This window comes from Microcoleus sp. bin48.metabat.b7b8b9.023 (genome assembly GCF_013299185.1).
Classification (GTDB): domain Bacteria; phylum Cyanobacteriota; class Cyanobacteriia; order Cyanobacteriales; family Microcoleaceae; genus Microcoleus.
The window spans coordinates 1-56911 of record NZ_JAAFKG010000042.1; the positions used below are offsets into that span (position 1 = coordinate 1).

The window sequence follows — 56911 nt, forward strand, 5'->3', positions numbered from 1 at the left end:
AGTTATGCAACTCAAACTATTGAGGGTACTCAGGCATGGGATACTTTTATGTCTCTTGTTGCTACTACACGTCAGTTGGGAATCAGTTTTTTTGATTATGTGCGCGACCGAATTTCTCAACTTGGAGTTATTCCCTCTCTGTCCACTATTATTCGCGAAAAATCTGCTCTTTATCCGTTGGGATTGTCTTGGCAGCCAGATTAACTGCTACCCCTACTTATTGAGCCGATACGAAAAAATGATTCAGCTTAATTTCTTTTTGCCAGAAAAGAATTCCAATCAAGTGACGCAAGTTTTACAGAATGAACTAAACGAGTTAGTCGCTTGCAAAGACTATCCCATAGACGATAGAATGTGGAAGATGATTTTGGCAGCAACAAAAGGAAATTTTCGTAAAACTAAACAGTTTGTTATTGCCTGGGCGTTAATTAGAAGTCTAGCTATATCACTTAAGGTCGCTGATGCAAATAGAATTCCTCAACTTGCAAAAATTCTTTTAATTCAAATGAATTTCCCCGAACTTTATGATGCCTTGCCCACCAAAAATTATCATTTAATTGGGCATCTCAAAGAAATAATAAATGCTCGTAGCCAGAGCACTGAAGCTGCGAAAGAAGCGTTGAGTAAATATCCAGAATGTAAAAGGTTTTTGTCAGACAGTCATTTGATCGGCTTTCTAAAAGGGAACGATCAAGACGGTGCTGATTATGCAGATATCAGCGACCCCAAAGATTTAATAAAACTTTTACAGATTTTGTCTGAAACTGGAAGGTAATGTTTAACACACTTAAAGCTTTAATACAAGAGTTTTTGGAAAGCTTAGAAACTTTCATAAAGACTCCCAGCGATATCAAACAATGCTCGGAAGAAACAATTACCTTAGAATCTACTGCAAACCTGCCACCTATTTTTGAAAGGCTAAAAAGGCTAAAAATGTTGCACAATCCTGATTTATTAACCACTAGCTTTGAAGACGCAAAAGTTATCAGTGATGACTTTTGTACCATTAAGGTTTCGGATACCTTGGCACAGGCACTTTCTTTAGTAACATTACTGAATCCAAGCGATCTTATCGTTACGGATGATGAGGGTAAATTTTTAGGAATTGTGAGTAGTTTATCAGTTTCCCTTGAATTTACGCCTCAATTACAAAATGTGCCTTTTAAATACAGACATAAAACGATCAAAACAGGTCAAGCCACTGAGTTGATTTTGGATCAAGGAAAAAAAACAATCGGTGAAGTCTTTAGTCTAGATAAAAATTATTTTATTTTGCAAAGAAGGAAACAAGTTGACTATGCTTTGGATGAGTTTTGTAAACTTTATAGAGCACCGGATGACCAGAGTTTTATACCCATTTTGAATGACGATAGAACAATTGTAGGTGTAGTTACTTGCCAAGGAATTTTAGAATATCTTAGAAATGATCGCTTGTTGGATGAATCAAAAGTAGAAAACCTTTTAGAGAAGATGTCCTCAACAAAAACATCTCTGGATCAGCTATATACATTACTGCCAGAGGATACATTAGAATCTGCGCTCTATGCAATCAATTATTTGCCTATAGAACACATCCTAATATGCGATGCCGACAAAAATATTTTAGGACTGCTGAATAGAGAGCAAATTAGTATTTTAGCACATCCGATGTACTACCACTTAATGAATACACTTTTAGGAGACATTATGCAGCCACTAAGTAGCTTACATCTCGTTCAACCTACCGATAATATCAAGGACGTTATTAAGAAAATTCTGGAATCAGACACAGAAGTTTCTGTTCTTATGGATAGTTCCGACAGCCAAATTCCCAAAATGGTTATAACGCCAAGAACTATCCTACAGTTTGTAAAATAACTGTTCTTGAAGTATCTAACTAAAAAATCACAGGAGATCCAAAAAATGCCCGAAGAATACTTTAATGAACGTCTGAAAAAACAGCTCAATCAAATCTTGCAAGGTCTGGGAGATTCAGGGAAAGTGAAAACCGTAAAAACCACTAATACGATTGCTCACTTAACTGGTCTAATGAAGTGCTTTAAAATCAGAACGATGCCAGTTTTAGATGCGAAGACACTGGTAGGAGTAGTGAGTCTGGTTGATGTTGCCAAAGTTCTAACACCTCGAAACACTAAACTACCGATAGAGTATCTGACTCAGAAAGGTTTCGACATGACTCAGCTTCATAATGCTAATAAGGAGATGGGTAAAAAAACTGTCGGAGAAGTTTTTGACTCTATTCTCGATTTTAAACCTCCTGTTTTTTTACAAACTGAAACTTTAGAAGATGCCATTAAACAATTAATTCGTAGGGATGAAAATCATCGCCGAAATCGAACCCTGGTTATCTTAGATGGTGTCGAGCGAGTTGTGGGAACTCTTTCCTATGTGGATGTTCTTAGAATAATACGCAAAGGGACAGGAATCGATGGATTTTTAAACGGGAGAACAGCGAATGATATATTGACATCACAAGTCGTCACGCATACTCAAATTGAGTGCCTACAAGATGCAATGTTTACTTTCGACGATGGTTTGTTTACACACATACCTATCACCACATTACAAGATGGAAACATAGTGATAGGTATTGTAGATGATGTCGCTGTTGCAACTCTAGAGCATCAACTTCTTTTTGAGGATTTGTGTGATTATCCTCTAGGTCAAATGATGACCAAAGTATCCGATAAAAACACAGTGGAGCCAAATTGCCCAATAAAAACCTTAATCGGTAAATTTGTAGATGGGCATGAAAGACCAACCGCCATTTTAGTTGGAGACTATGAAGGCGAACAATTTACAATGGCAGGTATCATCAGCTATGTGGATATATTCAGAAAGCTGTTAGAGTTCATAGACGGATTGAACAACCAAAAACCTGGAAATAATTAAGTATAGTAAAGTGCGATCGCCCTTAATGTCCAAAAGTGCGATCGCCCTTCCATTCACCCAAAGTAATCTTCCATGATTTAATTAAAATAGTGAAGCCTTTTTCAGTGGCATGGTTGGGTACTTTTGATAAAGTGGGAGACATAAGATGAACGTTACTCAATTAATAGAAACATTAAATGCTAATAAATTTATGCGATCTGATGAGGAAGTAATGAGTTTTGACTTCGCTTTAGCCGAACTTGCCCTACATCCTAACACCGAATATTTGCCAGCACTTTATCTAGTTTTCGATGACAGATGCGAACAACATGAAGTCATGTATGGTCTCATTCATTTTCTGGAGTCTTTTGAGCTAAAAGACCAGTTGCAGGCGTTTATTGATAGCATAGACCGGATGATTGTGAATGCTAAAGAATGGACAATGATTCTACTTTATGGGATTCTCAATCAGGATTTAGCCCGAAGTTTATATAGCCAGATGTTACATTCTACCCATTCTCAAAATCGGGATTTATGTACGCATTTGCTGCGCGACATAGTTGCTAATGAATCCCCTCCTTTATCTTCCCATGCTGAGTCAGTTATTTCCGGCGCAACTGCGATCGACATTAATATTGATGAAATTCAGAGGGATCTGTCGAGCTTTCTTAAACTCATCCAAGATGGGAATATCTTGGTACTCTTGCAAGACGATCGCCCAATAGCCGAAATTAAACCTATTAAATAAAGCCTCTCGCCATTAGAAAGGAGCGATCGCCCCTGATGAATAACTATATCAATAAAGAGGTAGTTTGCGATTTACTGTTGGGTGGGGGCGGGTTTATTCAGATTTTTGGTACTTGTTAGATATTGTTGGTGAACCCGCCCCTACAGCAATCACTATCTACCGATCGGGCATCATATTAATTACAGAACAAACTCGGCTCTACATGAAAAAAACTCCCCAGAATCAATGCCAACTCCTTACCAATATCTCCCTCGCCATTAACCACTTCAGACACTCTTGTTTCAGATCCCATAACGGGTACCAAATCCGCAGGTTGTAAATCTCTTTGTTCCATCAAAAACAGCAGTATTGAACGAGGCGTAGCTGTGGCTGCTGGTGCGTAGTATTCTTGCTCAAATTTTTCAATCAATGCAATCAGTAATTCATATAACTCATTTTCTTCAGGAGTGCGATCGCGCTGGTGCATCAACTCTTCCACCATAGCCAGAGCTTTCTCATTATCCGCTTCGTTTCTAATTATTTTTGGCTGATACTGAGACAATAACTCTTTGTATTTATCTGGATTAAAAGTAAGGGTCATTTTTCCATTTCTCCTTATCATACTCAGCATGGGTGAGAATATATTTGATATAAACTAATTGGCTTTCATAATCAATACTAACTATTAATCGATAATTATTACCTTTGATATTAAAAACCGTAAATCCTCCAACAGCTTCGGCTTTAGGAAAAACAGATTGTACCTCAATTAAGTTAGACCATTTAGCCTTGCTAGTAATTTTAAACCAGTTATCCAAAGCTTCCCCGCAATCAGCATGAGTTTCGCTGTATTCACGCACCCGTCGGTAGCTGATTATGTGCATCTACTATAAGCAATTTAAACTAAATTTCAGTTTAGCTCAACTAATTTCTTTCGTCAAGTGCGATCGCCCTTAATGTCCAAAAGTACGTGAAGCGTAGCTATCCCGTAGGGAATCGCCCTCCTGAAATTAGTTAATGGTATAATCATCAATCGCATACCATCTAGAACTAAACCAATTATTTTGAATAATGGCAGAGATACTTCTGAAGACAGTCCAGAAGTTATAGAACAAGATATAATAGAGCAAACGATTGAAGTAGGAAGTGGTTGTAACTGGACAGGCAGTGGAGTAGAACCTCAGTGGCATAATCCAAAATCCATCAAAGCCTACGATCATATCGATCGCCATCATGGCCCAAAACTGAAACCCCTTAATTTTAGAGGCAGGGCTGCATCTAAAAATCAGCCTCAAGGTCAGTGGCTAAATGCTCAAGACTGGGTAAAAGCTGAACAAGTGACACCGAAATATCCCGGTTGTTACATTATAAATTTTAAGCGTTCTATTGGGAAAGTTCACTATCCCGATGGGACAATAATTGAAAATGTTACCCATGCTTTTATTAGAAGGAAACCAGATGGAACATTCAAATCTGCTTATCCTGTTCTCAATGATGCTACGCTGTCCTCATTAGAAAGGAGCGAAGAAGATGAATAACTATAGCAATTTTACAATCCACCTAGAAGCACCTAATGGCGAAAAATATGCCGCTCCACCAGAGGACTCATTAGGAGAAATTTCGCATTTTGAATTAGGGCTGAAACTATTTTGCTTTGAATGCGATCGCCCAGTTTCAATAGAAATCGGTGAACAAAAAGTCAAAGTGTTTTTCGACCCCGATATCTGTATGCTCCTAGAAGATGAACTCCCCAAAAAACTCAGTGAGTTATCTCAAGGCAAACCCATCAAAATAGAATTTGTTGAAAGTGTGTGTCTTACTCTTGAATTGCAGCCCTTAACCAACGATAAAATTAGCTGTAATTTCAAAGAGTTTGGATATTTATCTCCAAATCAGTTTACCCTAAAATCCAGAAATCAACACTTTGAACTGAATAAAACTAAAGTTATAACAGAGTTAAAGGGATTTGTCGAACAACTCATGGAAATGGCTGTAAATGGTGGCTACATCACCGCCGATGAAAAGCAAGAATTCCTGATGCCACTCCGCGAAATTGCGCCTGCTTCGGCTATTTGTTAATTAAGTGCGATCGCCCTTAATGTCCAAAAGAGCGATCGCCCTTAATGTCCAAAAGCGCGATCGCTATTTTACTAAATCGCCCTTAACATACAAAGATTCTAGAAACTTAACAGATTCCTATCGTATTAGTGAGTAAACTTCCACTCGGAATTATTTAACCGCAGAGGACACAGAGAACGCAGAGGAAGAGAAGAGAGAGGAAGAATTCGGATGAATTGGGGATTTGATATAATATCGATTTTTGAGCTGCATCGGTATTGTATGATTTTAAATGTTGTAGGGGCGGGTTCACTAACAATAATTGCCAATAATCTACAATCTCATAAACCCGCCCCCGCCCATACTAAAGTGTCAAAGACTGAGGATTCGTCTCGATCAATTTGGCTAAATCTTGCAAGAAAGACGCAGCGTCTGCACCGTAAATAATTCGGTGATCGCAGGTAATATTTACCTGCATTTGCCGCTTCACTCCCATCAAACCTTCCTCGTTAGCTACGACTTGCGGCCGCGAAGAGCCGATCGCCAAAATCGAGCCTTGATTCGGCGGCAAAATCGCGTCAAACTTATCTACTCCATACATTCCCAAATTGGAAAGAGTGAAAGTTCCCGTGCTGTATTCGTCGGGTTTTAGCTGTTTGGCGCGAGAGCGATCGACTAAATCTTTCCAACTGCGGGAGAGAGAATAGATGTCCAGACGATCGGCATTTTGCAACACCGGTGTAATCAAACCGCCGCCGTCCATCGCCACCGCTACCGCCACATTAATATCCGAACGGTGTTGAATTCCCGACTCCACATAACAAGCATTCAGCAGGGGATGTTTTTGTAAAGTTACTGCTACTGCTTTTGCCAGCATAGCCGTCATCGTGACGCCTTTTGACTTAATTTGTTTGTAGAGTTTGTCGAGATTGTCAGTAGTAATTGTATAGCCGACGCGGAAACAGGGCACGCTCAAACTTGCTTCCATATTGCGAACTACCGCATTTTGCAGCGCATTCATCGGTACTCTGTTACCGGAAAGCGCTACCGCTGGAATTGGTGCGGGTGCGGGTTTGGCTGCTGCGGGTGCGGGTGCAGGTGCTGCGGGGACTGTTACTGGTTGCTGAATCGGGGCTGGTTGGGCTTTACCGGCGGCTGCTTCCACATCTTCTGCAACAATCCGACCGTTGGGGCCGCTGCCTTTGATGGAATTTAAATCTACTTTAAACTCTTTGGCTAATTTGCGAGCGCGAGGAGAAACGACGCTGCGCCCGTTTTGGCGGCTGACGTTTTGCTGCAAACCCACTGATGCTGTAGCTGCGACAGGAACGGGGGCTGCTGGGGCTGGGGCTGCGGCTGCTGGGGCGCCGGCTCCTTGTTTCTGGGCTTCTGCGATTTCGGCTTCTGTTTCTGCTACTAGGGCGATCGCAGCTCCTACTGGGGCAACTTCGCCTGCTGGTACAATAATTATTGCTAGATAGCCTTCGTAGAAAGACTCGACATCCATGTCGGCTTTGTCGGATTCAACTACGACTACCGTTTCGCCCTTTTCTACTTTGTCCCCAGCCGATTTGACCCAGGAAACAATTTTGCCCTCTGTCATGGTAGAGCTCAGGGCTGGCATGAAAACTTCGCGAATCATCTGTAAAAATTCCTTGTGAGTTGGTAATTGGCGATCGGTAAGCTTGGAGGCATTTAAGTTGCACGATCGAAAACAGTTAAACTTTTGTGGGGTGGGCAGGAGAGCCATTTGTGTCAACAACAGGCTTAAACCTAGGATCGAGGTCGCTTTTAGTCTAGTTTCGATCCCCCCTAACCCCCCTTAATAAGGGGGGGACAAGAGCATTCTTGCGTCTTCCCTTGGGAAGAGGGAGCGGCGAGAGATGGGTACAATAGCCTTCAAAGTCCCCCTTCTTAAGGGGGATTTAGGGGGATCGAGTCTCGGCTATAACCCTGATTTAGACCTGGTTTTAGCCTGTTGTTGACAAAAATGGCATTCTCCCCGCTCCCAAGATACAAGTTCAATGCACAACAGTTGGTTTGGCGATTGATAATTGGCGCTCGGCAATCGGCAACAATCATTATTATGCCAGCCTCTAGTCCGAAGATGTGCGACTATCAACTCAAAATTATCTACCAATTAGCAATTACCAATTACCAATTTCTAATTTCTAAATATCACCTCGAATTTCTTCGACTATGCCGTCGCGGAGCAGAACTTCTACTTGCATTTTTTGAATCAAGTTTTCTCCCACCCCGACGGTGAACGTGCCGTCAATTTGACCTTGACTCACTTCTTGTTCGAGGTCTAGCACCTGCACTTGCTGAAGCTGTTGCAGGTTTTGGTTTTTCTGTTCTAGCAGTTCGCTCTTTCTTTGATTCACCTGCACTTGAATGTTTTCTATTTGCTGCATTACTTGCGGCCCGGGGGGTTGCAGGCTTTGCTTTTGGATTTCTGAAACCATCCGCTGCCCTTGCATTTCTAGCTGTTGTAGCTGAGAATCTATTTGATTGATTTGGGCTTGGAGTTGCTGTTGAGCTTCTTCTTTCCAGCGGGGAGTAACGACGACTTTTACATTAATCGATCGCTTCAAGAGTAATTGTGGTTCCATAAATTTGTTGCTTGTCAATTGCGAATTAGGCATTAGTTATTAGTCATTAGTCATTAGTTGGTAAATATTTCCTAATGACTCAGGACTCAGGAATCGGGACTCGGGTGTTGGTGTCAACTGAACGTCAAACCTATTATCAGTCTTATGTCTGGCGATTCAGGCAAGATCGCCCCGAATTCTTGCCCCCTACTCGACCCCTACTCCCCTTCAGAAGGGGGGGATAAGAATCTTCTCAAAGTCCCCCGACCTAAGGGGGATTTAGGGGGATCGGGCCTCTGCTATAAACGAGAGATACAGGGGATAAGAATCTTCTCAAAGTCCCCCTTATTAAGAAGGATTTAGGGGATCTTGCCTCTGCTATAAACTAGAGATACAAAGGTTTTGAGGCTTAAGTTGACACCAATCGGGACTTGGGTGTAGGGATAATTTTTTCTTCTCCATTCCCCAAGTCCTCCGAATATTTCAAAACATCCCGTCAATCATATCGCGGTAGTGTTCCGTCACAACCGGGCGCTTAATTTTCAGGGTCTGGGTCAACATTCCATTTTCCATCGAAAATGGCTCCTGAATCAACCGGAATGGGCCGATGCGATCGTCCGCGCGGTATCCGGGGCGATTTTGCACCTCCCGGTTCAATTCTTGACGGAATAAGTCTTGAATTTTCTTGCTATTCCAGTCAATTTCGTGTATTGGCGGATTCTGAGTTTCTGCCCATTTCTGCACGGCTTCTGAATTGGGGACAATTAAGGCGCCGATCGACTTTTGGTCTTGACCTACTACCATAATTTGGTCGATGTAGGGGCTGCGGACGCAGGCATCTTCGATCGGCTGGGGTTCGATATTTTCGCCGTTGCTGAGGACGATCGTATCTTTTGCCCGCCCAGTCAAAATTAAATCGTTTCCCAGTGTCAGCCAACCCAAATCGCCGGTATCGAACCAGCCTTCGGAGTCAATGGCTTTGGCGGTAGCTTGCGGATTGAGATAGTAGCCCTGCATGATTTGCGGCCCGCGTCCCAAAACTAAACCGCGCTGGCCTGTTGGCAGTTGCTGTTTAGTTTCGGGGTCAACTATTTTAATTTCAGTATGGGCGATCGGCTGTCCGGCAGAACCTTTAAGATTGTGCCAAGGGCGGCGGACTGTTAAAACCGGAGAAGTTTCAGTTAAACCGTATCCCACCAACAAACCGATATTCGCGATTTCAAAGAAATTGTCTAAATGCGCGGCCAAAGAACCGCCGCCGCTAATTGCCCACTTAAAACGGCCTCCGGTAGCTTCCCGGACTTTTTGATAAACGAGTTTTTCGGCGATCGCGTGGACGGGAGATAACAGAATACTTTTGATGCGGGCGATCAGTTTTTCCGAATCAGAAGCAGGTTTCAAATTGAGAGTTAAACCTTGAAAAATGCGGCGGGCTTCAATGTATTGCTGGCTGGCAGATAACAGGAAATTCACCAATTTTTGTTTTTTGGGTGGCTGTTCTCTAAATTGCTTTTGTACAGCCTCGTAAATCGATTCCCAGATGCGCGGAACGCTCACCATGTACTGGGGCTTGCAAGTTTTAAAGTCTTGTTTGAAATAGCGAATATTGGTGTAAATTTGCGTGCATCCTTGGGAAAGCAAGAAGTATTCGACTGTGCGTTCGTAGGCGTGCCAACTGGGCAGGATGCTGAGGGCTGATTCGCCCGGTTCGGGTTGCAAAATTGTGCCGAAGGTGGTGAGTTGGTGCAGCAGGTTCCCGTGAGTCAGCATGACGCCTTTGGGTTTGCCGGTGGTGCCGCTGGTGTAGAGGAGGGTGGCGAGGGTTTGGTGGTTGTGGTTGGCGGGTTTGAAGGGGCGGTTGGCGCCTGTGGCCATGACTTGGGAAAATTTGACTGTGGTTAGGGTGAGGCTGGTTTCTGGTTCTTCGTCGGAGAGGAGGACGATAAGTTCGATCGGCAAATCGGGGAGGCGCGCTTGCAGTTTTTTGAGTAATGCCAGATTTTCGACTACTAAAGCGGTACTGCCGCTGTCTTGGATGATGTAAAGGAGTTCTTCGGGATCGGCGGTGGCGCCTCTAACGGCGTTGGCGGCCCCAGCAGTCATGATACCTTGATCGGCTATCAGCCACCGGGGACTGTTGTCGGCGAAGAGGGCGACGCGGGGAGGGATTGTGTCTGTTGGGTTTGGATTGATGCCGAGGGCCTGCAATCCGCTGGCGAATTGCTGGATTTGTTGGTAGAGGTCGGTATAGGTGAGTTTAATTTCCGGTGTCGTGTGGGGATCGTGGAGGGCGACGGTTTGGGGAAATCGCTGTTTGACGATCGCCCAAATTTCAGGTATCGATCGAATGCCACTATAGTCGATCGTGCGGCTGAGGTTGGCGAGTTCAATGTCGCTCATTTGGGAGGCGGCGCCCGGTGCGGAGTGGTTCATAGGGTATTTTCGGGGGTTTTGAAAGATAAAGTTATTGGGTACAAGTTTAATATCAGAGTTATTTTAGACCTTCGTGGCAGTGTGGTGACAGTTTGTCAACCTGCCGTTGTCTATTTAGAAAATTAGGGATATTAGATGATGAGATTTATATTTCGACAGAAACACAGGATTTTATCAAGGTTGATAGTAGTTACTTGTTGTGCGATCGTAGGGTTATCTGGAAACACACTGTCTGTGAATGGTGCAGAAGTGCGATCGGCAAACAAAACATTTGCTGATTGGTGTCGCCAAAAAGCCGATTTGAGTCCTGAAACTAAACATACTGTTGAAGTGTTCTCGAAATTTATCACGTGCACGAAGGACTATAAATCCTCCTTATGACTCAGTTGAATGGCTCCGTTGGAAGGATTTTTTCAGGGAGTATGCGAATTCAGGGGAGGTTGGGGAGTCATATCATGTCCGCTGGATTGCCATAACAAACGCGGTTCGTAGTGCAGTTCGTAGTGCGGACTGAAGTCCGCTCTCAAACTGCGGACTGAAGTCCGCACTACAAACCGATCGCACTTTGCTCTCGGGCTAGTTGCTCTGTCAACCACTGGATTTCTAGCTGGATGGTGTCTGTACACCTTTCCCAGGATGCTGCTTGATACGAGTCAACAGGATTTTCCTGTTCAGCTTGTTGGCTCTCTAGATAGTCTTGGCGCAGGTAACAGACTCTCAAGCGGTGTTCGAGCAACTTGATTCTTTAGCAGAAAGCCGTCCTTGAAGGGCGGGGTTTTAAACCCAAATTTCTGATAAGAGTAACTGTTGTTGTTTTAGCCGATAGCCGTGCAAGGGTTGCCGCTTTAGCAGCCCTAGGGCTGATAATTCAAGCATTTATATCAAAGTGATATTATAGTCTGGATTATATGACTGTATGCGATTTAAGGGCGATCGGGCAAATAGCTAGTTTTAAAGAATTTTGAAATTTAAAACACACATTTAAAAAATATTGTCAAGTCTCTTCAGATATATATTGTTTTAAAGTCAAGAAAAAGCGATCGCTTGATAAACTACCACTGCGTTTATTTGCGATCGCCCGCTCGCGTGAAATTTTAGTAAAAAACCGGGCTTGTCCGCTGCAAAGTTGATACGCCTGTGGGCGATGAGTTTCCCACTAAAAGGAAACTCCAAATTCTTTGATTGAATCCCGTTAAATACGCCTACTCAATTCTCAATTAATTCCTGGAATTCCTGCTACAAATTAGCAACATTTCTTTACATCAATCCTTCTGGAATGCACAACTTATAGAGAATTGAAATGTTTTAATATTTAATTAAGCTGTCTCCGTGTATTTACGGATGCAGGGCGGAAGCCTGCTGGGCTTTACTTCACAGAATCTTCACAATACTCCGCGACAATACGGGTGATTTATAAAGATTGTGTAAAGATGACCCTATAACTGTAGCCATACGAGCCATTTTGTAAGTTATGATTGGAACCAGCGAAAACAATACTTACGCAATCACAGCACTTTCTAAAAAAACACCGAATTCCGACATCTCAAAAGTTGCCAAAAATGTTGGAATATGAGGTTTTCGCCGCAAAACTCAAGAAGCATTTTTCAGCCTCCTAGGTGGAACTAAAAAATAAAAGATCGGCCCAGTCTGGTTAATTATCTGTCAATAAAATTGACACAAAAATTTAACAGGGAAAGCTATGAAAAAAAGTTTAGGGGTACAAAATTACTTCGAGCGCTCCCAAGCCTCATTGCCAACAGTTCCAGCTCTTGAGAAACTCTTGGAGGAAATCAGTCCCGAACCGACATTAATTGCCAAATTAAATACAGCCTGTGAAATTTGCGAGTTTCAACTCGGAGATGAAATCACCCAATATCAAACCCCGGATAATACCAAGAATTTAGTTGAACAAACACAGAGCGATTCCCTACGGGATAGCTTCGCTTCACGCAATTTTTATTTAGTCTGCCAGGGAAGAGTCAGGCTGCTAGCAATAGAAGCCTCTCAACAGCAAGAAGTTTCGGTGACGGTACTGGAACTCGGAGCAGTATTTGGGACAGACGACGTATTTATTGCCAGCGGACTGCCTTACAGAGCAATTGCGGCCGGCACTTGCCAACTCGCTTGCATAAATGCAGCCAAATTACAGCTTGTTATAGAGGAATTCCCCCAACTGCAACAGCACTTGCAGCAAGAATTCCAACAGATCCAGCAGTTAATTTTTTTCAAGACGCAAACAGATTTGCGATCGCTAAAATCCCACCAACAACAACTTCTGTGGCCGCACTTACTTCCTTCTCTAGAAGAAACCCGAATTGCGGCCGGAGTTTCCCTCGTGGAACACTGCCAAAAAACCACCAATCATTTTTGGCTCCGCAGCGGTAAAATTCAAGGTCAAGCACCGCCAATTATTGGGAGTCACTGGGGACATTCAGATGTACCGAACGACTGGAAAGCAGCAACAGACTTGCTAATTTACCAGATCCGCTCAAAACAGTGGGAAATGGCAAAAGCCACAATTGGTTCCGACAGCAATGCCCGTCCCAAAATTATCCGCAAACCTCCGACTTTAACCTTAGTAAGTGCGCCAAAAGATGCTTCGTCTACCTCAAAAGCTGAGCCGTCAAAACTAACCGCAGTCGAGTCTCCCAAATCGGCATCCGGAATCATCAGTTTCCCAAAACCCAAGCGGCGCAGATGGTTGAGCAGCGGACACCCATTCATTCAACAACAGAGTACAGCAGATTGTGGAGCTACCTGCTTGGCGATGATTAGCGAATATTGGGGTAAGAAATTCAGCCTGAATTACTTGCGCGAATTGGCAGAAATCGGCCGCAGTGGCGCGTCTCTCAAGAGTCTGGCAAAGGCAGCGGAAAGAATGGGGTTTCAAACCCGTCCCGTGCGAGCTTCTTTAACTCCGCTCCGCAATCAAAATCCCTGGATAGCTCACTGGCAAGGCAATCACTACGTTGCAGTTTACCGCTTTAAAAATCAACAGGTTTTAGTTGCCGATCCGGCGGCGGGCAAGCGGTGGATGAGTCTTAAAGATTTTACCGACAGTTGGACTGGTTACGCCCTAATTTTAGACCCGACAGCGGAACTATACCGCAATCACAGTGCCGAACATAAAGGTATCAAAGTTAAGAATTTTCTGGGCATAATCTGGCCCTACCGCGCTACGATCGCCCAAATTTTGGTAATCTCTTTGTTGATCCAACTGTTTGGGATCGTTACTCCCCTGTTTACTCAGGTAATTCTCGACCAAGTAGTTGTCAGCAAAAGCATCGTTACTCTGCACGTTTTCGCGATCGGACTGCTGATGTTTAGTGTTTGGCGATCGCTCTTGGGGGCAACGAGACAGTATTTGCTGGATTACTTGTCCAACCGCATTGACCTGACTTTAATTAGCGGGTTTATCAGTCACACTCTCAGTTTGCCGATCAAATTCTTTGAATCTCGTCAGGTGGGCGACATCTTGACGCGGGTTCAGGAAAATCAAAAAATTCAGTCGTTTTTGACTCGCCAAGCAATTACGGCTTGGTTGGATGCTTTGATGGCTGTGGTTTACATCGGACTGATGTTTTACTATAACTGGCGTCTGGCTTTTTTGGTGCTGGCTTTGATTCCGCCGATCGTGATTTTGACTTTGGTGGCAACTCCGTTTCTGCGCCAAGTGTCGCGGGAGGTTTTTAACGAAGGTGCCAAGCAAAATTCCTCTTTGGTGGAAATGATTACTGGAGTGGCGACGATTAAGGCAACTGCTGCCGATCGCGAAATGCGCTGGCGCTGGGAAGATCAATTAACTTGCATGATTAATGCTAAATTTCGGGGCCAGAAGTTGGCGAACTCTTTGCAGGTAGTTGGGGGCGGGATTAATACTTTGGGTAGCACGGCTTTGTTGTGGTACGGGGCCATGCTGGTGATTCAAGACCAATTGACGATCGGTCAATTTGTGGCTTTTAATATGATGATTGGCAGTGTGATTTCTCCTGTGCTTTCGGTGGTGGGACTTTGGGATGAGTTTCAAGAAGTTTTGGTATCGATCGAGCGTTTGGATGATGTATTCTCGGCAGAACCTGAAGAAAGCCCTTACAAACCAATGCTGGTGCTGCCTCGCATTCACGGAACCATCAAATTTGACAATGTTTCTTTCCGCTATGCTCAGGATGAGGAACGCAATACGCTGCAAAATCTTTGCTTTGAGGTGCAAGCTGGAGAAACTGTGGCAATTGTCGGCCGCAGCGGTTCCGGTAAGAGCACTTTGGTGAAGCTGCTGCAAGGTTTCTATTATCCAGAAAAAGGGCGGCTGACGATCGACGGCCACGATATTCGCCACATTTCTTTGCAGTCGCTGCGAGTGCAGTTGGGTGTTGTCCCTCAGGATTGTTTCTTGTTTTCGGGAACGATTTTGGAAAATATCACGCTGTACAAAAATTTGGAAACCCCCGCCAGTCATGGCGAAGAAGGAACCTTTGGTGATTCTGCAACCTTGGAAGAGGCGATCGAAGTGGCAAAGCTAGCAGAAGCTCACGCTTTTATTCAAGATATGCCGCTTGGTTATCAAACTCCTGTGGGGGAGAGGGGCACGAGTTTGTCTGGGGGCCAGCGCCAGCGAATTGCGATCGCCCGTGCTCTGTTGGGCGATCCGCGAGTTTTGATTTTGGACGAAGCAACTTCTTCGCTGGATACCGAGTCTGAGCGCAGGTTCCAGCAAAATCTGGCTCGCATCAGTCGCGATCGCACTGTGTTTGTAATCGCTCACAGGTTGTCTACAGTACGCAATGCCGATCGCATTTTGGTTCTAGACAAAGGCATTTTAGCCGAACAAGGCAACCACGACCAATTGATGGCTGAACGTGGACTCTACTATCACCTTGCTCAACAACAACTCGATCTTTAAAGTCAGTTGACAGTTGACAGTTGACAGTTGACAGTTGACAGTTGACAGTTGTCAGTTGACAGTTGACAGTCATTGGAAGCAATTACCAATTACCAATTAATTCCCAATTCCCAATTACCAATGCCCAATTCCCAATTACCAATGCCCAATTCCCAATTCCCAATGCCCAATTCCCAATTCCCAATGCCCAATTCCCAACTCCCAATGCCCAATTCCCAATTACCAATGCCCAATTCCCAATTCCCAATGCCCAATTCCCAATTACCAATGCCCAATTCCCAACTCCCAATGCCCAATGCCCAATGCCCAATGCCCAATTCCCAATTCCTAATTTGGAGTAAATATCATGCTTTCAGAAGACGCCCAAAAAATATGCGCCGATCCTGATGAGATAGCTGAAGTCTATGGCGGCGTAGCTTTAAGGCAAGAAAACGAAGCCAGAAAAACAGACCGCTCTTTAGAAGTAGTTGAATCTCAAAATCGCTCTTCTAAAACTAATGACTATATCTATCCGGCGAAGTTCCGGCAGCCTGAGGCTGATAATTGGTCTACTTCTTTGCACTCGGTACTAGACCAACCGCCAGTATCTTTTCCTCAGCAGTTGATCTTAGGAGGTCTGGTATTTTCCATAGCTTTTGTAGCGTGGGCAACTTTGGGAAAAATAGATCAAGTCGGTCACGCTCAAGGCAAATTAGTTCCCAAAGGTGATGTTTACAAAATTCATCCGACGGAGCCGGGAAAAATTATTAACCTCGCGATTAAAGAAGGTCAAAAGGTCAAAACTGGACAGTTATTGGCGGAATTAGACCCGGAAAATGCTTCGAGCGAGGTGGAGCGTCTAGATAAAATTCTGGATGCTTATCAGATTCAATTGGTGCAGCAAATTAGTTCGATCGAGAGAACTCGACTGGAAGCTCAGGCGAGCCAAGCTATTGCTGCTGCCGACAAACGGGGGGCTCAAGCTGCGATCGACAGATCTCGCGCTTCAGCAGCCACCACGCAGTCTCAAATCGAGCAATTGCAAGCAGATGTAGTCTCTCAGAAAGCGCGGCAGGAACAGATCAAACCTCTGGAAAAGCAGGCACAAAATCTGTTGTCGCAACTGAAAACAGATATCACTTCTCAAGAGGCGAGGCGCGATCGCGTGAAGCCACTGCAAAATAAAAGTCAAGATTTGCTAGCACAACTGCAAGCAAAAGTGGCAGCCCACAAAGAGCGGATCGGGCGGCTCAAACCTTTGGTAGATGAGGGAGCCCTATCCAAAGATGTACTATTTCAAGCTGAAGATGCTCTGCGGGAAAGCCAAAATGCCGTCATTAGAAGCCAGTTGGGGGAAAAAACTCAGGCTGACGATCGAGTATTTGAGGTCGAGCAAACCGTGCGCGACAGACAAAGTGCTGCGATCAGGAGTCAACTGTCTGAGGCGACTCAGGTTAAGGAAAGGCTGTTTGAAGTCGAGCAAGGTTTGCGCGATCGCGCCAGTTCGATCGACAAAATGCAAGGCCAATTAGCCGAACAACTCGCAGAAGTCGATCGACTGCAAGCCGAAGCCGACAGCAAACAAGCAGCAGCGCGCCAAATGCAGTTAGAAAAACAGCAAAAAATTCAGCAGTTGGAAATGGAATTAAACCAAATCAAATCCAAAATTGCCGAAACCCAAACCCTGCTCGCTCAAGCCAAAAACAAGCTCAAACAAAGATTTCTCTACGCACCAGTCAGCGGAGTAATTTCCGCCCTCAACATTCACAACACCGGCGAAGTCGTGCAACCGGGCCAAACTATTGCAGAAATGACCCCCAATCAGGCTCCGCTAGTGCTCGAAGTCAGTTTACCGAACCGAGAAGCGGGATTTGTCAAAATCGGAATGCCGGTACAAGTCAAATTCGATGCTTTTCCCTATCAAAATTATGGCGTGATGCCGGGAAAAGTTGTATCGATTTCGCCAGATGCCAAAACCGACGAGCGATTGGGTGTTGTTTACCGGGTGGAAGTGAGTATCGATCGAGACTCAGTGAAAGCCAACAATCAAACCTGGAAACTCAAAGCGGGCCAGACAGCCACGGCGGAAATTGTCATCCGCCAGCGCAGCATAGCCGACATTTTGCTCGATCCGCTCAAGCAACTACAAAAAGGCGGCATGAGTTTGTAGGAATTCCTCAAAAACAGGTTTGTAGTGAGGACTTCAGTCCTTCTTTCTGCGGACTAAAGTCCTCACTACAAACCGCAGTCCACAGTCAGTTAACTTACAGGTTTGTAGTGAGGACTTCAGTCCTTCTTTCTGCGGACTAAAGTCCTCACTACAAACCGCAGTCCACAGTCAGTTAACTTACAGGTTTGTAGTGAGGACTTCAGTCCTTCTTTCTGCGGACTAAAGTCCTCACTACAAACCGCAGTCCACAGTCAGTTAACTTACAGGTTTGTAGTGAGGACTTCAGTCCTTCTTTCTGCGGACTAAAGTCCTCACTACAAACCGCAGTCCACAGGTTTGTAGTGAGGACTTCAGTCCTTCTTTCTGCGGACTAAAGTCCTCACTACAAACCGCAGTCCACAGTCAATTAATTTACGCAAAATAGGATAAAACGATGAATTCGCAATTTAACCATTCTGCCAATCATTCCCAAATTGGAATTAAACCCGAACAATTGGATGAGATAATTTCAGCGATTCTGGCAGGAAAGTATTCTTGGGCTTGTTTTTTACTTTTGCGGTGCACGGGTTACAACCCTCTCGACTATATCCCCTACCGCACTTCTAACCGCTTGCTCAAGGAAAATACCCAAATGAGAAAATCGGAAACTCAGCCGCCGCTTAGCAAAATTGCGGATTTAGATTATGTGGAAGTCGTGAGGGAAAAACGAGCCGGAGTTCGAGGTGGTTGTGTAATTGAGGCTGTTAGCGAGTTGCACTCAGATACCGCAGGTTTTGTCGCCCAAGTCGGCGGCGAAGGTTCCAATATCTTGGCGCCGGCGGTTGATGTTCCAAATCAAGGATTTTTTGCAGGATTTAAGGCGCGCTGGTTTAATTTGGCGGGCAATTAATTTAGTCGATCGCCCGATCGCCCGATCGCTAGCCTTGAGTGTACCTGTTTTTTTGGTGGAAGGAGCGGCGGGCGATCGGGTTTTTCAGTAGCCAACATCCGCGCTTCAGATAAATCTGCCAAAATGGCAACATTAGCCAAATTAATTACTTTATACTCAGAAACCAGATTTCAGCTATTGTGGACTTATAGTCTTTTTTAATCAAAAATAACCCATTATTTCCATGAGTGAGCCATGCCCGCCCTACTCAGATTGATGGAGTTGTCTACTTTTTTTGTTGGTGGTTCGAGTCAAAATTAATCTGCCAAAATGGCAACACAGGTCTGAATCACCAAGCTATATTAAATACAGAACAACCACAGGTTGCTGCGAGCGATCAACTCACAAACAAAAAGGATAAAAGCCATGATCATTTCTGACCTCAACTACTTGGAAACTGCTGAAACTTCTGTTGTTGGTGGATTCAACCGAGGCTATGACTTTAGCAAGATCTATTTCTCCGAGTATTTTTCCATCAAGAAGGATGTTCTGTCGAAGACCTATGTAAAAGGTAATTTGGCTACTGCTGAAGCTGATGCTTATGGTTCAGATACTTTGACCCAAACCTTCGCTACTGTCACTCCATACTCTTCTAATAGCGTCTCGATCGCTGCCACTAACTAATCCTTGGCAGTTGAATGCTTCGATAATGAAATTAACTGCAAAAATAGAGGGCGTCTTAGCTGATGATGTCCTCTATTCTCATGGCTATCCATCCCCGCAGTCAACTTTATTTGGTGAGTTAGAAAGTCAAAATTAATCTGCCAAAATGGCAACACAGGTCTGAATCATCTAGCTATATTAAATACAGAACAAGCGCAGGTTGCTGCGAGCAATTAACTCACAAACAAAAAGGACAAAAGCCATGATTATTTCTGACCTCAACTACTTGGAAACTGCTGAAACTTCTGTTGTTGGTGGATTCAACCGAGGCTATGACTTTAGCAAGATCTATTTCTCTGAGTATTTTTCCATCAAGAAAGATGTTGTGTCGAAGACCTATGTCGAGGGCAATCTTGCGACTGCTGAAGCTGATGCTTACGGCAAAGATAGTTTGACCCAAACTTTCGCTACAGTCTATCCGTGGTCTTCTAATAGCGTCTCGATCGCTGCTACTAACTAATCCTTGGCAGTTGAATGGATCGAGAATGAAATTAACCGCAAAAATAGAGGGCGTCTTAGCTGATACTGCCCTCTATTTTCATTGCTTTCTATTCCATGAATAATTTGATTTGGCAAGTTAGAAAGTCAAAATCAATCTGCCAAAATGGCAACACAGGTCTGAATCACTCAGCTATATTAAATACAGACAGGACAAGCACAGGTTGCTGCTGGCAATTAACTCACAAACAAAAAGGATAAAAGCCATGATCATTTCTGACCTGAACTACTTGGAAACTGCTGAATCTTCTGTTGTTGGTGGATTCAACTTGGGAAAAGATTATAGCAAGATCTATTTCTCTGAGTATTTTTCCATCAAGAAAGATGTTTTCTCGAAGACCTATGTCGAGGGCAATCTTGCGACTGCTGAAGCTGATGCTTACGGCAAAGATAGTTTGACCCAAACTTTCGCTACAGTCTATCCGTGGTCTTCTAATAGCGTTTCGATCGCTGCTACTAACTAATCCTTGGTTGTTGAATTGTCTGGCTATATCGACTTCATCCACTCAGTCCAAACAAAACAAAATTTAATAACCGAGTAGATTAAGTCGATATAGCAATTCTTGAAAACAGCCAGAAATCAACCGATCTAGACAGAGTTTGTTAGTCTCTTTTTCAAATGACTATTTAAAGTCATTTGAAATTAATTTAGTTTGCTGAAAACTTCTGGTGAGATACCCATGAAAAATTCATTAATCATCTCAGACTTAAGTTATTTAGAACCGATTGACGAAAGTAGCATTGTAGTAGGTGGTCGCAAAGTTTCCGCTAGTACATACGGCACAACAGAAGCAGGGCCTGGATATGCCATCGCTGTTGTAGGTGCATTTGCCACTGGTGATGATACTTATACAAATACTGGAGCCAACACAACGGTTCAAGACTTTGGTAGTCTTCAGTTTAGTAGAGCCAAGGCAACAGGCACAGCCTATGGAACAAATGGAGACCAAACTGCTTCATCTACATTTCGCAGCACTTCTATTTCGTTTTTTGGGCGTTAATTTTTTTGGCGTTAATAGTCTCATCCAATCAGAAGGCGATCGATACTGAGAATTTGATGTTGTACAAGATACTTTTCAACAGTTGACAGTTGACAGTTGACAGTTGACCATGGGAGAGCGACCTCTACCTAGAAGGAAGATGATTGGAGTAATGAATAGTCTGATTTTAATTTCTCCCTCAAAGCCAGAGGCTTTCAAGCAATTCTTTATGGTCATAAATCCTCTCATGATGCTTGGGGAGGCTCTAGTCTTAACCGACAAGTATCGAAATATTTTGCTAAGGATAAAATGATATGCAGATTGAGAAAATTGATGATTTTGAAACATTTAAGAAAATCCGAGAAAATTGGGATTATGTATACGCTGCCGATTGTCAAGCTCAGTTTTTCTTATCCTGGATTTGGTTGTCTGGATGGTTGGAGGTGGTGCATGAGCCGTGGTTCATATTAGCTGCAAAACCAGATACCGATGATCCATCTGATTCATCCTATGTTGCCTTTTTTCCTCTGAAAATTTTATTAACACACCAGGATGGAGGCGGCTTTGAAACAGAAATTTGCATGGCAGGAAATAGTATGGCAGATTACACAGGACTTATTTGCCTGCCTGGTTATGAAGAAGAGGCAGTTCCTGCTTTTGCTGCTTACATCCAGCAACAGTTAGCATGGTCTACTTTCAATGTAAAAAGTATTCTAGAAACGGATACGCGGATGTCTCTCTTCTTGAGTAGTTTCTCAGAAGATAGTTTCGATCTCAGTCAACTGTGCGTTAAAAGTGTGAAGGAAGAAGATCCAGATCTTTATCTTTCCCCTTATGTTTCATTACCAGATGACTGGGATGAATATCTGCAAAATTATGTCGGTACGAATACCCGCCAAAAAATCAGACGCTTTTTAAGGCAGGTTGAAAGTTCTGACGAGCTTTCTATCACCTACGCTAACTCAGAGAATTTGGATTCTCATATTGAGATACTACTCAACTTATGGGAGGCAAGATGGAAAAAGCAAAAAGGGGATACCTTTGAGTCGGTCATGGCTTACAATCGCCTGATTTTACATCATTGTTTTGAACATAACTGTCTGTATCTTTCGGTTCTGTGGAAGGGAGATAGACCTTTAGGGGCGATCGCCAATTTTATGGATTTTCCGCAAAAATCCATGCTATTTGCGATTGCGGGTCGCGATCAAACCTTTAAAAATCCTCCACCTGGACTGATCCTCCATGCTGATGCGATCCGATACGCGATTCAAAATGGCTTTAAAGTGTACGACTTCTTAATGGGGAATGAGGAATACAAGTATTCTTTTGGAGCTAAAGATCGCCAGATTCAACATATCGTAGCCCAGTACAAGCATAACAGACAACAGGATGTTGAAAATATTATTCCTTTAGCGCTTCAGCTAGCTATTCGGGATCATCGCTCGAACCGACTCACCAAAGCTGAACAGGGATACTGTCAGATTCTGAAAGCTCAGTCAAATCACCCAGAGGCACTTTACGGACTGGGGGTGTTGATGAGGCAAAAAGGCGAGTATCAAACTGCCGAAAATCTGTTCAAAGATTTACTGGAAATTCAACCCAATTCTATCAAGGCTTTATTTAGTTTGGGGAATTTATATCAAATTCAGGATAGGTTGCCCGAGGCGATAGAAGCGTATCATCAACTCCTAGTTTTGCAGCCTGATGCGATCGCTGCATACAATAACCTTGGCTATGCTCTACAGCAGCAAGGCAAATGGGAAGATGCGATCGCCTGTTATCAAAAAGCACTTGAGCTACAGCCTAATTGCGTTGAAGCTGAGGTGAGCTTAGCCAATGCACTTCACGCTCAAGGAAAGCTTTCCCCAGAGAAACAAGCTCATTACGCGGCACTGAACAATGATTTCGGCTCCAAATGCAAACAAGTGGGTGATTTGAAAACTGCGATCGCCTACTACCGACAGTCTATCTCTATGAAACCAGATTTGGCAGAGGCTCACTATAATTTGGCTCTGGTGCTGCAACAACAAGGTCAAGATAAAACAGTAATTACTTCGGAACAAAAAACTCCCATACCTGCTTAGTAGTTTAGTTTGAAAATAAGGAGCATTATGTGGCTATCTGATTTGTCCTATCTCGAAAATGTTTCAGAAAATGACTTAATTTTAGGTGGTGCTTTATTGGCGTTGGATGCTTTTGCATCAGTGGATAGTGGAAACACTTTGACGGCTACAGACGTTATTTTTGGCAACCACGGTAAAGTTACGAAAGCAAGGGGTACAGGAACAGCTATAGCGAGCGGTACTAATCCTCTAGCTGGTGTTGATGTTTACTACGCAGGCTTTGATAAAGTGAAAGTAAAATTTCATTCTGGAACAGGAGCAAACTATGCTTTTGAGACTGTTAGTGTAAAGGCGATGGACTTGCCACACTAACTTGCAAATCTGGTAGTCAGGACTTCAGCCTTTTTTAGTATCGAGTTGGGTGCAGGGCGATCGCATCGCGATCGCCCTGCACCCGCGTCCGCATCCATGGGAGTGCGATCGATCCACAGTCTGCACCGCCGTCCGCATCCATGGGAGTGCGATCGAGCCACAGCCTGCACCCACATCCCAAAGCAACTCAGACAATTCTGCCAAATTGGCAACACAGGTCTAATTAGTCCAGATATATTTAGGTCATTGACACTCCTCGACCTAAAGGTGCGAGGATTCTTAAGACTTTTCAGTCTTAATATCCCTATTTATAGGGTTCCCAGGCTGACTACATTTGCACAAAAGAGCACGCTTAAGTGCGTAGTCATATCTCCTTAAAAGTGTTTTGAGCGTAGACTTTCCCCCAGTCCGGGGGTAGGTTTTTACATCTTGTCTGATGCCTTTATTCTACCACATATTTGTCCGGGAAGATGTCTACCAAATACATGAGAATTCCTGACAGAGCACTTTTCGGGAAAAGCCGTCCTATAAGGACGGGGTTTTAAACCCCGATGTCCTAATAATATCGTTTCCGGTTGCATCGGTATTGTTTAAACACTCAACTGTCAACTGTCAACTGTCAACTGTCAACTGTCAACTGTCAACTGTCAACTGTCAACTGTTGTTTCCCCTCCAACTTTCGGGATAGATCGAGATTCATTTATTAAAAACATTTCAGTCTTTAGTCAGAAGTCAAAAGCAATTGCTTCGCACTCTTCAAAATCATACATTTTCATTGGAAATTGGCAGTATCGGTGTTCGCGCAAGTGCTTTTCGTCTTTATAGCTAAAAGGAGATAAATCGCGATGCCTTCCTTAGATTCATCTGATCCATTAAAAAATATTGTTGGAAACAACAATAGTTTAAACACCTTGAATTCGCAGGTGGCGAATAACTCTGGTACCGGCAGCACCAGCGCTTCCAGCAAGTCTAGTTCCTTTGTAAATAACAGCGGTGCGGGCAGTACCAGCACTGCGACAGCCACTTCCCCGATGGGAAACAGTACAAGTAGCGAGACTGCTTATGCTCCCGGGGCTACATCAAGCAGTGGTAGCGCGACAGCGAGTGCTTCTACTGTCGCGCCCCCAACTACTAGCGCCACTGCTTCGGCCCCAGCAGCAACACCTGCGCCTGCGCCAACACCAACACCAACACCTGCGCCAACGCCTGCGCCTGCGCCAACACCTGCGCCAACACCTGCGCCTGCGCCCGCACCAACACCTGCGCCAACACCAACACCAACACCTGCGCCGTTAGGAGACGGCAGCGGTGCGAGCAGCACCAGCAGCGCGACAGCGACTTCTCCGACTGGGAGCAGCACCAGCACTCAGACAGCATGGAGTCCCGGTGGCACTTCTAGTAGTGCGATCGCCTCAGCTAGCAGTGGTTTAGAAACTCCGCCGGCTGCGATCGCCACTGCTTCGGCTCCAGCGCCAACACCAGCGCCAACTCTAGCGCCGACTCCAGCGCCGACTCCAGCGCCGACTCCAGCGCCAACTCCAGCGCCAACTCCAGCGCCAACTCCAGCGGCGGCTGCTACAGACTCTGCACCGGCAATTAATATCACAGCGCCAACACCAACACCAACACCAGCGCCAATACCAACACCAATACGGCTAACACCTGCGAAAGCTCCAACACTAGCACCAGCGCCAACTCCAACACCGTCAAATAATAATGATGGTGCGCCGCTTGATTCGGTGACTGACGGAACTTCTAGCAATTCAAGTCCTTCTAATTTGCCTCCAGACAGTACGGGTGCTGGCGGTGACAGTACGATAATTGCTGAGCCAACAGATAACAGTACCAGCAATTTGTCGATCGCACTTCCCGATAACAGTACCAACAACAGCAATGCTGATACAACTCCAGCCCCAGAAAACAATCCTGAGGTAGTAGCGGAATTAACTGTTACCTACGACAGCAACGGTGACGGATATTGGCAGGGAACCAGCGACATTGATGTGATTACTTGTGGTAGCGGGTTCGATCGAATTATCGCAGGAGGTGGCGACGATTTTGTCAAAGGTAACAGAGGTAGCGATACGATCGAAGGAGGCGATGGAAACGACACTTTGCGGGGAGGAAGAGGTCAAGATTTGCTGATTGGCGGCAACGGCGACGATTTTCTGTGTGGCGACTTCGGCATCGATACATTGATTGGAGGTACCGGCGCTGATACCTTTGCATTTAGACCTGAAACAGCGAGTTCAGTGGCTAATCTATTTTTAGCCGATATACTGCTTGATTTCAATGCCGCTGAAGGTGATAAAATCGGGCTCACAGGCGGACTTTCTGCCACAGATATTGCACTGGTGGCGTTTGATACTGACGGTAACGGTACCGCAGACGCAACTCTGGTCAAGTTTAGTTCCAATAATGGCGATCGAATTTTAGCCGTTGTTTTGGGAACAATAAACCCAGCAGGTGCAACAACTTTAACCAATGCTGATTTCATCAGTTTGCCAAATCAAACCTTGTAGCTAGCCGTTAACGCGAACTCCCCCGCAGGAAGCCTCGGGGGCATGAGTTCAATCAACTTCTATAGCTTGAGAGAGAAAGATGAAAGACTTTTACCAGCCATTGATTGAATCAAGTGAAATTATCAAACTACTCAGAAAAGAACGGCAATTAAAGCAATTTTGTCAACAAGTTTTGCAGAAAAAAGTTATTGACAAAGCAGCCGAGGAACGGGGGTTAACTGTGACTCCCGAAGAAATCCAAGTTGCGGGCGACAAGCTGCGGCGCGAGAAGCGTCTGGAGAAAGCCTCCGATACGATTGCTTGGCTGGCGGAGCAGATGATTTCGGTAGAAGACTTAGAGGCCGGAATTTGCGATCGAATTCTCTGGCAAAAATTAGCAGAACACTTATTTGCCAAAGACGTAGAAAAGATTTTCGTGCAAAGCAAATTGCAATTCGATCAAATAATTCTTTATCAAATAATTGTTGCCAACATACAACTTGCCCAAGAAATATTTTATGAAATTCAAGAAGGAGAAATCAGCTTTTTTGATGCTGCCCATCTTTACGACATTGACGAAACTCGCCGGCATTTATGTGGTTGCGAAGGCCAGGTTTATCGGTGGGCTTTAAAACCAGACATAGCCGTCGCCGTATTCAGCGCTAAACCCGGAGAAGTGATCCGTCCAATTGAAACAGAGCGAGGATATCACTTGTTCATGGTTGAAAAGTTTATCCCAGCGGAATTAACCCCTGAACGCTATCAAGAAATATTACACAATCTGTTTAACGAATGGCTGGCTAATGAGGTTAACTATTTATTGTACAATTGTAAAGTGTAGAGTGCGAACTCCGCACAGATAAGTCTAATATCGTTTCTCGCTTAGTACATGGACTTATATATATACCGATTCTCAAAAAGATGAGGTACGTTGTTGGGCTTTAGCCCTCTTTAGTCTAAGCGGTTATACAACCTGCAAATTATACCTCATCTTTTTGAGAAAGGCTATAGCTGTTCTGCGTAATTTCTGTAATTGCCATTTAATGCTGCAATTTGGATTTAACTATATTGCAAAAATTGATAAACTGGCGAAAAGTAGTCAATTGTTCTGGCTGCACTTGAATTCTTGTCAATAGCTGTTCCAAATAAAATGGCTGGAGTACATCTCCGGGTCGTTTCTTAGAATACGTAATATTTTTAGCTTCAAATAAGGCTCTCAAATAAGCTCCGTGAAACTGAGCGTGAGTATTAAACTCTTGATAGCTGCCCATATTTTCAGGACAGTTAACTGAAACATCATAATATCTAGTATAATCTAATAAAGGTTTGTCTTGAGGATTTTTAGAATAAATCTTCCGATTGCCTAGCAGCCAACTTTCCAAGCATCGATTCTGAAATATCAGCACAAGTTCTGCATTGTTTAATTTCAATTTTTGCTGACTTAAAAACTCATCAATTTCAGTTGCGAGTTCAGGAACAGTATTTTCCTCGGCATCCAGACACACTACAAAATAGCTATATTTTCCGTTTGAGTTGATTTCTGCGATCGCAGGCGGGATAAAATTATATAAGGAAGGATATCCTTCCCCGCTAATCAAGTAATAATTTTTTTCGTTCACATCATCGCAATTGTCAACTCGCTGCAATTCCGGTAAAAGATGAGCCAGCCAAGCAGGATAAACTTTTCTCTCCGATTGTGTTCCTTCGACTAAAAAATACAGATTCATTAAACTTTGATTCCCTCGCTGTATTCTTCTAGATTAATCAGTTGCATAAAAGCTTGATGCCTTGATTTTCCCAAGTTCAAATCTTTAGCATCTATCGCAGTTACAACCCCACCTTTGCGAGTGACTATTTTCCAGTGTTCCATCCCAATATTATTGATTATGTAAGGATGGTGGCTGGTAAGAATGAATTGTATATTTCGGTTTTCCACAATCAAATCTGTCACCACATCGATACAGTTAATTCCCAAGCTATTTTCAAATTCATCGATTAAGATTACAGTGCCTTCTGGCGACAAGTATAGTTCGGCAATATGAATGAGAGTCTTCAGCATTCCTGAAGAAATGTTATTTTGAAAAATCCAATCGTTAACACCCTTTTCTTTGATTTGAATTGGAAAGCTTGGAGATGATGAATTTTTATCATTCTCTACAGCTTCTATTCTAACATCTTCAATTTGAGGAAATACATCAACAAATTTTCGCTTAATTTTATTTAAAACTTCTGGGTAATAGCGAGCGATTAAAGCCATTTTAATAAAAATTGGCAAATTACTTGATTTAACACTATCTAATGAAGAATCACTTGTTGAAAACATTGACATTAAGCTTTGAGGTATACCTAAGACGGTATTAATTGAAATTAAACTTTGAGGTAGACCCAAAAATACATTGAAAGAGCTTTTAAAATTAAAGTTATCGCTGTAGATGATTTTATTTAACCCTTGTTGAACTGGTGAAATATCTTCTTCTGGATTAAAAATTTGAACAGCACTTTGAAAAGGTGATAATTTTGGAGTGGTGTTTCCTTTGAATTTTATTTCTGTCGAATTTCTTTCTATAATTATATCTCCATTCTTGAATATTTTTTCTTGAACAATCCTAAAATTATTGGATTCATCTTCGTCAGGCATTAGTACCGGATTTTTTCTTGTTTCAAATTCGCCTTTCCAGCGATATTCTACATCATTGATTGTGGAAAATGTAATATCCCACGCTAAACCGTTTAGCGAAAAACCATTTGCTATCTTTTGTAAATTAAAAATCCCTTTCAAAATTTGTGTTTTGCCGACACCGGAGACACCAACTAATAAAGCCAAATTGGAAAAGTCGATCGGTTCAAAACGCCACTCTCGTAAATTATCCCAAAAAGCTAATTTCTTAATTCTCATTTTGCCCTCCCATTAATTATCTGCGTCCATCAGCGTTAATCAACATATAGCCTTTATCGATGAGGTATAACTGACGGCTTATATAACCACTTAAACCAAGAAGGGCTGAAGCCCAACAACGTACCTCATATTTGTTATAACCGCTATACATCTGCGGTTAAAAACTGACATAATTTTGCCGCCACCAAGCACGCACAAATTTAATTTCCTCAAACGTATAACGTTCTTGCAAATATTCATAAATCGCTCTCAATCTTTCATCTCCAATAACTTCAATTGCTTGGACAATTGCCTGTTGGCTTTCCGATTCTACCAACAAATTTATATCAACTTCCTTGCCCATATCCATCAATTCTACCAGATGTCCCGCAATAGTAGTGGGACTCATGCCCCGCGCATTGGCTATGGCTTGAACCGTTAAACCTTGGCGGTACAATTCCCAGGTTTGCATCTGCGAATAAGAGGGAGCATTAGCAAGAGTGGGAAGATTGGCGGCAGCAGATGCTGCACCTGTTGGCAATCCTTGTTCTTGGCAAAAAGCGTGAATTGCCTCTAAGAAAACTTTGCCGTACTTATCTCGCTTGTTGCTACCGACGCCGTAAACTTCCTCAAATTCGGTGAGATTTTGCGGGCGTTTTTCTGCCATGTCTCGCAAGCTTCTATCGGCAAAAACTACGTAAGGCGGTACGAATTGTTCGTCGGCAATTTGTTTGCGGAGACTTCGTAATATCGAAAATAAGCCTTCGACTTCTACGGCTAAAGAGCGAGTTCTTCCCTGTACTTCCCGCTGGGCTTCGATGGCGATTTCGACTGTGCGCTGGCGTTTCATGATTTCCCAACTTTTCTCGTTGAGTTTTAAAATGGGAAAGCCGTCTGTTTTTTCATCTAAAAAACCTTGGTTGATCAGCGAACGGCTTAACCTTTTCCACTCGTCTGGACTTCTATCTTTGCCAATGCCGTAGGTGGAAAGTTGGTTGTGCTGGTATTGCAATATTTTTTGATTTTTTGAGCCGCGCAGCACGTCTATAATATGATTCATCCCGAATTTCTCTTGACATCTGGCGATGCAGGAAAGAAATTTCATGGCTTCAAGCGTCCAGTCTTCTACGGGTTTTTTGTTGCAACAGTTGTCGCAGTTGCCGCAATCGCCGGGAAATGAATCGCCGAAATAACTTAATTGGACTGTGCGGCGGCAATTGGTGGATTCTGCATAGTTGATTACTCGCCTTAACTGTTGGCGGGCTATTCTTTGTTCTTGTTCGTCGGGTTTTTGTTCGATGATGTATTCGATGGTTTTGACATCGCCGAATCCGAAAAATAAGGTGCAGTGGGATGGTTCGTTGTCTCTGCCTGCGCGGCCTGATTCTTGATAGTATCCTTCTAGGTTTTTGGGTAAGTCGTGGTGAATTACAAACCGCACGTCGGGTTTGTTGATTCCCATTCCGAAGGCGACTGTTGCTACCATTACTTGTACGTCGTCGCGGATGAACCGGGTTTGGTTGGTCGATCGATCGACATCGCTCATTCCGGCATGGTATGGTAAGGCTTGGATGCCGTTTTGCTGCAATTTGTAGGCAACTTCGTCAACTTTTTTGCGGCTGAGGCAGTAGATGATTCCTGAACCGCCTTTTTTTTGGATGATTTGCAAGACTTCGGCAAAACTGTGCTTGTGTTTTTGGCGGACTTCGTAGTATAGGTTGGGGCGGTTGAAGCTGGCGACGTGGATGTAGGGATTTCGCAGGTTTAGCTGCTGGATGATGTCTTGGCGGACGCGTTCGGTGGCGGTGGCGGTTAGTCCCATAATGGGGATGTCTGGATAGCGATCGCGCACTCGCTCCATTTGCCTGTATTCTGGTCGAAAGTCGTGCCCCCATTCGGAAACGCAGTGGGCTTCGTCGATCGCAAATGCCGAAATTCCTAACTTACTTGCAACTATATCTAAAAACGGTAAAAATCTCTCGCCCAGCAACCTTTCCGGGGCAACGTACAGCAGTTTAATTTTACCTTCGAGAATTGCTGTTTCGCGCGATCGGGTTTCCATCGCGCTCAAAGTGCTGTTGAGAAAAGTCGCCCCAATCCCATTATCCTGCAAAGCTTCCACCTGGTCTTGCATCAGGGCAATCAGCGGCGAAACCACCACCGTCAATCCCGGTTTCAACAAAGCCGGTAATTGAAAACACAAAGATTTGCCACCGCCAGTCGGCATGACAATCATCATATCGCGTTGTTGTAAAGCAGCTTCGACAATTTCCCGCTGCCCGGGGCGGAAAGAGTCATAGCCAAAGAAATGTTTGAGGGATTGTTCGAGGGATGAGGGCGCGAGAGATGTTGGCGGATTCGACCCTGACATTTGCAGTAATTGGTTGTTGACTTCTACCTTATTCTAGGTCTTTTGAGCACAAATACAGTTACAATATTTGAGAATCTCAATTTAAGCAGATAAACCGATGCCGAAAGCAATTTGGAATGGTGCCGTTTTGGCCGAGAGCGATAAGTGCGAAATGGTAGATAATAACTATTATTTCCCGGCGGATGCCATCAACCGCGAGTATTTCAAAGATAGCAGCACTCACACTACTTGCGGTTGGAAAGGTGTTGCTAGTTACTACAGTGTTGAAGTCGCCGGACAAGTTAATAAGGATGCTGCTTGGTACTATCCTACTCCGAAAGATGCTGCTAAAAATATTGCAGGATATGTTGCTTTTTGGAAAGGAGTTAAGGTGGAGGCTTAAGGTTTTTTCCGCAGGTTTGTTAGCCGCGATTTAGACGAGTCAAGATAGAGGACACAACGTTGTTGTGTCCCTACGGGTTATTTGAATTAAATTTGATATAATACCGGGCGGTTGAAACCGCGTCTATACAAACCAAACCCACCTCCGTGGGTTGAAGAATGATATAATACCGGGCGGTTGAAACCGCGTCTATACAAACCAAACCCACCTCCGTGGGTTGAAGAATGGACGGAGATTAATTCAAGATAATTTGCGAATTTTGCAATTCAAGTCTAATTCCTCTTAAATTTTAATCTTCCAAGCGGCGGCCGCTTCCCATCCCAAGCCGCGACGAACCACAATTGGTTCGCTTTCTGTTAAATCGAGAATGGTAGAAACTTGATATCCTGGATCGGAATCATCATCGACAATGATATCTACTAACTTTAAAAAACAGTCAAATAGTTCGGCTTTGCCAAAGCTTTCTGTTTTTGCAGCAGGTACTGGTGCAGCACCTTCATCATCAGTGGTAATGTGAGCAGATGTGGAAATAATCGGATTTCCCAAAGATTCTAGAAGTGTAAAACAAAGCGGGTGGTTGGGAACGCGAATTCCTGTGGTTTTGCGTTTTGGGTTCATTACCAATTTGGGCACTAACTTGGTAGCTGGTAGCAGAAATGTATAGGGCCCGGGGATTAACCGTTTGATGATTCTGTATGCTTCATCGGTGACGGCAGCATACTCGGTGATATTTGACAATGAGGAACACAAAAATGTTAAAGGCTTATCATTGGATAGTTGCTTGATCCGCCTGACTCGTTCTACGGCAGATTTGGAGTTGAGATCGCAGCCGATCGCATAAACTGTATCTGTGGGATAAAGCATCACTGCCCCATCTTTGAGAGCTTTTGTAATCTTCTCGATCCGGTCTTTCTGGGGTGCAACTGGATGCAGTCCGTAAATAATTGCCATGTTAATATATTCCAGGCTAAGTGGGCGATCGACAAATGTGCTAAAACAATCAATGTTGAAAATTAATTGCTAATAATGAATAAAATAGCTTATTTTGACTGCCCAACCGGCATTGCTGGCGATATGTGCCTCGGAGCTCTTGTACACGCGGGCGTTCCCTTAGAGTACCTAATCGAAAAACTCCATTTACTAGGCATTTCGACTGAATACCAATTGCGCGCCGAATTAGTTCACCGCAATACTCAACAAGCAACTAAATTTTATGTGGATTTAGCTGCCGATTTGCCTTTAAAATCAAACAATCTGGCTGCTGACTCCGCCCTCGATCCCTCGGAAACTGAATCGCCGACTTTCGATGCGCGCCACCACCACCATCACGGGGAAGAACATTCTCACAGTCACGGCGAAGCTGATGCGGAAATTAGCCACACTCATCACCGCCACTTACCAGAAATTGAGCAGATTATCGTCGCTGCAAAATTGCCTCAGCGCGTGCAAGCGTGGAGTTTGGCTGTATTTGGCAAATTAGCAGATGCAGAGGCTGCCGTGCACGGTATTCCCCCCAGTGAGGTTCACTTTCACGAGGTGGGGGCTGCGGATGCAATTATTGATATTGTCGGTACTTGTTTGGGTTTGGATTGGTTGGATATTCAGGAGTTTTACTTTTCGCCGATGCCGACTGGTGGGGGTACGGTGAAGGCGGCCCACGGTAGGTTAGCTGTGCCGACGCCTGCTGTGATGCGGTTGTGGGAAACGCACCGAGTACCGGTTTATAGTAATGGAATCGATCGCGAATTGTGCACTCCTACGGGTACTGCGATCGCCTGTACTCTCGCCTCTGCTTTTGGCCCGCCGCCGCCGATGCAAGTTGAGTTAATTGGTTTGGGTGCAGGTTCGCGAAATCTGGCAATTCCTAATATTTTGCGCCTCTGGATTGGGGAGAAATCAGAAGGGGAGAGGGGGAGATTGGGAGAGGGGGAGAGTGGAGGAAAGACGGGTAGTCATTCCCAATTCCCGATGCCCAATTCCCAATTCCCGATGCCCAATGCCCAATGCCCAATTCCCAATGCCCAATTCCCGATGCCCAATTCCCAAGAAACAGTCTGTGTTTTGGAAACGCAAATTGATGATTTAAACCCGCAGGCGATCGGCTATGTTTTTGATGCTTTGTTTCTCGCGGGAGCTCTGGATGTTTTTACTACACCAATTGTGATGAAAAAGTCGCGCTTGGGGGTTTTGTTAAGTGTGATTTGTCATCCCGAATTTCAGGATGCTTGCGAAGCTGTGATGTTTCGAGAGACTACTACTCTGGGAATTAGGCGATCGACTCAACAGAGAACTATTTTGGATCGAGAAATTCAGAAGGTTCAAACAGAGTACGGCGAAGTGCAAATAAAAGTTGCTAAGTCAGGAGAAACGATTGTTAACGTGCAGCCGGAATACGAAGATTGTGCGGAAATTGCCCGACTTAAAAATGTTAGTTGGCGCGAAGTTCATCGGTTGGCGCTGCAACTTTGGTACGATCGTTAAACAGTTGACAGTTGACAGTTGACAGTTGACAGTGGGTGCATCTGGTTTTGACAAATATATCCGTAGGGGCTATAGCATCACCTCCGTGAATATGGGATTATAACTAATAACTTATATGCGGTGATGCTTCTTCAGGCTTCAAAAACTAGATCCACCCTTGACAGTTGATTTGAGTAGGTGCGAAATGCGTACCTTACATAAAAGTTTTTTATCAAGAAGAATGGGTTTAAAGTCTCCTCCTTCGAGGGGGAAATAAAACAAAATTATTCACTGTTTCAATCCTCGGACTTATAGGTAGAGGTCGCTCTTAAACTGTCAACTGTCAACTGTCAACTGTCAACTGTTGAAAGCTTTTTACAGCAGTCTGCGGGTTTGTAAAATTTGTTGTTGCAATTCCTCGAAAGCGGGCATTTTTGAGTTAGGATTTTTTTCAATGAGATCCTTTATTTGGTCGATTAGCTCGATCGCCAGCGGTACGCCAAGTTGCAATTGTTCCAAGACATCCCGCTGGGCAAAAACCGTTTCCGGTGTCCCTTCTAGAATCAGTTTTCCGCAATCCATCACAAACACCCAATCCGCCCAGCGGTAGATGAAATCGAGGTCGTGACTTGCTAAAAGTATGGTGGTTCCGGCTGCGTGAATTTGTTGCAGCAAACCGATCAGTTGTTTGGTGTGGCGCGGATCGAGATAGGCGGTAGGTTCGTCTAGCAGCAGCAGTTTGGGTTTGAGTACCATGATATCGGCGATGGAAACGCGCTTTTTTTGTCCTAAACTAAGGTTGTGGATTGGTTCGCGGGCGAGTTCGCTTAAGTTGAATTCCTCGATCGCTTTTTCTACCTGTTGAGCAATTTCCGATTCTGGCAATCCTAGATTGTACAATCCGTAGGAGATATCTTCTTCGACTGTGGAAGCAACTAGCTGATGTTCGGGATTTTGAAAGACGAGTCCGATTTGTTGGCGCAGTTTCATGAGAGATTTGCGATCGTAACGAAACGCTTCCCCTTCCCAGCTAATGATGCCCTGTTGCGGTTGGTACAAGCCGTTTGCTAGCAGAAACAAGGTGGTTTTGCCGCAGCCGTTTTGACCGATGAGTCCGCAGCGCTTCCCCGCGGGGATTTTGAGGCTTAAATCACCAATTGCTACTCGCGAAGTGCACGGATATGAGTAAAAAGTGCGATCGAATTCTAGAATTGATTGAGACATATATTGATAATTTGTAAAATAGGTTTGTAGTGAGGACTTTAGTCCTCGGAAAGAAGGACTGAAGTCCTCACTACGAACCTGTAAAATAGGTTTGTAGTGAGGACTTTAGTCCTCGGAAAGAAGGACTGAAGTCCTCACTACGAACCTGTAAAATAGGTTTGTAGTGAGGACTTTAGTCCTCGGAAAGAAGGACTGAAGTCCTCACTACGAACCTGTAAAATAGGTTTGTAGTGAGGACTTTAGTCCTCGGAAAGAAGGACTGAAGTCCTCACTACGAACCTTAATCTGTAAAATAGGTTTGTAGTGAGGATTTTAGTCCTCGGAAAGAAGGACTGAAGTCCTCACTACGAACCTTAATCTGTAAAATAGGTTTGTAGTGAGGACTTTAGTCCTCGGAAAGAAGGACTGAAGTCCTCACTACGAACCTGTAAAATAGGTTTGTAGTGAGGACTTTAGTCCTCGGAAAGAAGGAATGAAGTCCTCACTACGAAGCTGGTTTGTAGTGAGGACTTTAGTCCTCGGAAAGAAGGAATGAAGTCCTCACTACGAAGCTGGTTTGTAGTGAGGACTTTAGTCCTCGGAAAGAAGGAATGAAGTCCTCACTACGAACCTGTAAAATAGGTTTGTAGTGAGGACTTTAGTCCTCAGAAAGAAGGAATGAAGTCCTCACTACGAAGCTGGTTTGTAGTGAGGACTTTAGTCCTCGGAAAGAAGGAATGAAGTCCTCACTACGAAGCTGGTTTGTAGTGAGGACTTTAGTCCTCGGAAAGAAGGAATGAAGTCCTCACTACGAACCTGCGAGGATTTTAGTCCTCGGAAAGAAGGAATGAAGTCCTCACTACGAACCTGCGAGGATTTTAGTCCTCGGAAAGAAGGAATGAAGTCCTCACTACGAACCTGTCAATTTATTAACACTTTTATCTCTTTCTATTAACTGCCAAAGTTGAATCTCATAACAAAGATGCTTTTCAAATAGTTGACTCGCCTCCAATCCTTCAACCACCAATTTCTTAAACCAGCGGCGAAATATCCAACGCAGAATTTTATGGATCGGCGGAACCGCGATCGAAATTAAATCCGCAACATAAATCATTGTGTTCAATCCATACCTGCGGAAACTATCGACATATAAATCAATTGTTGGTACAATATGAGCAGAAATATCCTCAGCTTTTACTAAATTAAAGCCCGCTTGCATTAATGCAGCTTCCAGTTCTTCCACTACATGACAGTTAGAAAACATTCCTTCTGTATAATCAGGATTAGAGCGCAACATATCCGCAAGCAGTACGTAGCCTCCAAGATTGAGCACCGCCGCCGCACCTTTGGCTATATCGACAGCAGACATATATTGGCTGCTTTCGCTAAAGAGGACTAAATCGTAGGAATGGGTGGCTTGGAAGTCTTCAAATTTGGTGAGGTGGAAGATGGCGCGATCGCCTGTACACTTGAGAAAGCGCTGTTGTTGGAACGGATCGGGCGCGAGGCCTTCGACTCCAAAAGCGCGATCGAGCAAATAAGCCGCATTTCCCCCAATCCCGCATCCTACATCCAGGATAGTCTTAATGTCTTTCGGGATAAAATCTAACAACTTATCCGTATAAGCTTGCTGGGCGATTCGCAGCCGCGCCAGTGTTAATTCATCAGCAGGCACAGGTAGACTTTCCCAATAACCATAGTGAAGATAGGGAGATTCTGTCAGGCCGAGATAGTAATTAAGCGCTGCATTTTGGTAACGAGTTACGTTGGATATTTCGATTGATTTTGGCTGTGACATTGGGAAAATTTAGTAAGTTTTAGGATTTCGGGCAAGGTTGAAATTCTTCCCAGCGTTTGCATACCTGTTCATAGCACTCAACGGGCGAAACTGCCAAGCTCTGCAACAAATTGATATCAATCTGACCATTGGCAAGCAGTATAAAAATAATAGCTTTTTCAGGTTCGTAGCTATCAATAACTCCCAGGATACTGGCAACAGTGTCTTCCTCTAGTTCTAATTGTTGTAAATAAGCAGTTGCGTGCGATCGCGAAATAAACTGCAAGTCATGCTCTACATTATCCACGCTCCAATTGATCGAGCCATTAATGGGAGTATCTATTTGGCAAACAACAATACCTCTTCCTAAGTGCCAAAAGCCATTCCAAGCAGTATATCCGATGGACAAAATATTCTGGTGAATAAACAAGTTCTGCCAGTAGCCAAAACTGCCCTGCCAAACACTATCTTTGATTCGCATTTGTTTTAGTTTCCCGTGGCGCCGACGAAAAGCGGTTTTAACTCAAAATTGCGTTTTTGTCGATCGCCCAAGGGAACCCAACAGCAGATTAACTCTAAAAATACTGAACTAACCATCATCCATACCTCGCAGATGAAAACACGATCGCAAACAAATCGGCGGGCATTCTGACTCAGAGATGGAATCATCTCATTACAGTTGCGGGACAGCGCCGGATTTGCACCGAACTTTCCCCCTTACGTCTGATGTGTGTTTGTCATCAGAGCCGATCGATATACTGGGATATTACCACTATTTTAGATATTTGACAAAAATAGGTCTTAAAAACTCAGCAGGCGGACTTCATACAGCGTTTGCTGTTTCACGTACAGATTGCAAAAAATGAGCGATCTCCTGCATAACAGAAGACGATCGTAAAATCTCAATCTCTTCCTTAGTCAATCGATCGATAATTTCTGAGGAATTGTGAATTATTTCCGATCGAGAAATCAATTGCTCTAAAGCTTTTCTAGGTTGATAAACTGCCATATCAAGTATATCTTTAGGAGGTATGTATCCTAGCAACCGCGAAAGCAAAGAGACATCTTGAAAAAAGATAATTTCTATTTCAGGAACAGCCATGACTACTTTTACTGGTGTATTAGCTGCTACGCCTCCAACTATTTCCTCAATATCTTTGAGACGTTGTTGAACTAACTCTGGTTCTACTGAATCCGCATCAACCACAATCATAACAGGTACTTGCCGACGTACAACTAAAGAACGAGCCAGTGAATTGATAGCATATCCTCCACCAGCAGCAACAACTTCGACATCATTAAGTAATTTTTCTGGGATCGCAATTTTAAGTAATTGTGCATCGAAATTTCCTTCACAGACAATGTAAGTAATCATGGGATATCTCGCTCTCTAACGTCGTAATCAGGCAATCCGTGTTCTACACATACACGGTATTTCAAAGTCAACAGTTCGCAAATTGTTTCATTATCCAAGGCATATTTTATTTCTTTTCCACTCCATAATAAAATTGTTTGCGGTAGAGAAAAACATGAAAGATACCGAGCAGGTTCTGTGAATTCAGTTCGGCTGAATACTAATCCAACAGTGGCTGCGGGACGGCGTAAAAGTTGATTGCGAAGTTTGGCAATAGGAGCAATATCAACGTTTGTTTGATCTCGAAAGTCTTTGCTTTCAACCAAACAGGAAAGTCCAGATGAATAGACGACACCATCAATTTGTTCGACTTTTTCCCCAAAGAGTTCCACGCTATAAGGCCATTTTACCTCTGCGCCATCAAGTTGAAATGCTCGTAGAACGAGGTACTCAAAGGCTTTGCCCGCGTCCCATCCTGGGGTGCTACGATTCTCGATATTGTCCCATAGCGTTCGCAATCCATCCCATTGTAGCGACTGAATCATCCTTTCGTAATCTTTTGCCACAACCAATTTTTATACTCCAACAACTACACGCTTCTAGGTAAGCGATCTATTTAAGTTTATCATAAAACTAGATTATAATTGATTGCTGCCACCAGTCACAAATCGTCTCAAATGCAGAATATATTGGTTTTACACGATCGGGTGAAATCCAATTTTTATGCTGGCGGTAACTCGTCATAGAGTTCTGGTTCAACATCTGGCACTTTAGCTAAAACTGCGTCGTACTTCTGGCGAATTCCTTGCTTGGCTAAATCTTCTAAATAGCTTTCAGTCATTAGCGCTGACAGCTTTTCTGCAACTGCTGTCGCTATAAATTGATCGATAGAAATTCCATCTTTCAAGGCTAACGCTTGCAAATCTTTGTACAATGAGTCAGGAAGTTGAACGTTCAAATTACTCATAGCAAGGCTCCAATAGCTCTTAAAAACTCACCAGGTGCGATCGCTCTTATTCCAAACCGCTCAATACCAAAAAAGTCACGGATGTTGTACGTTACTACATTATCACATCTTGCTGTAACCGCTAGTTCCAGTACCATGTCGTCTTTCGGATCGGGTAGATAGGGTTGCCAGAGAAAGAATATGCGATGTCTTGTGGCGACGGAGCAGTGAAATTCTATGAAATCTTCAATATCTGTGGCACTGACATAAAGATTCGGCAACTCTCTCAACAATACCTCTCGATATTCTAGCACCAATGGTACGGAAAGATGGATATCAAATGCCCCTGTATCCACTAATTCCAGTAAACGAAAAGCACTGCCTTGCCTAGAGCGCAAGCCAGCAATAATGATGTTGGTATCAATAACAATCTGTGGAATTGGCATGAGAGTCTGATAATTGACTACAGTATAACTTTCCAGCAGTCAAAATTGCCACTCTGAATACAAAGAGCTCCTTCACACCTTGCTCTAGGCATTGCCGATCGCCAATCCCTCCCCCTTTCATAATCTTTTCATTATTTCTACTTTTATGCTAAATTAAAACAATGAAAGAATTATAAAAAACCACAATGAGTAATACCGATCGCCCCAGTGCCTCGTTAGCGCAGCCCTCGCAGAGGATCGCCTGGAAACCCTATCAAATTGGTATATTCGGGCTATTGCTGGGAATTTGGCTCAGCGGGTGCAACACTCAGACGACAGCGGAGCCTCAAACCAAGCAAAATGGGGATTCTAGCTCAACTGCCGGTGATTTGACCCGAAAAGACCAAAAAGTCATTCTTACCACCTTTACGGTGTTGGCAGACATGGCACAGAATGTCGCTGGTGACAAGCTAACTGTTCAATCCATCACAAAGCCTGGGGCGGAAATTCACGGCTATGAAGTCACTCCTAGCGACTTAAAACGAGGGCAAGGTGCTAGTCTAATTTTGGATAACGGATTGAATTTAGAACGCTGGGCAACTCGATTTTATAACAGTTTTCCCAAAGTTCCCCGCATTACCTTAACTGAAGGAATTAAACCGATTAATATTGCCGAAGACTCCTACAAAGGTAAACCGAATCCTCATGCTTGGATGTCCCCTAAAAATGCTTTAATTTACGTTAGAAATATTCGCAGAGCTTTGTCAAATATCGATCCAGCTAATGCTGCAACCTATGAAGCGAATTCGACAAAATACAGTGACGAAATTCAGGCGATAGATGAAAAGCTCAAACAAGCTATCTCAGCGATTCCGCCAGACAAACGCTACATAGTAAGTTGTGAAGGCGCATTTTCTTACATTGCGCGCGACTACGGCTTGAAAGAAGTTTATATTTGGCCTGTAAATGCCGAACAACAATCTACACCGAAACAAGTTGAACGGGTGATTAATACAGTCAAAGCAAACAAAATCCCCGCCGTATTTTGCGAGAGTACCGTCAGCAACGAAGCACAGCTTCAGGTAGCAAAGGAAACCGGGGCAAAATTTGCCGGGGTGTTTTATGTCGATTCCCTCTCTCCATCGGAAGGCCCTGCATCAACCTACCTTAAGATGCTTGAATACAACGTCAATACTTTGATAAAAGGACTACAGGGTAATGGGGGATAGGGCCTTGGGCATTGGTAATTTGGTAATTTGGAGAAATTGGTATGGATAGAATCAGTATTGACATTGAAAATGTCACGGTTGCGTATCATGGTAAAGTAGCCTTGCACAGAGCCTCTCTGCAACTTAAAGCGGGGACAATTTGCGGTTTGGTGGGGATGAATGGTGCGGGAAAATCAACCCTGTTTAAGGCAATTATGGGGTTTGTGAAGCCAAACACCGGACGAATTTTAATTAATGGCTTGCCGATCCGTCAAGTGCAAAAAAGCAATCTGGTTGCCTATGTGCCTCAGTCGGAAGAGGTAGATTGGAATTTCCCGGTGAACGTTTATGATGTGGTGATGATGGGGCGCTACGGCTACATGAATCTGTTACGGATTCCGCGATCGATCGACAAACAAGCGGTGCGAGAAAGCTTGGAAAGGGTGGAAATGTGGCCCATGGGCGATCGCCAAATCGGAGAGTTATCCGGGGGACAAAAGAAACGCACCTTTTTTGCGCGGGCTTTGGCGCAACAAGCAAAGGTTTTACTGCTAGATGAACCCTTCGCCGGAGTTGATATCAAAACCGAAAAAATGATGATTGATTTGCTGATGGAATTGCGGCAAACAGGCCATACAATTCTCGTGTCAACTCACGATTTAGAATCCATTACTACATTTTGCGACCAAGTAGTATTAATTAATCGCAGTATTCTCGCCTACGGCAACACCTCAGAAGTGTTTACTGAGGAAAATCTTTCCCGCACCTTTGGCGGTGCGATCGGTGATTTATCCTTTGCAAAAAGTCGGTTAACTCAAGTGAATCGGGAGAAGCAATAATGGACTTAATTCAGTGGTTTGCCACACCGTTGCAGCATGAATTTATGGTGAAGGCGATTTTAGTCAGCGCCTTAGTAGGGATTGTTTGTTCGGCGCTTTCGTGCTATATGACTTTGAAGGGATGGGCATTGATGGGTGACGCGGTTTCCCATGCGGTGATGCCGGGGGTTGTGATTGCTTATGTGCTGAATATTCCTTTGGCGGTGGGGGCGTTTTTGTTTGGCGTGGGCTCCGTAATTGCGATCGGCTTTATCAAAGCAAAAACTCGCGTTAAAGAAGATACAGTGATTGGTTTAGTGTTTACCGGATTTTTTGCCTTTGGTTTGGTGTTAATTTCTAAAGTCAGAAGTTCGATCGACTTAACGCATATCTTATTTGGCAATGTCTTAGGTATTTCCGATTCGGATATTGTTCAAACTGTGATTATTAGTGCCATCACCCTAGTGACTCTGGCAATTTTACGCAAAGATTTAATCTTGTTTTGTTTTGACTCGACTCACGCGCGATCGATCGGTTTAAATATCACTTTCCTGTATTACGTGTTGCTGTCTTTGCTATCGCTGACAGCAGTTGCGGGACTTCAGACAGTCGGCATTATTTTAGTCGTAGCAATGTTGGTAACTCCGGGGGCAACCGCCTATTTGTTGAGCGATAATTTTGACCATATGATGCTAATTGCGATGACTTCGGGAGTATTTTCTAGCGTAATGGGAACTTATATCAGCTATCACATTGATGGTTCGACAGGCGGATGTATTGTGGTGCTGCAAACGCTGCTGTTTGTGTTGGCGATGGTTTTTGCCCCCAAATATGGTTTGTTGGTGAGATCTAGGGACTCGCAAACTATTAACGAATAAACAATATTCCTGTTATTTTGTCGTTGGGCGGGGGCAGGTTTATGAAATTATTTGTTTGAGGCGATTATTGTCGGTGAACCTGGCCCTACAGGAATTATAATCGATTCACCGGAGATGATATTATTTAATAATCGCGATTCCCTTCGGGATAGCTTCGCTTCACGGACTTTTCGCCTATTCACTAAACTCAATATTTTCATACAAATCTGCTACCGAAATTTCCACCTGCACAGACGTTAACATCAGCCGATCGCCCGCACAGCTATATTCCGAAAAAATCCATTTATTCGCTTCAGTTTTGGAATATTGTTCTACCTGTACGCGATATTGGTCGATTAATAGATACTCCTGAAAACTCGGAATACTGCGATAAGCTGCAAACTTGTCATCGCGATCGTAAGCTCTAGTACCCTTAGATAGCACCTCGGCAATCAACAGAGGATTGGTAATTGTATCGGTACGTCCCGGTTGAAGTTCGATCGGTTTTGCAACCACCATCACATCTGGATAAGTGTAATTATTAAGTTGCGGAATCCAAAGCCGCTGATTTGTAACAAAAGTCCGATAGGGTTTCCCTTTTAAGGCTAGTTTCAGTATCACCATTAAACTACTGGTAATTTCATTATGATTCAATGAACTACCAGCCATCATAACAATCTCGCCATTGATAAATTCATGCCGATCCAGAGAATTAACTTCAGCTTCTAGATATTCCTGGGCCGTGTAGGTTTTGGTTTCAACTTGCGCGATCATATACAAGGCTCTCCTTTAATCTACTTATTTTAGTATATCTTAAAAATCGCTTAAAAACAGGCCGGGGCGGGTTTATGAGATTGTCGGTTTTTGGCCAATATTGTTGGTGAACCCGCCCCTACAGTCCGAATAAATTTACCGCAACAGGGAAAAGTTATACCCAGTTTTTCCTACTGCTTTAACTTGTACTAAAATTGGCGAACCCGCCCGATCGCCACTTGGCAAAAACTTCACATCCTCGCTAGCTCCCGGTGCCGAGAAATTCGGGCTTTTGAGTGCTTGCTGCAATCCTTCCCGCGTATTACTTTGCTGCAAGCCAGCGATGATAGCTTGAGCCGCATCATAACTCGTTGCAGTACGCCAATTTACTACTCCTCCCCAGCGCTGACTGGCATTTTTTGGGAAAGTGCTGCCGGGATTCGTTTCAGGATGCCAGGGAACAGGCAAAACAAGCCCGTCAACGCTCTTTTGTCCATCTTTTAGCGTTTGAAAGGTGTAAAGAGTTGAACTGCTGTAGAGCGCTAATTTGCCTTGATTGGCACGGGCTAGATCGATCGCGCGATCGAGGCGTTCGATGTAGGGTGCTAGCATCAATCCTTCTGCTCCTTTGCTAACAGCATCGGCAATGGCATTGTTGGGATTAAATGTCGGCGCTGACAAGTCGCAGACAATAGGAACTAATCTGCCGGCTGATGCTGAAAGAGATGCAATAAATTCATCCTTAAATGAAGCGCTGCCAGCAGCTTGAGAGTCATAGCAGAAGGCAATATTGGCTTTGCCTGCTTGTTTGACGATATACTCTGCTAAAGGAGCAGTCGTCGAGCCACTATTTAGGACAGTCCGAAAAATATAGCTGCCAAAACCTGACAAATTATTCGTACTGCTGGTAGGCGTAATCATCACCAGTTTCTTTTCCTGATAAATTGGAGCGGCTGCTAAAGACGCAGTGCTGTCATTGTGTCCGATTACTGCTAGAATTTTCTGGTCGTTTGCTAATGCTGCTGCAACTTCTTTGGCGACTTCTGGAAGGTTGTTGTCATTGACAATTTCAACTTGCAAACCGGCACTATTAATTCCTCCCCTAGTGTTGATTTCATCTTGAGCTTGGGCGACACCTCGGAGAATTTCTTGGGCGATGTTGGGGTTGCTGCCGCTGGGCACGCTGACGGCAATTTTCAAAGAAGTGCGATCGCTTACTCTCGCATTATTCAAATAGATTACCGTTTCCGGATCGTTGCGATTTTGTTGCAGCGAAGCCTGAAATCTTTGCACGGCTTCTTTGTAATCTCCTTTAGCAAAAGCTGTAACGCCTGCTTGTTTTTCAGGTGTTGTTTGCGATGTCACCAATATCTGATTTCCTAAACTGATGCGAGTTGCGATCGCCCCCGATGGACTCGCACCCGGTGTGGATGGAGATCCAGGTGTAGGTGTAGATGTATCTGAACTTTTGGATGCGAATAAACCGGGAAGGAATTTGAATACACCAAACCCAATTAAGCCGAGGGCAATAATAAAAACAATGGGCGGCGGGCTTTTCCTTTTATCTTGGGACATAATCTTTTCTCCTTATATAATTTCTACAGAAAAGTTGTTAACTACAATCAGTATTCAAAAGATTTTGGTCAAAGTCAATTCATTAAATTCACTAATTAAACTCATAAAAGTCATATTTGTATTCTTAGGGCGGGCAAGATGCCCACCCCACAGGGGTTTCAGGAATTTTCGGCGTGCATTTTCAGGTAATGCTAGGATCGTAGAACAAGTAAGTGCGATCGGCTTTGGTAAATTCATGTGTTTGTGTGCAAATGTAAGTGTCATGATTTTGTGCTTCTAATTTTCCGAACAGTAAAGTTTTATGATTTAGGTAGTGATACCCAATTACAGATAGACTCTGGTTTGAGAGGGCAAGTTTTGGGGGCGATCGGATTTCCGCCGAGACCGATCCCAGTTAGCTTAGTCAAAGATTGCAACGGTTTGATGTCACTAATTTTATTGTTTTCGAGACCTAGGCTAGATAGTTTAGTCAAAAATTGCAACGGTTTGATGTCACTGATTTTATTGTTGCCGAGTCCGATCGAAGTCAGGTTAGTCAAAGATTGCAACGGTTTGATGTCACTAATTTTATTGTTGCTGAGATGGATCCCAATCAGGTTAGTCAAGGATTTTAGCGGTTTGATATCGATGATTTGATTGCTGTAGAGTTCGATAAAAGTCACGCTAGTCAAAGATTGTAACGGTTGGATGTTTCTGATTTGATTGTCGCTGAGGCTGAGATAATCCAGTTCAATCAAGGATTGTAAGGGTTTGATGTCACTGATTTGATTGTTGGAGAGAGTGAGAAAAAACAGCTTAGTCAACGACTGTAACGGTTTAATGTCATTAATTTGATTGTTGGAGAGGGAGAGCGAAGTCAGTTGAGTCAAAAATTGCAAAGATTTGATGTCGCTGATTGTATTTCTGCTAAGACCTAGTTCAGTTAGTTTAGTCAAAGATTGCAATGGTTTGATGTCGCTGATGTCATTGTTATCGAGGTCGAGTTGTGTGAGACTTGAAAGTTTCCGATCGGCAGCATCGCATAACCGTACTGCTTGATATATAAGAAAGAGGGCTGAAGCCCAACAACATACCTTGATGTGCAAGTTATAATAAAGTCATATAAATCGGAGGTTGAAATGGTAACGCTGCAATTAAGACAAATCAGTGTGCCGCCAGGACATAGACTGCTGTTGAATGATGTCAACTGGCAGGAATTTGAAGCAATTCTAGAGGAGTTGGGAGAACACCGCGGCTCTAGAATAGCTTACAGTCAAGGAACTTTGGAGATTAGGATGCCCCTACCAGAACATGAGAAGGCTAAAATTATTATTGGCTATTTAGTGAAAATTTTGTTTGAGGAACTTGAAATAGACTTTGAACCATTTGGATCGACTACTTTTAAAAGAAAAAGTATGTTGCAAGGAATTGAACCGGATGAATGTTTTTATATCCAGAATTACGCTCTAATGATTGGCAAAAAACGCATAGACTTAACAGTCGATCCGCCGCCGGATTTAGCAATTGAAGTCGATCGCACTTCCAAGACTCAACTGGATGCTTACGAGGCGCTGGGAGTACCTGAGATTTGGCGCTATGAAAATAAAAGGCTTCAGATTAATGTGCTTGAAGATGGGAAATATGTTGCATCGGAATTTAGTCCGATATTTCCCAATCTGCCAATTATTGAAGCGATTTCTCAATATTGCGAACAAAGTCAAACGGCGGGGACGAGTGAAACTCTCCGATTGTTTCGCAAATGGGTGAGAGACTCAATACAAAATTGAGGTGAAATCCCTAGCAAATAAAATTGCACTCATGCCCAAATTATCTTCAAATTATTTGGGTTAATCTGCCCTAAATCGGCAGTTGACTGGCTCTTTTTAAAATTTATATAGCCTTTCTCAAAAAGATGAGGTATAACTGACAGCTTATATAACCGCTTAAACCAAGAGGGCCCAAGCCCAACAACGTCCGCGAATCTTTGTGAGAACCGCTATACTATTCAAGTTTAGTATGGGACGCACTTGCTGTCAGAAATTTGGCGGGTTTTCGATCGCAAATACCCAATTTTCTAACAGCAAACGCCCTAATCTCGTTGTACTGTTAATTTCGCTGTTGGGAAATTGAGAGAGAATAAGGGTGTTGACCTTGCGATCGATCGCCCACGAAAATCACATAAGTCCCCTTGTCTCCATAACCGGAAAATTCTACAATCCCCGCAGCAGCATTCGCCGGTAGGACGCAGAAACGACCCCTCGGCCCCTGAATCATCAAACTGGGAGCTCCCGCAGTTTGTACTGCAATCCGCCAGTAAGGCAAATCCTGCGTTACTTCGATGACTTGGTTCGGGCCTTGGGCCACGAAACCGCAGTCGCCACTATTGTTCGGGCCGCCGGAAACTCCCGAAACTCTCAGCGGTTCGGGAAATCCTGGAGCAATTTGCAACGGTTGGCTCCGAATAGCTCCGGCAGCAGTTAAAATCATTCCTAGGGCTAGGATTGCGATCGAGCCAAAGCGCAGTCTGGGGCGATCGCACGGATAGCATATCTTCATTTTTATCCTTGTTGATCCGAACACAATGGCGGAAGGTTCTACTTATTTGACGGTAGAGGATAATTAACGGTTCCGAACAGGGTAATGTGACTCTTATTAATGTGACCGTCCTAAAACGATGTACAGCTAAACTAACTCCCAAACTTTTTTATGAATCCTCAAAATAACTTCAATTGGCAGCAAGCGATCGGAGAACTGAAAGCTAAACTAGAACGATCGCCTCTTGTCCAACAAAATCCAGACAGCTATCAAGCGATCGGAACCTTATACAATCAATTTTTGGACAAGTTTCAAAAACTCCCGAAACCTGGGCAGGTGGCAGTCTTTGCCGTCGGAGCGATCGTTGTTCTGACAGTCTTCAATAGCATAGTACAGCTACTTTCCGCCGTGATGACTCTTGGCGTTCTCGGAGTGCTAATCTACATAGCATATAAATTGGCAATATCTCCTGATTCCTCCAACTAAGGATTAACAATAGGAAATTATAAATATGTCTAACCCAACTGCACCCGGTGATATTAATCAACCCGATCCGTCTTGGCCGACACAATCCCAGCAAATGCCACTGCTGGTTCGCCGCTGCGGCGCTTGGGCAGTTGAAATTTCGTTAATTGCAGTTAGCGCCCTGGTTCCCTTCAGTATCGGGGCCGTGGTTAACAAAGAAGCTCAAACCGTGCCACTCAATCCCTCGGTAGCAGCAGCATCGGAAACTGTTGCCCGTGTTTTGGCTATCCCCGTGCGCGATCGCAACCCCAGAGTTGCACCCCTAACTAATCTATTCTGGTCGGGGGCGCTGCTGGCACCGGCAGCTTTGGCGGCGTGGCAGTTGTTTTTGCTCGCCAGAACCGGTCAAACTCTTCCGAAACGTTGGTTTGGGGTGAAAGTTATCACAGCCTCGGGCAATCCTCCGGGTTGGGCGCGAGTGCTGGTTCGCGAAAGTTTGGGGCGCTGGGGAGTGCCTCTGGGCGTCGCTTACGGGGTTTGGCGCTTGACTGGCGCGTTTCCAGATTTAATCATTTTAGGGGCGTTGAGCGGCTTGGCAGTCCTCGCAGATGGCGCTTTTGGATTGCGCTACAAACGGCAATCCGGACACGATCGCCTCGCGAATACTTTGGTGGTCAATAGTCGTGAAGCGAAGCTATCCCGTAGGGAATCGCACCAACCGTCGCCCAATCCTGTCGGGAGTCAAGATTGGACTGAGGAAGACGCGCAAATTGCGGCTTTGGTTTTGACTCCGGAAACCAATATCAAAGAAGATCCCAGTCTGTGGAATTGGATTCGCCAACATCCAGGCACAACTTTAGTGATAGTTACTATTGGCAGTGCGGGAGTGATTTTAAGTTTGTTTGTTGGCACTCTAATCTACACTCAAAGTCAAGCTAATTTGCGGGATTCTCGGCAGCGGAATGACGAATTATTTGTAGCTTTAGTGAGCAAATTGTCTCCTGCTTCGGGTAGCGGAACATCGGGGAGGCGATCGGCTATTTTGGCTTTGGGGGCGGTGGATGACTCCCGCGCCGTACCTTTGCTAGCGGATTTGCTGGCCCAAGAAGACAGCAAGGCGATGTTGGATGCGATCCAGCAAGCTTTAGTCAGTACCGGGCCGAAAGCTTTACCTGACTTGCAGCGGTTGAACCAAGCCCTCAGCAATGAGCTCGAATCCCTGCGCTACGGGGGGAAGACAGCGGAACGCGAGTTAGCGGCTACCCGTCAGAGAACAGTGCAAAGGGCGATCGGCAAAATTCTCACAGTGTATAGCAGCCAGCTCAACGGCGCCGATCTGAGCCGCACAGATTTAGGTCAAAGTCCTGCCAGCCCGGGTCAGTTTACTTTAGTATTAGACAAAGTTGACTTATCAGGAATTAAGCTGAGAAAAGCCAATTTAACCAATGCCAGCTTGCAGGGGATTCGCTTTTACGGCACTGGCGAAGACAGGCGTCCGGGGACATTTGACGATTGGATTTCTGACTTAAGCGAAGCTAATTTTGAAGGAGCAAATTTAACCGGAGCATCTTTTAACAGCGCCGTAATGAACCGCACTACTTTTGTGCGCGCTGTCCTGAGCAAAGCTAATTTGTCAAATGGAAATTTGAATGGAGCTAATCTTAGCAACAGTCTTTTGATTGGGGCAAATTTGCAGCAAGCAATGTTAAAAGAGGCAAGCTTTACCGGGGCAGATATCGGCAGCGCCAATTTTTCGGGCGCCAATTTAGAAAGTGCGCGTTTGGGCAAAGTCAAGGCTCAAGGTACTCAGTTATCCTTAACAAATTTGTCTAAATCGGAATGGCAAGGTGCGGATTTGTCCGGTGCGGATTTGAGCGGCGCTAACTTACAAAATGCTGATTTGAGTTCGGCTAAACTCGCTAACGCGAATTTAAAAGATGCTCGGTTGCAAGATGCTAATTTGCGGAATGCAGATGTAAGTTCAGTAGATTTTAGAGGTGCGAATTTAGCGGGAGCTAATTTTCAAGGTGCTGTTTTCCTGGGGAAGGGGACTTCGGATCAGTTTATTCAAAGTCAGGCCGGTAGTAAATCTGGTCGCTTCCAAGGTGTTAATTTTTCCGAGGTTAAGAATTTAGATCAAAGTCAAATTGCTTACATTTGTTTGCAGGGAGGGATTCATCCGAAGTGCCCGCCCAAGAATTAAGAGTTGGTTCGATCGTTCGGACTTTAGTCCTTCTTTTTCTGCGGGCTAAAGCCCTCACTACGAACAATAATTAAAAGTTGGTTCGATCGTTCGGACTTTAGTCCTTCTTTTTCTGCGGGCTAAAGCCCTCACTACGAACAATAATTAAAAGTTGGTTCGATCGTTCGGACTTTAGTCCTTCTTTTTCTGCGGGCTAAAGCCCTCACTACGAACAATAATTAAAAGTTGGTTCGATCGTTCGGACTTTAGTCCTTCTTTTTCTGCGGGCTAAAGCCCTCACTACGAACAATAATTAAAAGTTGGTTCGATCGTTCGGACTTTAGTCCTTCTTTTTCTGCGGGCTAAAGCCCTCACTACGAACAATAATTAAAAGTTGGTTCGATCGTTCGGACTTTAGTCCTTCTTTTTCTGCGGGCTAAAGCCCTCACTACGAACAATAATTAAAAGTTGGTTCGATCGTTCGGACTTTAGTCCTTCTTTTTCTGCGGGCTAAAGCCCTCACTACGAACCTTTATTTTTCTGTGTTTTTTTGGTATGAGGGATGGCTCCACACTTACCAATTAGATAAGAAGGGCTGAAGCCCAACAACGTACCTTGGTTTTTTAGAAGTGCTATAATGATGCAATGGCATCGGCACTGATAAGAGTCTCGAATTGTGCTAATAACATTCCATCAGTATTGTTTGCAACTCCAAAAATTTTAGGTAACTGGCCTGTTTCAACTAGAACTTGTCTGACTTCTCGGTTAGATATATCGGCTAAGTTTTTGTTATTGAGAATGGCATTAACGGCTGCAATACCGACACCTTGACCAACTGCTACATTGAATTCTACAATTCTGCCTACAGAACAAGCTAGCCCTTCAAATCCAGAACAGGGACTAACAACTGCCAGGTTAGGAACAGTTTTCATTAATGCGTGGCGGATGCCAATATTGAAGGTAGGCTGTTGGAACATCAGACTTTTAAACCACCCTCGACTCTTTGCTTTCTCGCCAATCCCCGAAATGCCTCCCCGAACATCAAAATGATAGCTAAATGTTGCCAGTGCTTCGGTAGCTGGTACGCCACCGCGCAGCATTTGTGCGCCTGTTAAAGGTTCTACAACTCCCGTCACGTTTCCGGCGTGTCTGATATACAATTCTGAAGCCGGAGTAACAGATGTAGCCCCCAAACTTTTCAGCCAAGTGGTTACAAATGATATCTCTTTTTGCATATTAGCTGTGGGTTTGCTCCCATTTCTGGCTAAGGCTTCTGCTTCGCTGCTGGTAACTGCAAATAACAGTGCATTCCACGAAAGTCTTTCATCTGGAAGTATGGCGATATTTCCTTCATCTAAAATTATGCCGGTTTCAGGGAAAGATAGCTTTCTGCCTCTAAAAGAGTGGTATGCTACAGATAGCGCAGGCGATCGCACATCTATGTAATCTTTGCCCGCCCACAGAGTTTTGAGATTGCCTCTGGTATCGATCATTTCCAGGCGGAGTTCTTCTGCTAGTTTGGCATCTTTCCCCGCTGCGGACAGCAAAAATTTTTGAGCTTCGGAATCGGCACGGTTTGTAAAGCGTTTTAGATAGATATAATCGAGTTCTTTCAGTCTTCTGACACTGAGTCCTTGGGTTTCAAAACTGAGAGTGACAGGAAGTTCTGAGTTAGGCAAACCAAAGGTTTCAAATCCATTCAGCTTTCGCACACCTGCTGCTTGAGCTAATTCGCCATTGACAGTGGCATCAATAAATTGTTTTGCTACATAAACTGTCCCTTTTGAGGTAATTATGCTAGTAATTTTTTGGCCTTCTTTATTGATTGATTTAATTTCTACTTTGCTGAGGAGTGCGACTCCTGCTTGTACCAGCATTGCTTTCAAAGCTGCCGTGGCTTTGCTGGGTTCAAGGGCGATCGCGCTGACACCTGATTTTTGCAGGAATTCTTTATAGATTGTCGGCGGTGAACCAAAGGGGTCTAAATTTAAAGATTGTTGAAGTTCTTGACTAACTTGACTTCGATCTAAATAAGCGAGGCCGCCTCTGACTAAATGTCCGCCAATTCCTTCTTGCAAGCTTCCTTTAGACATCAGCAAAACTCGCGGATAAAGCTTTGTCCGGCGACGGTATTCTCTGGCTGCTGAGATAACAGCTAGCACTCCTGGAACTTCATCACCAAAGCAGATGATATCGTAAGAACGCAAATCCATGAACATGATTTAATCGCGTCTCCCGATCGCCATTTTGTCGATCTGCATCTCCATTTTTGCCATCAAACTCTCTGTCTGTTCCAAATAAGGCCGCATCTTTCCTAATTTTTTTGATAATTTTCACACATTTCGGGATGCAGAAACCGGGTTTGTCCCGAAGATTGTCGGTTGAGGGCGATCGCAATTGGTGGACTAACTAGATTGGCGATCGCCCGCAGGCTAAGTCATTCTGGCACTCTTTCCTCTCAATTAGCTTATAGTATCAGGATCTATCCCCAACTCGCGCAATCGTTCAGCTAGTCGATCGGCGCGTTGCGCTGATTCCTTAACCTGTTCTTCAGGAGTCAGATAGCGTTTGCCATCAGCATCGTACCAATACAACCATTCCCTTGTCACCCCAGAATAATTTCCCCTTTCACAACCAATTCCCAAACCTATTTCTGGCATCCAAACATAATTTCCTGGCTGTAACTCGTATTTCCCATTGACTAACTTGTGTACTTCCAAACGAGGTTTACGACGGCGACGCGAAGAATAAATGACGTAATAAAGTACGCCTAAATCTTGATAAATGTCTAATTTTGTGCTGTATTCCTTGCGATAGGTTGCGGAAACAACTTCTAGCACGAACTGTGGTATGACATTCTCATCCCATAGCACGTAACTGGGACGCAATTCTTCATCGTAAAACCGTTGTACACCTAAACTTAAGAAAGCATCTGGCACAATGATGGGTTTGTTGAGGTGATGGTAAATAGCCATATCTATGCCAAAAAACCAGTCCATGCGTTCTGCCCAAAGTATGAGCAATATTGCTTTTAGCAATCCTGGGATTAATTCTTGCAGTTCGTTATCCACTGGTGTTTCATCTGAGTCTGGTAGTTCGTCGGCTGAGGGCCAGTGCCTAGGGAAGTTGTAATTTAACATGGCGGCTTTTCTCAAAACTCATTAATATTATACCGTTTATTTATTTAGATATAATTTTTTATTTAGTTAAGATTTTGACGAACCGCGAAGACGCTAAGGACGCGAAGGAAGAGAAAAAAAGAGAAGAAAGAGAAGACGATCGCTATTTTTGATTTAATTAAGCTGAAATAATTTTTGTAAAATATCAGTCTAGAGTTGCGCGATCGACTATACTCAATCTAACAACTCGGTTCTAATGGGGAGCAGCCATTAGAGGAAACGGGGAAAGTTTGGTGCAAGTCCAACGCTGTCCCGCAACTGTAATGAGGTTTGTAGTAAGGACTTCAGTCCTCAACCTCTTAAGTCAGAATGCCCGCCGATGCGTTAGTTTAGATTGTCTCATCTGCGAGGTTCAGTATGCAGGCCAGAAATCGGAAATTAGTCAGCCTGGGATTGATGGCTGGCTTGAGTTGTTATCTTGTCTTAGGTTCGGCAACGCCCGCCGCAGCTATGCACATTTCGGAAGGTTTTTTGCCGGTGCAATGGGCTGTGTTTTGGTGGATGGTGGCGTTGCCTTTTTTTGTCTTGGGTTTGCGATCGATCGCCCGAATTACCAAAGAACACCCGGAACTTAAATTATTACTAGCTTTAGCAGGTGCGTTTACTTTTGTGCTTTCTGCTTTAAAAATTCCCTCGGTAACGGGGAGTTGTTCTCACCCAACGGGTACGGGTTTGGGTGCAATTTTGTTCGGCCCTTCGGTGATGGCTGTACTCGGCGCTTTAGTGCTGTTGTTTCAAACGTTATTGTTAGCGCACGGCGGGCTGACAACGTTGGGGGCGAATATGTTTTCGATGGCGATTGTTGGCCCGTTTGCTGCGTATTTTATCTATCAATTGCTGATGCGAACTGGTAAACAAAGGTTGGCAATTTTTTGTGCGGCTGCTTTGGCAGATTTGCTGACTTATGTGGTGACTTCGATGCAGTTGGCATTGGCTTTTCCGGCAGCGAGTGGCGGTTTTATGGCTTCGTTTCTCAAGTTTGCTGGCATCTTTGCGATTACTCAAGTACCTCTGGCGATTAGTGAGGGATTGCTGACTTTATTGGTTTGGAATTGGCTGCATTCTTACGGGAAACCAGAGTTAGAAATTCTGAAATTATTGAAACAGGAGTCATAAAGTCGTGAATCAAAAACCTACAAAAAATCAGCAAGCTAGTTCGCAACAAAATTGGATGTTAGTAATTGGAGTTGTCGCCCTTGCGGTGATTCCCCTAGTTTTTGTGCGGGGTGAATACGGCGGATCGGATGACCAAGCTAAGAAAGCAATTACGGAAATTCAACCGAGTTATAAGCCTTGGTTCAATCATTTGTTTGAGCCTGCTAGCAGCGAAATTGCCAGTCTATTGTTTGCGTCTCAAGCAGCGGTGGGGGCGGGGGTAGTTGGCTATGCGATCGGGCTTTATAAAGGCCGATCGCAATCTCAGCAATCTGATGATAAATCGCCGCTGGAATGAATGATGAATAAACGGCGAATAGAATTCGCTTCTACACACACGAAGTCCGCCTGCGCGGACTGGAAGACTTTGGAATGAACCATCAGATTGATAGTCTCGCTTATACAAATCGCTTGCGTGGGTTGCCGCCAACTCACAAGCTATCCTTTGCGATCGCCCTATTAATCCTGTCTCTAGTTTCCCATGCAGCGGTGCAGTTGTCGATCGGGCTTTGGTTGACAATCTGGATCGTCGTCTATGCGGGAATTCCGGCGAAACTCTATCTGCGCTTGCTGTTGCTACCGCTGATGTTTTTGCTGGCGAGTGTGCCTGCGTTGGCGGTGGGTGCGGTTGCGGGCGATCGAATCTCGGCAATTCAATGGGATATTTGGCAAGGTTGGGGCATTCACACCGGCAGTTTTTATCTGTATGTGAGCCGTACTGGAATATACCAAGTGAGCTTGCTGTTAGCCCGCGCCTTCGCATCGACAAGCTGTATGTACTTCATCCTGTTGACAGTCCCGTTTACCGAAATCTTGCAAATCCTCCGAAAATTAAGGTGTCCAGAGTTAGTCACAGAACTGCTATTACTAATGTATCGCTTTATTTTTAGCTTATTGGCGATCGCAGATGAAATTTGGATAGCCCAAAACTCGCGCGGCGGCTATCGCACTTGGAAATTAGGAATGCGAAGTTTGGGCATTTTAATCGGACAATTGCTTCAGCGGACTTTGGTAAACTACCGTCAAGTTTCGTTGAGTTTAGCATCGCGCGGCTTTAATGGAGAATTGCGCGTTTGGCATTCTTCCCCTTACAAACCTTCGCGAAGATATACATTTGAAGCGCTGTTTGGATGCACGATTTTAACTTTGTTAAGTGTGGTATTTCAAAGTTGAAACAAAATTAAGAGACGGCAGTGCCAAAGGCGTGTCAAATTAAGCCTAAAGCCTTTATAAATCTCGTTTTTACCCCAGTCTAGATCCCCCTAAATCCCCATGATAGTCGGGGGACTTTGAGAAAACTCTTGTCCCCCCCTTATTAAGGGGGGCTAGGGGGGATCTAGACTTTGATGCAAACAAGAGAGACAGAAGGGCTTTCTGCCATAAATATGACTTTTATGAACACAATTAATGAATTAAATGAATTGACTCCAAAAGAAACCTGTTGAATAATTGTAGTCAACAGTTATCTCGTGAAAATCCTATGATAAGTAAACGAATCCTCAAAAAAATAGCTTTTGTCTTACTAGCATCATTAAGCCTATTCTTAGTCACAGTAACTCATGCAGCGGCCCAACAACTACCATTCTACTGGGATAACATCAATGTCATCATCGACGTTCAGACCAACGGAGATATGTTAGTCACTGAAACGCAAAAATATGTGTTCACAGCAGCATACAACAATGAACGGTATCGCTACATTCCGTTAGATAAAGTCGATGCAATTAAAGATGTCACCGTTGCCGAAAATAATCAAATAATTCCGAGTAGCACTGGAACAGAAAACAATCAACTTTGGATTCGCTGGCAACATGAATTAAAACCGCCAGACTCACATACTTTTGTCATCAAATATCGCGTGGTAGGTGGATTGCAGCTAGATGGTGGAAATACTCAAGTTTATTGGAAAGCGATTGCAGCGGGTCGAAAAGCGCCAGTTAATACTGGAAAAGTTACGGTGAAATTACCCGAAGCTTTGTCAGGGAAAGTTCTCTCGTTTACAAATTTTGGTACGGCCGCAGTTCGTCGTCAAGTAGATCCTAAAACATTTGAATTTGTGGCAAGTCAGGCTATTCAGCCGGAACAGGAATTAGAAGTGCAGATTGCATTTCCGCAGGCAATTTTGAATGTACCTCAAGCTGGTTGGCAACAAAATGGTAAGTCATCTCAATCTACTCCGGGACAAAGCTCTTTTACAAAACCCAGACTTCCTTCTCCAGTGCTTTGGATATTTGGAATAATCATTACTATATTCATGATTAATGGCGGTAGCGGTAGCGATGGCAGTGGCGGTAGTATCGGTGGTGGTAGTTGGGGTGGTGGTGGTGGTTGGGGTGGTGATGGCGGTGGTGGTGGGGATGGCGGTGGTGGTGGTGATGGCGGTGGTGGTGGTGATGGCGGTTAATATCAACGCCCCTGGACGCATCACAATCAAAGAAACCGGGTTTTACTTAATCTGTTGGCTATACCGAAGTATTGTCGCAAAAAAACCGGTTTCTGAACACTCGTTGATATATTGATCTCACCCAAATTCAGGAGACGGCAGTGCCGTTTACCTACAAATAATTGGGTAGGGAAACGGCATTGCCGTGTCCAAATTTGCTAGATTTTGAGATAAACCGATCGCACTTCATGACAAATCACATCCCAAATATGACTTTTATGAACATAACTCATGA

At 44.0% G+C, this 56911-nt stretch carries 56 protein-coding genes, 1 pseudogene and 2 riboswitches; of the genes and pseudogenes, 30 read left to right on the forward strand and 27 right to left on the reverse strand.

All coding sequences use genetic code 11. The features are described from left to right. The 5 genes and pseudogenes from QZW82_RS21575 to QZW82_RS21595 all read left to right on the forward strand — a co-directional run. A pseudogene (locus QZW82_RS21575) lies at positions 1 to 204 on the forward strand (hypothetical protein); the annotation flags it as partial. 34 nt (positions 205 to 238) lie between these two features. Continuing rightward, positions 239 to 775: a hypothetical protein gene (locus QZW82_RS21580; protein ID WP_293152578.1), complete on the forward strand. Its 537-nt coding sequence runs from the start codon at positions 239 to 241 to the stop codon at positions 773 to 775. After that, a complete protein-coding gene (locus tag QZW82_RS21585) occupies positions 775 to 1857 on the forward strand; it encodes a CBS domain-containing protein (protein ID WP_293152581.1) in 1083 nt (360 codons plus the stop codon). The genes QZW82_RS21580 and QZW82_RS21585 overlap by 1 nt, the downstream gene beginning before the upstream one ends. Before the next feature lie 45 nt (positions 1858 to 1902). After that, the gene (locus tag QZW82_RS21590; RefSeq protein ID WP_293152584.1) at positions 1903 to 2892 is read left to right on the forward strand and encodes a CBS domain-containing protein; all 990 of its coding nucleotides are present in this window, start codon (positions 1903 to 1905) and stop codon (positions 2890 to 2892) included. 145 nt (positions 2893 to 3037) lie between these two features. Further along, on the forward strand, positions 3038 to 3619 hold the full coding sequence (locus QZW82_RS21595) for an Imm30 family immunity protein (protein ID WP_293152587.1): 582 nt from the start codon (positions 3038 to 3040) through the stop codon (positions 3617 to 3619). 175 nt (positions 3620 to 3794) lie between these two features. Here the strand turns inward: QZW82_RS21595 and QZW82_RS21600 are convergent, their stop codons facing one another. Next, positions 3795 to 4199: a transcriptional regulator gene (locus QZW82_RS21600; protein ID WP_293152590.1), complete on the reverse strand. Its 405-nt coding sequence runs from the start codon at positions 4197 to 4199 to the stop codon at positions 3795 to 3797. Beyond that, the gene (locus QZW82_RS21605; protein WP_293152593.1) at positions 4183 to 4482 is read right to left on the reverse strand and encodes a type II toxin-antitoxin system HigB family toxin; all 300 of its coding nucleotides are present in this window, start codon (positions 4480 to 4482) and stop codon (positions 4183 to 4185) included. Before QZW82_RS21605 ends, QZW82_RS21600 begins: the two co-directional genes overlap by 17 nt. A 180-nt stretch (positions 4483 to 4662) precedes the next feature. Between QZW82_RS21605 and QZW82_RS21610 the strand changes: the two genes are divergently transcribed. Continuing rightward, entirely contained in the window at positions 4663 to 5136 is a 474-nt protein-coding gene (locus QZW82_RS21610; protein ID WP_293152596.1) for a hypothetical protein, read from the forward strand. Further along, positions 5129 to 5677 carry a hypothetical protein gene (locus QZW82_RS21615; protein ID WP_293152599.1) on the forward strand — a complete coding sequence of 183 codons (549 nt, stop codon included), beginning with the start codon at positions 5129 to 5131 and terminating at the stop codon, positions 5675 to 5677. The genes QZW82_RS21610 and QZW82_RS21615 overlap by 8 nt, the downstream gene beginning before the upstream one ends. 343 nt (positions 5678 to 6020) lie before the next feature. Here QZW82_RS21615 and QZW82_RS21620 read toward each other — a convergent pair whose 3' ends face one another. From QZW82_RS21620 to QZW82_RS21635, 4 genes are all read right to left on the reverse strand, one after another. Beyond that, the gene (locus QZW82_RS21620; RefSeq protein WP_293152775.1) at positions 6021 to 7298 is read right to left on the reverse strand and encodes a dihydrolipoamide acetyltransferase family protein; all 1278 of its coding nucleotides are present in this window, start codon (positions 7296 to 7298) and stop codon (positions 6021 to 6023) included. Positions 7299 to 7827: 529 nt separating this feature from the next. Beyond that, positions 7828 to 8268: a YlqD family protein gene (locus QZW82_RS21625; RefSeq protein ID WP_293152602.1), complete on the reverse strand. Its 441-nt coding sequence runs from the start codon at positions 8266 to 8268 to the stop codon at positions 7828 to 7830. 462 nt (positions 8269 to 8730) lie between these two features. Beyond that, positions 8731 to 10680, reverse strand: coding sequence for a long-chain fatty acid--CoA ligase (locus QZW82_RS21630; protein ID WP_293152605.1), 1950 nt, complete (start codon positions 10678 to 10680; stop codon positions 8731 to 8733). A 547-nt stretch (positions 10681 to 11227) separates the two neighbouring features. Continuing rightward, positions 11228 to 11416 carry a hypothetical protein gene (locus tag QZW82_RS21635; RefSeq protein WP_293152608.1) on the reverse strand — a complete coding sequence of 63 codons (189 nt, stop codon included), beginning with the start codon at positions 11414 to 11416 and terminating at the stop codon, positions 11228 to 11230. A 963-nt stretch (positions 11417 to 12379) separates the two neighbouring features. Between QZW82_RS21635 and QZW82_RS21640 the strand changes: the two genes are divergently transcribed. Further along, on the forward strand, positions 12380 to 15580 hold the full coding sequence (locus tag QZW82_RS21640) for an ABC transporter transmembrane domain-containing protein (protein ID WP_293152611.1): 3201 nt from the start codon (positions 12380 to 12382) through the stop codon (positions 15578 to 15580). Between the two features lie 89 nt (positions 15581 to 15669). On the opposite strand, the gene QZW82_RS21645 is transcribed toward QZW82_RS21640, so the two are convergent. Continuing rightward, positions 15670 to 15897, reverse strand: a complete 228-nt coding sequence (locus QZW82_RS21645) for a hypothetical protein (RefSeq protein ID WP_366665068.1) — start codon at positions 15895 to 15897, stop codon at positions 15670 to 15672. A 29-nt stretch (positions 15898 to 15926) separates the two neighbouring features. Here QZW82_RS21645 and QZW82_RS21650 point away from each other — a divergent pair, with 29 nt between their 5' ends. Together QZW82_RS21650 and QZW82_RS21655 are read left to right on the forward strand one after the other, a co-directional pair. After that, on the forward strand, positions 15927 to 17729 hold the full coding sequence (locus tag QZW82_RS21650) for an HlyD family efflux transporter periplasmic adaptor subunit (RefSeq protein WP_293152614.1): 1803 nt from the start codon (positions 15927 to 15929) through the stop codon (positions 17727 to 17729). Positions 17730 to 18162: 433 nt separating this feature from the next. Then, on the forward strand, positions 18163 to 18618 hold the full coding sequence (locus tag QZW82_RS21655; protein WP_293152617.1) for a HetP family heterocyst commitment protein: 456 nt from the start codon (positions 18163 to 18165) through the stop codon (positions 18616 to 18618). Here the strand turns inward: QZW82_RS21655 and QZW82_RS21660 are convergent. Beyond that, positions 18615 to 18758 (reverse strand): hypothetical protein, encoded by a 144-nt coding sequence (locus QZW82_RS21660; protein ID WP_293152620.1) that lies wholly within the window; start codon positions 18756 to 18758, stop codon positions 18615 to 18617. The two genes, QZW82_RS21655 and QZW82_RS21660, sit on opposite strands and share 4 nt — an antisense overlap. A 265-nt stretch (positions 18759 to 19023) precedes the next feature. Here QZW82_RS21660 and QZW82_RS21665 point away from each other — a divergent pair, with 265 nt between their 5' ends. From QZW82_RS21665 to QZW82_RS21680, 4 genes are all read left to right on the forward strand, one after another. Next, a complete protein-coding gene (locus QZW82_RS21665) occupies positions 19024 to 19281 on the forward strand; it encodes a hypothetical protein (protein WP_293152623.1) in 258 nt (85 codons plus the stop codon). A gap of 241 nt (positions 19282 to 19522) precedes the next feature. Continuing rightward, positions 19523 to 19780 (forward strand): hypothetical protein, encoded by a 258-nt coding sequence (locus QZW82_RS21670; protein WP_293152626.1) that lies wholly within the window; start codon positions 19523 to 19525, stop codon positions 19778 to 19780. A gap of 244 nt (positions 19781 to 20024) precedes the next feature. Continuing rightward, a complete protein-coding gene (locus QZW82_RS21675; protein ID WP_293152629.1) occupies positions 20025 to 20282 on the forward strand; it encodes a hypothetical protein in 258 nt (85 codons plus the stop codon). 216 nt (positions 20283 to 20498) lie between these two features. Further along, positions 20499 to 20819 (forward strand): TonB-dependent receptor, encoded by a 321-nt coding sequence (locus tag QZW82_RS21680; RefSeq protein WP_293152632.1) that lies wholly within the window; start codon positions 20499 to 20501, stop codon positions 20817 to 20819. A gap of 75 nt (positions 20820 to 20894) precedes the next feature. On the opposite strand, the gene QZW82_RS21685 is transcribed toward QZW82_RS21680, so the two are convergent. Then, the gene (locus QZW82_RS21685; RefSeq protein ID WP_293152635.1) at positions 20895 to 21035 is read right to left on the reverse strand and encodes a hypothetical protein; all 141 of its coding nucleotides are present in this window, start codon (positions 21033 to 21035) and stop codon (positions 20895 to 20897) included. A 77-nt stretch (positions 21036 to 21112) separates the two neighbouring features. On the opposite strand from QZW82_RS21685, the gene QZW82_RS21690 reads away from it, so the two are divergent. Beyond that, entirely contained in the window at positions 21113 to 22882 is a 1770-nt protein-coding gene (locus tag QZW82_RS21690) for a GNAT family N-acetyltransferase (protein WP_293152638.1), read from the forward strand. A 27-nt stretch (positions 22883 to 22909) separates the two neighbouring features. Then, complete coding sequence (locus QZW82_RS21695; protein WP_293152641.1) at positions 22910 to 23233, forward strand: hypothetical protein; 324 nt, start codon at positions 22910 to 22912, stop codon at positions 23231 to 23233. Positions 23234 to 23267: 34 nt separating this feature from the next. Here QZW82_RS21695 and QZW82_RS21700 read toward each other — a convergent pair whose 3' ends face one another. Beyond that, positions 23268 to 23414 (reverse strand): hypothetical protein, encoded by a 147-nt coding sequence (locus QZW82_RS21700; RefSeq protein ID WP_293152643.1) that lies wholly within the window; start codon positions 23412 to 23414, stop codon positions 23268 to 23270. Between the two features lie 742 nt (positions 23415 to 24156). Here QZW82_RS21700 and QZW82_RS21705 point away from each other — a divergent pair. Together QZW82_RS21705 and QZW82_RS21710 are read left to right on the forward strand one after the other, a co-directional pair. Then, positions 24157 to 25755, forward strand: a complete 1599-nt coding sequence (locus tag QZW82_RS21705) for a calcium-binding protein (RefSeq protein ID WP_293152646.1) — start codon at positions 24157 to 24159, stop codon at positions 25753 to 25755. A gap of 79 nt (positions 25756 to 25834) precedes the next feature. Beyond that, positions 25835 to 26575 carry a peptidylprolyl isomerase gene (locus QZW82_RS21710; RefSeq protein WP_293152649.1) on the forward strand — a complete coding sequence of 247 codons (741 nt, stop codon included), beginning with the start codon at positions 25835 to 25837 and terminating at the stop codon, positions 26573 to 26575. A gap of 199 nt (positions 26576 to 26774) precedes the next feature. On the opposite strand, the gene QZW82_RS21715 is transcribed toward QZW82_RS21710, so the two are convergent. The 3 genes from QZW82_RS21715 to recQ all read right to left on the reverse strand — a co-directional run bounded on the left by QZW82_RS21715 (position 26775) and on the right by recQ (position 30980). Continuing rightward, positions 26775 to 27461 (reverse strand): hypothetical protein, encoded by a 687-nt coding sequence (locus tag QZW82_RS21715; protein WP_293152652.1) that lies wholly within the window; start codon positions 27459 to 27461, stop codon positions 26775 to 26777. Beyond that, entirely contained in the window at positions 27461 to 28630 is a 1170-nt protein-coding gene (locus tag QZW82_RS21720) for an AAA family ATPase (protein ID WP_293152655.1), read from the reverse strand. The genes QZW82_RS21715 and QZW82_RS21720 overlap by 1 nt, the downstream gene beginning before the upstream one ends. 157 nt (positions 28631 to 28787) lie before the next feature. Next, entirely contained in the window at positions 28788 to 30980 is a 2193-nt protein-coding gene (recQ, locus tag QZW82_RS21725; protein ID WP_293152658.1) for a DNA helicase RecQ, read from the reverse strand. Between the two features lie 97 nt (positions 30981 to 31077). On the opposite strand from recQ, the gene QZW82_RS21730 reads away from it, so the two are divergent. Continuing rightward, complete coding sequence (locus QZW82_RS21730; protein ID WP_293152661.1) at positions 31078 to 31362, forward strand: DUF427 domain-containing protein; 285 nt, start codon at positions 31078 to 31080, stop codon at positions 31360 to 31362. Between the two features lie 282 nt (positions 31363 to 31644). On the opposite strand, the gene QZW82_RS21735 is transcribed toward QZW82_RS21730, so the two are convergent. Beyond that, a complete protein-coding gene (locus QZW82_RS21735; protein WP_293152664.1) occupies positions 31645 to 32313 on the reverse strand; it encodes an L-threonylcarbamoyladenylate synthase in 669 nt (222 codons plus the stop codon). A gap of 75 nt (positions 32314 to 32388) precedes the next feature. Between QZW82_RS21735 and larC the strand changes: the two genes are divergently transcribed. Next, positions 32389 to 33843 carry a nickel pincer cofactor biosynthesis protein LarC gene (gene larC, locus QZW82_RS21740; RefSeq protein WP_293152667.1) on the forward strand — a complete coding sequence of 485 codons (1455 nt, stop codon included), beginning with the start codon at positions 32389 to 32391 and terminating at the stop codon, positions 33841 to 33843. 354 nt (positions 33844 to 34197) lie between these two features. On the opposite strand, the gene QZW82_RS21745 is transcribed toward larC, so the two are convergent. From QZW82_RS21745 to QZW82_RS21775, 7 genes are all read right to left on the reverse strand, one after another. Then, positions 34198 to 35046 (reverse strand): ABC transporter ATP-binding protein, encoded by an 849-nt coding sequence (locus QZW82_RS21745; RefSeq protein ID WP_293152670.1) that lies wholly within the window; start codon positions 35044 to 35046, stop codon positions 34198 to 34200. A gap of 889 nt (positions 35047 to 35935) precedes the next feature. Next, the gene (locus QZW82_RS21750) at positions 35936 to 36823 is read right to left on the reverse strand and encodes a methyltransferase domain-containing protein (protein ID WP_293152673.1); all 888 of its coding nucleotides are present in this window, start codon (positions 36821 to 36823) and stop codon (positions 35936 to 35938) included. A 19-nt stretch (positions 36824 to 36842) separates the two neighbouring features. Further along, positions 36843 to 37283, reverse strand: a complete 441-nt coding sequence (locus tag QZW82_RS21755) for a hypothetical protein (protein ID WP_293152678.1) — start codon at positions 37281 to 37283, stop codon at positions 36843 to 36845. A 139-nt stretch (positions 37284 to 37422) separates the two neighbouring features. Further along, positions 37423 to 37568, reverse strand: a riboswitch (cobalamin riboswitch). A gap of 57 nt (positions 37569 to 37625) precedes the next feature. Beyond that, positions 37626 to 38177 carry a hypothetical protein gene (locus tag QZW82_RS21760; RefSeq protein WP_293152681.1) on the reverse strand — a complete coding sequence of 184 codons (552 nt, stop codon included), beginning with the start codon at positions 38175 to 38177 and terminating at the stop codon, positions 37626 to 37628. Continuing rightward, positions 38174 to 38722 carry a restriction endonuclease gene (locus QZW82_RS21765; RefSeq protein ID WP_293152684.1) on the reverse strand — a complete coding sequence of 183 codons (549 nt, stop codon included), beginning with the start codon at positions 38720 to 38722 and terminating at the stop codon, positions 38174 to 38176. Before QZW82_RS21765 ends, QZW82_RS21760 begins: the two co-directional genes overlap by 4 nt. Positions 38723 to 38877: 155 nt before the next feature. Then, a complete protein-coding gene (locus QZW82_RS21770; protein WP_293152687.1) occupies positions 38878 to 39123 on the reverse strand; it encodes a toxin-antitoxin system HicB family antitoxin in 246 nt (81 codons plus the stop codon). Further along, entirely contained in the window at positions 39120 to 39548 is a 429-nt protein-coding gene (locus tag QZW82_RS21775) for a putative toxin-antitoxin system toxin component, PIN family (protein WP_293152690.1), read from the reverse strand. Before QZW82_RS21775 ends, QZW82_RS21770 begins: the two co-directional genes overlap by 4 nt. A gap of 185 nt (positions 39549 to 39733) precedes the next feature. On the opposite strand from QZW82_RS21775, the gene QZW82_RS21780 reads away from it, so the two are divergent. Genes QZW82_RS21780 through QZW82_RS21790 form a run of 3 tightly spaced genes read left to right on the forward strand, consistent with a single transcriptional unit; the run spans position 39734 to position 42431 of the window. Beyond that, positions 39734 to 40756, forward strand: coding sequence for a metal ABC transporter substrate-binding protein (locus tag QZW82_RS21780; protein ID WP_293152693.1), 1023 nt, complete (start codon positions 39734 to 39736; stop codon positions 40754 to 40756). Positions 40757 to 40797: 41 nt separating this feature from the next. Then, the gene (locus QZW82_RS21785; protein ID WP_293152696.1) at positions 40798 to 41574 is read left to right on the forward strand and encodes a metal ABC transporter ATP-binding protein; all 777 of its coding nucleotides are present in this window, start codon (positions 40798 to 40800) and stop codon (positions 41572 to 41574) included. Further along, the gene (locus tag QZW82_RS21790; RefSeq protein ID WP_293152699.1) at positions 41574 to 42431 is read left to right on the forward strand and encodes a metal ABC transporter permease; all 858 of its coding nucleotides are present in this window, start codon (positions 41574 to 41576) and stop codon (positions 42429 to 42431) included. The genes QZW82_RS21785 and QZW82_RS21790 overlap by 1 nt, the downstream gene beginning before the upstream one ends. Before the next feature lie 174 nt (positions 42432 to 42605). On the opposite strand, the gene QZW82_RS21795 is transcribed toward QZW82_RS21790, so the two are convergent. The 3 genes from QZW82_RS21795 to QZW82_RS21805 form a co-directional block, all read right to left on the reverse strand. Continuing rightward, positions 42606 to 43184 carry a Uma2 family endonuclease gene (locus QZW82_RS21795; protein ID WP_293152702.1) on the reverse strand — a complete coding sequence of 193 codons (579 nt, stop codon included), beginning with the start codon at positions 43182 to 43184 and terminating at the stop codon, positions 42606 to 42608. Positions 43185 to 43319: 135 nt separating this feature from the next. Continuing rightward, positions 43320 to 44738, reverse strand: coding sequence for an ABC transporter substrate-binding protein (locus QZW82_RS21800; RefSeq protein WP_293152705.1), 1419 nt, complete (start codon positions 44736 to 44738; stop codon positions 43320 to 43322). Positions 44739 to 45037: 299 nt separating this feature from the next. Then, entirely contained in the window at positions 45038 to 45823 is a 786-nt protein-coding gene (locus QZW82_RS21805) for a leucine-rich repeat domain-containing protein (RefSeq protein WP_293152707.1), read from the reverse strand. Between the two features lie 33 nt (positions 45824 to 45856). On the opposite strand from QZW82_RS21805, the gene QZW82_RS21810 reads away from it, so the two are divergent. Beyond that, a complete protein-coding gene (locus QZW82_RS21810; protein WP_293152710.1) occupies positions 45857 to 46504 on the forward strand; it encodes a Uma2 family endonuclease in 648 nt (215 codons plus the stop codon). A 319-nt stretch (positions 46505 to 46823) separates the two neighbouring features. On the opposite strand, the gene QZW82_RS21815 is transcribed toward QZW82_RS21810, so the two are convergent. Further along, positions 46824 to 47273, reverse strand: coding sequence for a hypothetical protein (locus QZW82_RS21815; protein ID WP_293152713.1), 450 nt, complete (start codon positions 47271 to 47273; stop codon positions 46824 to 46826). 150 nt (positions 47274 to 47423) lie between these two features. On the opposite strand from QZW82_RS21815, the gene QZW82_RS21820 reads away from it, so the two are divergent. After that, on the forward strand, positions 47424 to 47738 hold the full coding sequence (locus QZW82_RS21820) for a hypothetical protein (RefSeq protein ID WP_293152716.1): 315 nt from the start codon (positions 47424 to 47426) through the stop codon (positions 47736 to 47738). 25 nt (positions 47739 to 47763) lie between these two features. Next, positions 47764 to 49920 carry a pentapeptide repeat-containing protein gene (locus tag QZW82_RS21825; RefSeq protein WP_293152719.1) on the forward strand — a complete coding sequence of 719 codons (2157 nt, stop codon included), beginning with the start codon at positions 47764 to 47766 and terminating at the stop codon, positions 49918 to 49920. Between the two features lie 611 nt (positions 49921 to 50531). Here QZW82_RS21825 and QZW82_RS21830 read toward each other — a convergent pair. Continuing rightward, the gene (locus tag QZW82_RS21830; protein WP_293152722.1) at positions 50532 to 52112 is read right to left on the reverse strand and encodes an FAD-dependent oxidoreductase; all 1581 of its coding nucleotides are present in this window, start codon (positions 52110 to 52112) and stop codon (positions 50532 to 50534) included. Between the two features lie 249 nt (positions 52113 to 52361). Further along, positions 52362 to 53039, reverse strand: a complete 678-nt coding sequence (locus QZW82_RS21835) for a Uma2 family endonuclease (RefSeq protein ID WP_293152725.1) — start codon at positions 53037 to 53039, stop codon at positions 52362 to 52364. 210 nt (positions 53040 to 53249) lie between these two features. Continuing rightward, a riboswitch (cobalamin riboswitch) is annotated at positions 53250 to 53414 on the forward strand. Positions 53415 to 53435: 21 nt separating this feature from the next. On the opposite strand from QZW82_RS21835, the gene QZW82_RS21840 reads away from it, so the two are divergent. The 4 genes from QZW82_RS21840 (at position 53436) to QZW82_RS21855 (ending at position 56637) form a co-directional block, all read left to right on the forward strand. Beyond that, positions 53436 to 54194 (forward strand): energy-coupling factor ABC transporter permease, encoded by a 759-nt coding sequence (locus QZW82_RS21840; RefSeq protein ID WP_293152728.1) that lies wholly within the window; start codon positions 53436 to 53438, stop codon positions 54192 to 54194. 4 nt (positions 54195 to 54198) lie between these two features. After that, positions 54199 to 54531: an energy-coupling factor ABC transporter substrate-binding protein gene (locus QZW82_RS21845; protein WP_293152731.1), complete on the forward strand. Its 333-nt coding sequence runs from the start codon at positions 54199 to 54201 to the stop codon at positions 54529 to 54531. A gap of 74 nt (positions 54532 to 54605) precedes the next feature. After that, the gene (gene cbiQ / locus QZW82_RS21850) at positions 54606 to 55406 is read left to right on the forward strand and encodes a cobalt ECF transporter T component CbiQ (protein ID WP_293152734.1); all 801 of its coding nucleotides are present in this window, start codon (positions 54606 to 54608) and stop codon (positions 55404 to 55406) included. Between the two features lie 307 nt (positions 55407 to 55713). Continuing rightward, positions 55714 to 56637 (forward strand): DUF2207 domain-containing protein, encoded by a 924-nt coding sequence (locus QZW82_RS21855; RefSeq protein ID WP_293152737.1) that lies wholly within the window; start codon positions 55714 to 55716, stop codon positions 56635 to 56637. Positions 56638 to 56911 lie beyond the last annotated feature (274 nt).

What these genes read in the sequence shown, in the direction of transcription:
- QZW82_RS21735 (WP_293152664.1), bottom strand. Translation starts at nt 32,313, where the DNA reads ATGGCAATTATTTACGGACTGCATCCAGTTGCACCCCAGAAAGACCGG.
- recQ (WP_293152658.1), bottom strand. Translation starts at nt 30,980, where the DNA reads ATGTCAGGGTCGAATCCGCCAACATCTCTCGCGCCCTCATCCCTCGAA.
- QZW82_RS21785 (WP_293152696.1), top strand. Translation starts at nt 40,798, where the DNA reads ATGGATAGAATCAGTATTGACATTGAAAATGTCACGGTTGCGTATCAT.
- QZW82_RS21685 (WP_293152635.1), bottom strand. Translation starts at nt 21,035, where the DNA reads ATGACCATAAAGAATTGCTTGAAAGCCTCTGGCTTTGAGGGAGAAATT.
- QZW82_RS21695 (WP_293152641.1), top strand. Translation starts at nt 22,910, where the DNA reads ATGTGGCTATCTGATTTGTCCTATCTCGAAAATGTTTCAGAAAATGAC.
- QZW82_RS21670 (WP_293152626.1), top strand. Translation starts at nt 19,523, where the DNA reads ATGATTATTTCTGACCTCAACTACTTGGAAACTGCTGAAACTTCTGTT.
- QZW82_RS21620 (WP_293152775.1), bottom strand. Translation starts at nt 7,298, where the DNA reads ATGATTCGCGAAGTTTTCATGCCAGCCCTGAGCTCTACCATGACAGAG.
- QZW82_RS21830 (WP_293152722.1), bottom strand. Translation starts at nt 52,112, where the DNA reads ATGGATTTGCGTTCTTACGATATCATCTGCTTTGGTGATGAAGTTCCA.
- QZW82_RS21690 (WP_293152638.1), top strand. Translation starts at nt 21,113, where the DNA reads ATGCAGATTGAGAAAATTGATGATTTTGAAACATTTAAGAAAATCCGA.
- QZW82_RS21775 (WP_293152690.1), bottom strand. Translation starts at nt 39,548, where the DNA reads ATGCCAATTCCACAGATTGTTATTGATACCAACATCATTATTGCTGGC.
- QZW82_RS21595 (WP_293152587.1), top strand. Translation starts at nt 3,038, where the DNA reads ATGAACGTTACTCAATTAATAGAAACATTAAATGCTAATAAATTTATG.
- QZW82_RS21835 (WP_293152725.1), bottom strand. Translation starts at nt 53,039, where the DNA reads ATGTTAAATTACAACTTCCCTAGGCACTGGCCCTCAGCCGACGAACTA.
- QZW82_RS21650 (WP_293152614.1), top strand. Translation starts at nt 15,927, where the DNA reads ATGCTTTCAGAAGACGCCCAAAAAATATGCGCCGATCCTGATGAGATA.
- QZW82_RS21760 (WP_293152681.1), bottom strand. Translation starts at nt 38,177, where the DNA reads ATGATTACTTACATTGTCTGTGAAGGAAATTTCGATGCACAATTACTT.
- QZW82_RS21715 (WP_293152652.1), bottom strand. Translation starts at nt 27,461, where the DNA reads ATGAATCTGTATTTTTTAGTCGAAGGAACACAATCGGAGAGAAAAGTT.
- QZW82_RS21795 (WP_293152702.1), bottom strand. Translation starts at nt 43,184, where the DNA reads ATGATCGCGCAAGTTGAAACCAAAACCTACACGGCCCAGGAATATCTA.
- QZW82_RS21790 (WP_293152699.1), top strand. Translation starts at nt 41,574, where the DNA reads ATGGACTTAATTCAGTGGTTTGCCACACCGTTGCAGCATGAATTTATG.
- QZW82_RS21780 (WP_293152693.1), top strand. Translation starts at nt 39,734, where the DNA reads ATGAGTAATACCGATCGCCCCAGTGCCTCGTTAGCGCAGCCCTCGCAG.
- QZW82_RS21720 (WP_293152655.1), bottom strand. Translation starts at nt 28,630, where the DNA reads ATGAGAATTAAGAAATTAGCTTTTTGGGATAATTTACGAGAGTGGCGT.
- QZW82_RS21810 (WP_293152710.1), top strand. Translation starts at nt 45,857, where the DNA reads ATGGTAACGCTGCAATTAAGACAAATCAGTGTGCCGCCAGGACATAGA.
- QZW82_RS21655 (WP_293152617.1), top strand. Translation starts at nt 18,163, where the DNA reads ATGAATTCGCAATTTAACCATTCTGCCAATCATTCCCAAATTGGAATT.
- cbiQ (WP_293152734.1), top strand. Translation starts at nt 54,606, where the DNA reads ATGAACCATCAGATTGATAGTCTCGCTTATACAAATCGCTTGCGTGGG.
- QZW82_RS21755 (WP_293152678.1), bottom strand. Translation starts at nt 37,283, where the DNA reads ATGCGAATCAAAGATAGTGTTTGGCAGGGCAGTTTTGGCTACTGGCAG.
- QZW82_RS21825 (WP_293152719.1), top strand. Translation starts at nt 47,764, where the DNA reads ATGTCTAACCCAACTGCACCCGGTGATATTAATCAACCCGATCCGTCT.
- QZW82_RS21750 (WP_293152673.1), bottom strand. Translation starts at nt 36,823, where the DNA reads ATGTCACAGCCAAAATCAATCGAAATATCCAACGTAACTCGTTACCAA.
- QZW82_RS21605 (WP_293152593.1), bottom strand. Translation starts at nt 4,482, where the DNA reads ATGCACATAATCAGCTACCGACGGGTGCGTGAATACAGCGAAACTCAT.
- QZW82_RS21665 (WP_293152623.1), top strand. Translation starts at nt 19,024, where the DNA reads ATGATCATTTCTGACCTCAACTACTTGGAAACTGCTGAAACTTCTGTT.
- QZW82_RS21615 (WP_293152599.1), top strand. Translation starts at nt 5,129, where the DNA reads ATGAATAACTATAGCAATTTTACAATCCACCTAGAAGCACCTAATGGC.
- QZW82_RS21580 (WP_293152578.1), top strand. Translation starts at nt 239, where the DNA reads ATGATTCAGCTTAATTTCTTTTTGCCAGAAAAGAATTCCAATCAAGTG.
- QZW82_RS21675 (WP_293152629.1), top strand. Translation starts at nt 20,025, where the DNA reads ATGATCATTTCTGACCTGAACTACTTGGAAACTGCTGAATCTTCTGTT.
- QZW82_RS21820 (WP_293152716.1), top strand. Translation starts at nt 47,424, where the DNA reads ATGAATCCTCAAAATAACTTCAATTGGCAGCAAGCGATCGGAGAACTG.
- QZW82_RS21730 (WP_293152661.1), top strand. Translation starts at nt 31,078, where the DNA reads ATGCCGAAAGCAATTTGGAATGGTGCCGTTTTGGCCGAGAGCGATAAG.
- QZW82_RS21625 (WP_293152602.1), bottom strand. Translation starts at nt 8,268, where the DNA reads ATGGAACCACAATTACTCTTGAAGCGATCGATTAATGTAAAAGTCGTC.
- QZW82_RS21600 (WP_293152590.1), bottom strand. Translation starts at nt 4,199, where the DNA reads ATGACCCTTACTTTTAATCCAGATAAATACAAAGAGTTATTGTCTCAG.
- QZW82_RS21590 (WP_293152584.1), top strand. Translation starts at nt 1,903, where the DNA reads ATGCCCGAAGAATACTTTAATGAACGTCTGAAAAAACAGCTCAATCAA.
- QZW82_RS21745 (WP_293152670.1), bottom strand. Translation starts at nt 35,046, where the DNA reads ATGTCTCAATCAATTCTAGAATTCGATCGCACTTTTTACTCATATCCG.
- QZW82_RS21815 (WP_293152713.1), bottom strand. Translation starts at nt 47,273, where the DNA reads ATGAAGATATGCTATCCGTGCGATCGCCCCAGACTGCGCTTTGGCTCG.
- larC (WP_293152667.1), top strand. Translation starts at nt 32,389, where the DNA reads ATGAATAAAATAGCTTATTTTGACTGCCCAACCGGCATTGCTGGCGAT.
- QZW82_RS21585 (WP_293152581.1), top strand. Translation starts at nt 775, where the DNA reads ATGTTTAACACACTTAAAGCTTTAATACAAGAGTTTTTGGAAAGCTTA.
- QZW82_RS21855 (WP_293152737.1), top strand. Translation starts at nt 55,714, where the DNA reads ATGATAAGTAAACGAATCCTCAAAAAAATAGCTTTTGTCTTACTAGCA.
- QZW82_RS21840 (WP_293152728.1), top strand. Translation starts at nt 53,436, where the DNA reads ATGCAGGCCAGAAATCGGAAATTAGTCAGCCTGGGATTGATGGCTGGC.
- QZW82_RS21640 (WP_293152611.1), top strand. Translation starts at nt 12,380, where the DNA reads ATGAAAAAAAGTTTAGGGGTACAAAATTACTTCGAGCGCTCCCAAGCC.
- QZW82_RS21680 (WP_293152632.1), top strand. Translation starts at nt 20,499, where the DNA reads ATGAAAAATTCATTAATCATCTCAGACTTAAGTTATTTAGAACCGATT.
- QZW82_RS21630 (WP_293152605.1), bottom strand. Translation starts at nt 10,680, where the DNA reads ATGAACCACTCCGCACCGGGCGCCGCCTCCCAAATGAGCGACATTGAA.
- QZW82_RS21800 (WP_293152705.1), bottom strand. Translation starts at nt 44,738, where the DNA reads ATGTCCCAAGATAAAAGGAAAAGCCCGCCGCCCATTGTTTTTATTATT.
- QZW82_RS21710 (WP_293152649.1), top strand. Translation starts at nt 25,835, where the DNA reads ATGAAAGACTTTTACCAGCCATTGATTGAATCAAGTGAAATTATCAAA.
- QZW82_RS21770 (WP_293152687.1), bottom strand. Translation starts at nt 39,123, where the DNA reads ATGAGTAATTTGAACGTTCAACTTCCTGACTCATTGTACAAAGATTTG.